53 protein-coding genes, 1 pseudogene and 1 riboswitch (1 of these 55 running past the window's edge) are annotated in these 57,671 nt (G+C 37.2%); of the genes and pseudogenes, 34 read left to right on the forward strand and 20 right to left on the reverse strand.

Going from position 1 to position 57,671, the window contains the following annotated elements; genetic code table 11:
* Positions 1-118: 118 nt before the first annotated feature.
* On the reverse strand, positions 119-1,585 hold the full coding sequence (locus tag GQR52_RS16290) for an FMN-binding glutamate synthase family protein (protein WP_007579865.1): 1,467 nt from the start codon (positions 1,583-1,585) through the stop codon (positions 119-121).
* A gap of 112 nt (positions 1,586-1,697) precedes the next feature.
* Positions 1,698-3,476, reverse strand: a complete 1,779-nt coding sequence (locus GQR52_RS16295) for a DUF885 domain-containing protein (RefSeq protein ID WP_165729100.1) — start codon at positions 3,474-3,476, stop codon at positions 1,698-1,700.
* Between the two features lie 357 nt (positions 3,477-3,833).
* Here GQR52_RS16295 and GQR52_RS16300 point away from each other — a divergent pair, with 357 nt between their 5' ends.
* From GQR52_RS16300 to mdoH, 14 genes are all read left to right on the forward strand, one after another.
* Entirely contained in the window at positions 3,834-4,820 is a 987-nt protein-coding gene (locus GQR52_RS16300; RefSeq protein ID WP_165729149.1) for a GGDEF domain-containing protein, read from the forward strand.
* 83 nt (positions 4,821-4,903) lie between these two features.
* Entirely contained in the window at positions 4,904-5,659 is a 756-nt protein-coding gene (gene ubiE, locus GQR52_RS16305; protein WP_024589468.1) for a bifunctional demethylmenaquinone methyltransferase/2-methoxy-6-polyprenyl-1,4-benzoquinol methylase UbiE, read from the forward strand.
* A gap of 11 nt (positions 5,660-5,670) precedes the next feature.
* Positions 5,671-6,354: an SCP2 sterol-binding domain-containing protein gene (locus GQR52_RS16310; protein WP_165729101.1), complete on the forward strand. Its 684-nt coding sequence runs from the start codon at positions 5,671-5,673 to the stop codon at positions 6,352-6,354.
* Between the two features lie 9 nt (positions 6,355-6,363).
* A complete protein-coding gene (gene ubiB / locus GQR52_RS16315; RefSeq protein ID WP_165729102.1) occupies positions 6,364-7,968 on the forward strand; it encodes a ubiquinone biosynthesis regulatory protein kinase UbiB in 1,605 nt (534 codons plus the stop codon).
* An 80-nt stretch (positions 7,969-8,048) separates the two neighbouring features.
* Positions 8,049-8,297: a Sec-independent protein translocase subunit TatA gene (gene tatA / locus GQR52_RS16320; protein WP_165729103.1), complete on the forward strand. Its 249-nt coding sequence runs from the start codon at positions 8,049-8,051 to the stop codon at positions 8,295-8,297.
* Positions 8,298-8,302: 5 nt separating this feature from the next.
* On the forward strand, positions 8,303-8,635 hold the full coding sequence (gene tatB / locus GQR52_RS16325) for a Sec-independent protein translocase protein TatB (protein ID WP_165729104.1): 333 nt from the start codon (positions 8,303-8,305) through the stop codon (positions 8,633-8,635).
* Between the two features lie 48 nt (positions 8,636-8,683).
* Complete coding sequence (gene tatC / locus GQR52_RS16330; RefSeq protein ID WP_165729105.1) at positions 8,684-9,424, forward strand: twin-arginine translocase subunit TatC; 741 nt, start codon at positions 8,684-8,686, stop codon at positions 9,422-9,424.
* Between the two features lies 1 nt (position 9,425).
* Positions 9,426-9,941 (forward strand): hypothetical protein, encoded by a 516-nt coding sequence (locus GQR52_RS16335; protein ID WP_024593820.1) that lies wholly within the window; start codon positions 9,426-9,428, stop codon positions 9,939-9,941.
* Positions 9,941-10,726, forward strand: a complete 786-nt coding sequence (locus GQR52_RS16340) for a TatD family hydrolase (protein ID WP_165729106.1) — start codon at positions 9,941-9,943, stop codon at positions 10,724-10,726. The genes GQR52_RS16335 and GQR52_RS16340 overlap by 1 nt, the downstream gene beginning before the upstream one ends.
* Positions 10,726-12,579: a diguanylate cyclase gene (locus GQR52_RS16345; protein ID WP_165729107.1), complete on the forward strand. Its 1,854-nt coding sequence runs from the start codon at positions 10,726-10,728 to the stop codon at positions 12,577-12,579. Before GQR52_RS16340 ends, GQR52_RS16345 begins: the two co-directional genes overlap by 1 nt.
* A 12-nt stretch (positions 12,580-12,591) precedes the next feature.
* The gene (gene hemB / locus GQR52_RS16350) at positions 12,592-13,602 is read left to right on the forward strand and encodes a porphobilinogen synthase (RefSeq protein WP_165729108.1); all 1,011 of its coding nucleotides are present in this window, start codon (positions 12,592-12,594) and stop codon (positions 13,600-13,602) included.
* Positions 13,603-13,730: 128 nt separating this feature from the next.
* On the forward strand, positions 13,731-16,463 hold the full coding sequence (locus tag GQR52_RS16355; protein ID WP_165729109.1) for an ExeM/NucH family extracellular endonuclease: 2,733 nt from the start codon (positions 13,731-13,733) through the stop codon (positions 16,461-16,463).
* Positions 16,464-16,792: 329 nt separating this feature from the next.
* The gene (locus GQR52_RS16360; protein WP_101216230.1) at positions 16,793-18,412 is read left to right on the forward strand and encodes a glucan biosynthesis protein G; all 1,620 of its coding nucleotides are present in this window, start codon (positions 16,793-16,795) and stop codon (positions 18,410-18,412) included.
* Entirely contained in the window at positions 18,384-20,345 is a 1,962-nt protein-coding gene (mdoH, locus tag GQR52_RS16365) for a glucans biosynthesis glucosyltransferase MdoH (protein WP_024593824.1), read from the forward strand. Before GQR52_RS16360 ends, mdoH begins: the two co-directional genes overlap by 29 nt.
* Before the next feature lie 846 nt (positions 20,346-21,191).
* Here the strand turns inward: mdoH and fusA are convergent.
* Both fusA and GQR52_RS20570 read right to left on the reverse strand, forming a co-directional pair.
* Entirely contained in the window at positions 21,192-23,276 is a 2,085-nt protein-coding gene (fusA, locus tag GQR52_RS16370) for an elongation factor G (protein ID WP_024593825.1), read from the reverse strand.
* A gap of 206 nt (positions 23,277-23,482) precedes the next feature.
* Positions 23,483-23,634: pseudogene (locus GQR52_RS20570) on the reverse strand (two-component system response regulator); the annotation flags it as partial.
* A 296-nt stretch (positions 23,635-23,930) separates the two neighbouring features.
* On the opposite strand from GQR52_RS20570, the gene GQR52_RS16380 reads away from it, so the two are divergent.
* Positions 23,931-26,909: a DUF3857 domain-containing transglutaminase family protein gene (locus GQR52_RS16380; protein WP_165729110.1), complete on the forward strand. Its 2,979-nt coding sequence runs from the start codon at positions 23,931-23,933 to the stop codon at positions 26,907-26,909.
* A 657-nt stretch (positions 26,910-27,566) separates the two neighbouring features.
* Here GQR52_RS16380 and ylqF read toward each other — a convergent pair.
* Complete coding sequence (ylqF, locus tag GQR52_RS16385) at positions 27,567-28,520, reverse strand: ribosome biogenesis GTPase YlqF (protein ID WP_149613480.1); 954 nt, start codon at positions 28,518-28,520, stop codon at positions 27,567-27,569.
* 216 nt (positions 28,521-28,736) lie between these two features.
* On the opposite strand from ylqF, the gene GQR52_RS16390 reads away from it, so the two are divergent.
* Positions 28,737-30,200, forward strand: a complete 1,464-nt coding sequence (locus tag GQR52_RS16390; RefSeq protein WP_165729111.1) for an ATPase — start codon at positions 28,737-28,739, stop codon at positions 30,198-30,200.
* A 199-nt stretch (positions 30,201-30,399) separates the two neighbouring features.
* Here the strand turns inward: GQR52_RS16390 and GQR52_RS16395 are convergent, their stop codons facing one another.
* Complete coding sequence (locus GQR52_RS16395) at positions 30,400-30,627, reverse strand: helix-hairpin-helix domain-containing protein (RefSeq protein ID WP_165729112.1); 228 nt, start codon at positions 30,625-30,627, stop codon at positions 30,400-30,402.
* A gap of 565 nt (positions 30,628-31,192) precedes the next feature.
* Between GQR52_RS16395 and GQR52_RS16400 the strand changes: the two genes are divergently transcribed.
* The 6 genes from GQR52_RS16400 to GQR52_RS16425 all read left to right on the forward strand — a co-directional run bounded on the left by GQR52_RS16400 (position 31,193) and on the right by GQR52_RS16425 (position 34,594).
* On the forward strand, positions 31,193-31,876 hold the full coding sequence (locus GQR52_RS16400; RefSeq protein WP_165729113.1) for a hypothetical protein: 684 nt from the start codon (positions 31,193-31,195) through the stop codon (positions 31,874-31,876).
* Between the two features lie 12 nt (positions 31,877-31,888).
* A complete protein-coding gene (locus GQR52_RS16405) occupies positions 31,889-32,470 on the forward strand; it encodes a hypothetical protein (RefSeq protein WP_165729114.1) in 582 nt (193 codons plus the stop codon).
* A gap of 135 nt (positions 32,471-32,605) precedes the next feature.
* The gene (locus GQR52_RS16410; protein WP_165729115.1) at positions 32,606-32,905 is read left to right on the forward strand and encodes a hypothetical protein; all 300 of its coding nucleotides are present in this window, start codon (positions 32,606-32,608) and stop codon (positions 32,903-32,905) included.
* A 128-nt stretch (positions 32,906-33,033) separates the two neighbouring features.
* On the forward strand, positions 33,034-33,369 hold the full coding sequence (locus GQR52_RS16415) for a hypothetical protein (protein WP_165729116.1): 336 nt from the start codon (positions 33,034-33,036) through the stop codon (positions 33,367-33,369).
* Positions 33,370-33,446: 77 nt separating this feature from the next.
* A complete protein-coding gene (locus GQR52_RS16420) occupies positions 33,447-34,268 on the forward strand; it encodes a TdeIII family type II restriction endonuclease (protein WP_165729117.1) in 822 nt (273 codons plus the stop codon).
* 53 nt (positions 34,269-34,321) lie between these two features.
* Complete coding sequence (locus GQR52_RS16425) at positions 34,322-34,594, forward strand: helix-turn-helix domain-containing protein (protein WP_165729118.1); 273 nt, start codon at positions 34,322-34,324, stop codon at positions 34,592-34,594.
* A 33-nt stretch (positions 34,595-34,627) separates the two neighbouring features.
* Here the strand turns inward: GQR52_RS16425 and GQR52_RS16430 are convergent, their stop codons facing one another.
* The 3 genes from GQR52_RS16430 to GQR52_RS16440 all read right to left on the reverse strand — a co-directional run bounded on the left by GQR52_RS16430 (position 34,628) and on the right by GQR52_RS16440 (position 36,385).
* Positions 34,628-35,221, reverse strand: a complete 594-nt coding sequence (locus GQR52_RS16430; RefSeq protein ID WP_165729119.1) for a GntR family transcriptional regulator — start codon at positions 35,219-35,221, stop codon at positions 34,628-34,630.
* Between the two features lie 65 nt (positions 35,222-35,286).
* A complete protein-coding gene (locus tag GQR52_RS20575; RefSeq protein ID WP_206017524.1) occupies positions 35,287-35,685 on the reverse strand; it encodes a MazG nucleotide pyrophosphohydrolase domain-containing protein in 399 nt (132 codons plus the stop codon).
* Complete coding sequence (locus GQR52_RS16440; protein WP_165729120.1) at positions 35,678-36,385, reverse strand: Eco47II family restriction endonuclease; 708 nt, start codon at positions 36,383-36,385, stop codon at positions 35,678-35,680. Before GQR52_RS16440 ends, GQR52_RS20575 begins: the two co-directional genes overlap by 8 nt.
* Before the next feature lie 130 nt (positions 36,386-36,515).
* On the opposite strand from GQR52_RS16440, the gene dcm reads away from it, so the two are divergent.
* The gene (gene dcm / locus GQR52_RS16445; protein ID WP_165729121.1) at positions 36,516-37,757 is read left to right on the forward strand and encodes a DNA (cytosine-5-)-methyltransferase; all 1,242 of its coding nucleotides are present in this window, start codon (positions 36,516-36,518) and stop codon (positions 37,755-37,757) included.
* Between the two features lie 62 nt (positions 37,758-37,819).
* The gene (locus tag GQR52_RS16450; protein WP_165729122.1) at positions 37,820-38,017 is read left to right on the forward strand and encodes a hypothetical protein; all 198 of its coding nucleotides are present in this window, start codon (positions 37,820-37,822) and stop codon (positions 38,015-38,017) included.
* Positions 38,018-38,167: 150 nt separating this feature from the next.
* On the opposite strand, the gene GQR52_RS16455 is transcribed toward GQR52_RS16450, so the two are convergent.
* Positions 38,168-38,359 (reverse strand): AlpA family transcriptional regulator, encoded by a 192-nt coding sequence (locus tag GQR52_RS16455; RefSeq protein WP_165729123.1) that lies wholly within the window; start codon positions 38,357-38,359, stop codon positions 38,168-38,170.
* A 143-nt stretch (positions 38,360-38,502) separates the two neighbouring features.
* Here GQR52_RS16455 and radC point away from each other — a divergent pair, with 143 nt between their 5' ends.
* Positions 38,503-39,030, forward strand: a complete 528-nt coding sequence (gene radC, locus GQR52_RS16460) for a DNA repair protein RadC (protein ID WP_165729124.1) — start codon at positions 38,503-38,505, stop codon at positions 39,028-39,030.
* Positions 39,031-39,127: 97 nt separating this feature from the next.
* On the opposite strand, the gene GQR52_RS16465 is transcribed toward radC, so the two are convergent.
* Positions 39,128-39,811, reverse strand: a complete 684-nt coding sequence (locus GQR52_RS16465; protein ID WP_165729125.1) for an inovirus-type Gp2 protein — start codon at positions 39,809-39,811, stop codon at positions 39,128-39,130.
* A gap of 355 nt (positions 39,812-40,166) precedes the next feature.
* Here GQR52_RS16465 and GQR52_RS16470 point away from each other — a divergent pair, with 355 nt between their 5' ends.
* Positions 40,167-41,090 carry a hypothetical protein gene (locus GQR52_RS16470; protein WP_165729126.1) on the forward strand — a complete coding sequence of 308 codons (924 nt, stop codon included), beginning with the start codon at positions 40,167-40,169 and terminating at the stop codon, positions 41,088-41,090.
* A gap of 18 nt (positions 41,091-41,108) precedes the next feature.
* Here the strand turns inward: GQR52_RS16470 and GQR52_RS16475 are convergent, their stop codons facing one another.
* Complete coding sequence (locus GQR52_RS16475) at positions 41,109-42,344, reverse strand: tyrosine-type recombinase/integrase (protein ID WP_165729127.1); 1,236 nt, start codon at positions 42,342-42,344, stop codon at positions 41,109-41,111.
* Between the two features lie 304 nt (positions 42,345-42,648).
* Between GQR52_RS16475 and GQR52_RS16480 the strand changes: the two genes are divergently transcribed.
* Complete coding sequence (locus GQR52_RS16480; protein ID WP_165729128.1) at positions 42,649-43,185, forward strand: YaeQ family protein; 537 nt, start codon at positions 42,649-42,651, stop codon at positions 43,183-43,185.
* A 184-nt stretch (positions 43,186-43,369) separates the two neighbouring features.
* Positions 43,370-43,975, forward strand: a complete 606-nt coding sequence (locus tag GQR52_RS16485) for an alpha/beta fold hydrolase (RefSeq protein WP_010554854.1) — start codon at positions 43,370-43,372, stop codon at positions 43,973-43,975.
* On the opposite strand, the gene GQR52_RS16490 is transcribed toward GQR52_RS16485, so the two are convergent.
* Positions 43,972-44,181 (reverse strand): hypothetical protein, encoded by a 210-nt coding sequence (locus tag GQR52_RS16490; protein ID WP_007579816.1) that lies wholly within the window; start codon positions 44,179-44,181, stop codon positions 43,972-43,974. The genes GQR52_RS16485 and GQR52_RS16490 overlap by 4 nt on opposite strands.
* A 343-nt stretch (positions 44,182-44,524) precedes the next feature.
* On the opposite strand from GQR52_RS16490, the gene GQR52_RS16495 reads away from it, so the two are divergent.
* Positions 44,525-44,998 (forward strand): Dps family protein, encoded by a 474-nt coding sequence (locus GQR52_RS16495; RefSeq protein WP_165726624.1) that lies wholly within the window; start codon positions 44,525-44,527, stop codon positions 44,996-44,998.
* 667 nt (positions 44,999-45,665) lie between these two features.
* Here the strand turns inward: GQR52_RS16495 and GQR52_RS16500 are convergent.
* Entirely contained in the window at positions 45,666-48,605 is a 2,940-nt protein-coding gene (locus GQR52_RS16500) for a TonB-dependent receptor (protein ID WP_165729129.1), read from the reverse strand.
* A gap of 238 nt (positions 48,606-48,843) precedes the next feature.
* Between GQR52_RS16500 and GQR52_RS16505 the strand changes: the two genes are divergently transcribed.
* A complete protein-coding gene (locus GQR52_RS16505; protein ID WP_165729130.1) occupies positions 48,844-49,596 on the forward strand; it encodes a response regulator transcription factor in 753 nt (250 codons plus the stop codon).
* 22 nt (positions 49,597-49,618) lie between these two features.
* Here GQR52_RS16505 and GQR52_RS16510 read toward each other — a convergent pair whose 3' ends face one another.
* The 4 genes from GQR52_RS16510 to GQR52_RS16525 all read right to left on the reverse strand — a co-directional run bounded on the left by GQR52_RS16510 (position 49,619) and on the right by GQR52_RS16525 (position 53,789).
* Entirely contained in the window at positions 49,619-50,017 is a 399-nt protein-coding gene (locus tag GQR52_RS16510) for a hypothetical protein (protein WP_007579808.1), read from the reverse strand.
* Between the two features lie 60 nt (positions 50,018-50,077).
* Positions 50,078-52,153 (reverse strand): S9 family peptidase, encoded by a 2,076-nt coding sequence (locus GQR52_RS16515; protein WP_165729131.1) that lies wholly within the window; start codon positions 52,151-52,153, stop codon positions 50,078-50,080.
* A gap of 142 nt (positions 52,154-52,295) precedes the next feature.
* Positions 52,296-52,859, reverse strand: coding sequence for a hypothetical protein (locus GQR52_RS16520; RefSeq protein ID WP_024589489.1), 564 nt, complete (start codon positions 52,857-52,859; stop codon positions 52,296-52,298).
* A gap of 96 nt (positions 52,860-52,955) precedes the next feature.
* A riboswitch (cyclic di-GMP riboswitch) is annotated at positions 52,956-53,044 on the reverse strand.
* Positions 53,045-53,132: 88 nt separating this feature from the next.
* Complete coding sequence (locus GQR52_RS16525; protein WP_165729132.1) at positions 53,133-53,789, reverse strand: cytochrome b/b6 domain-containing protein; 657 nt, start codon at positions 53,787-53,789, stop codon at positions 53,133-53,135.
* Between the two features lie 107 nt (positions 53,790-53,896).
* Between GQR52_RS16525 and GQR52_RS16530 the strand changes: the two genes are divergently transcribed.
* The 3 genes from GQR52_RS16530 (at position 53,897) to GQR52_RS16540 (ending at position 55,468) form a co-directional block, all read left to right on the forward strand.
* Positions 53,897-54,601, forward strand: a complete 705-nt coding sequence (locus GQR52_RS16530; RefSeq protein WP_165729133.1) for an AzlC family ABC transporter permease — start codon at positions 53,897-53,899, stop codon at positions 54,599-54,601.
* Positions 54,598-54,897, forward strand: coding sequence for an AzlD domain-containing protein (locus GQR52_RS16535; RefSeq protein WP_004335020.1), 300 nt, complete (start codon positions 54,598-54,600; stop codon positions 54,895-54,897). The genes GQR52_RS16530 and GQR52_RS16535 overlap by 4 nt, the downstream gene beginning before the upstream one ends.
* Before the next feature lie 73 nt (positions 54,898-54,970).
* The gene (locus tag GQR52_RS16540; protein WP_165729134.1) at positions 54,971-55,468 is read left to right on the forward strand and encodes a glutathione peroxidase; all 498 of its coding nucleotides are present in this window, start codon (positions 54,971-54,973) and stop codon (positions 55,466-55,468) included.
* Positions 55,469-55,586: 118 nt separating this feature from the next.
* Here GQR52_RS16540 and GQR52_RS16545 read toward each other — a convergent pair whose 3' ends face one another.
* Complete coding sequence (locus GQR52_RS16545; protein ID WP_007579801.1) at positions 55,587-55,772, reverse strand: hypothetical protein; 186 nt, start codon at positions 55,770-55,772, stop codon at positions 55,587-55,589.
* A 388-nt stretch (positions 55,773-56,160) separates the two neighbouring features.
* Here GQR52_RS16545 and GQR52_RS16550 point away from each other — a divergent pair, with 388 nt between their 5' ends.
* Positions 56,161-56,955 carry a YggN family protein gene (locus GQR52_RS16550; protein ID WP_165729135.1) on the forward strand — a complete coding sequence of 265 codons (795 nt, stop codon included), beginning with the start codon at positions 56,161-56,163 and terminating at the stop codon, positions 56,953-56,955.
* 238 nt (positions 56,956-57,193) lie between these two features.
* Here GQR52_RS16550 and GQR52_RS16555 read toward each other — a convergent pair whose 3' ends face one another.
* Positions 57,194-57,671, reverse strand: partial view of a PLP-dependent aminotransferase family protein gene (locus GQR52_RS16555; protein ID WP_165729136.1) — the 3' portion only. It continues 965 nt past the right edge of the window; the window shows 478 of its 1,443 coding nt (coding positions 966-1,443); the start codon falls outside the window, past its right edge; its stop codon occupies positions 57,194-57,196.

Here is a 57,671-nt window from a genome sequence, read left to right on the forward strand (position 1 = left end):
AGATTTGAAGATCTGATCATGACATTGAGATTTAGTTCAAAAAAATCCCCGCTAATTTCTTAGCAGGGATTTGTGTATAAGAGACAGCTATTAGCGCCTTTTTTAGTTAGTTAAAAACTTACTTATAGTTTTCGTAAATTTTATCGAGCGGTTCTGATAAACCACTTTCTTGCACTATACGTACATGTTCACGTTTTAATTCGCGTGCACTAGTCACACCACAAGAATGAGCTATTAGCCCAGCTCCGTAATGAATGTATTTATTATAGTTAGCTACTCGTTGCGCTTTATCAGCTACATTTAAGCCGCGTTGCAAACGCTCGTTATGCGTAGTGATCCCGGTCGGACAGGTATCTTTATTACATTGCATTGCCTGAATACAGCCCAGTGCAAACATATGCCCTCGAGCCGATACAACAAAATCAGCACCGAGCGCTAACGCCCAAGCCACCTTTGAAGGAACAATTAATTTACCAGACGCGATTATTTTAATACGATCTCGCAGTCCATGTTTTTCAAGCATATTAACTACAAGCGGTAAACTTTCGCGCAGTGGTAAACCCACTGAATCCATAAGCGGTTGTGGTGCTGCGCCCGTACCACCATCAGCACTATCTATGGTAATAAAGTCAGGCGCGGACTCTATACCACGGTGGTTTATTTCAGCGAACAACGTTTCTAACCATCCGTAAGCACCAATAACGGCTTTAAACCCTGTAGGTTTACCTGTCGCGTTACGCACAGTGGCAATCATATCGAGAATATCGGCTGGGTTTTTAATTTCAGGATGACCATTGGGGCTAATAGAATCTTGCCCTTCTGGTATGCCCCTAATTTTAGCTATTTCGGCGTTAACTTTGCGCCCTGGTAACATACCGCCTTTACCTGGTTTTGCACCTTGGCTCATTTTAAGTTCAAACATTTTTACTTGTTCATGAGCCGCTATTTCTTTTAGCTTTTCGGTACTTAAATTTCCATGCTCGTCTCGTGCACCATATTTAGCTGTACCAATCTGAAACACTAAATCGGCACCACCTTCTAAGTGATAAGGACTTAACCCCCCTTCACCGGTGTTCATCCAACAACCCGCTAGTTTTGCCCCTTTTGATAAGGCTCGTACAGCTGGCTTTGAAAGCGCACCAAAACTCATACCAGACACATTGAATAACGAGTTGGTCGTGTAAGGTGTTTTACAGTATGGACCCAAAGTAACATTACTCGGGTCGAGCGCTTCTTCGTCTAAAGTAGGAAATGCACAGTTCATAAACATAACCGTACCAGTTACTTCTAAGCTTTGCGTGGAGCCAAATGCAGCCGTACGGTCAACATCTTTTGCTGCACGATAAACCCAACTTCGCTCTGCGCGGTTAAACGGCATTTCTTCTCTATCTTGAGCAAAAAAGTACTGTCTAAAAAACTCACCTTGGCGTTCAAAAAAATATCGAAAGCGACCAATAACAGGGTAATTACGTCTAATTGCATGCTTGGTTTGTGTTACATCTCGAATATAAAAAACGACAACGATTAAAACCAATAACCCTAAAACAACAATAAACATACTTGCAAATACATCAATACTAAACATTATAAAATTACTCACCCAAGGCCCCTTGATGACTGTTTTTAAAATAAAAAAGTGCTATACCACCAAAATGACATAACACTTTTATTTGTTCAAGGCTTTAACTGCCTTATATCTAATTCTGTTGTTTAGCTAACTCTGCTTTTATATATAAACGCACTTGCGTTTCAAGTACCGATAAAGGCACTGAACCATGGCGTAATATTTGATGATGAAATTCACGAATATCAAAGCTTTTTCCTAGCGCTTGCTCTGCTTCAATGCGTAAACGCTTAATAGTAAGCTCACCTATTTTGTACGAAAGCGCCTGTGCAGGCCATGTTATATAACGATCGGTTTCTGTTTTAACGTTATGCAACGAAAGCGCTGTATTTTCGCTCATAAAGTTCATGGCACGCTCGCGACTCCAGCCATACATATGCATACCTGTATCAACAACTAAACGCGCTGCTCGCCACATTTCATACGTTAAACGACCAAAACGGCTATATGGGTCTTGATAAAAGCCTGCCTCTAAACCTAAATACTCAGAGTAAAGCCCCCAACCTTCGCCAAATGCCGAGAGGTAAGCATCACGGCGATAGCTCGGCAGATTTTCAAGCTCTGCATTAAGTGATATCTGTAAATGATGACCTGGCACGGCTTCGTGCAGCGTTAATGCTTCTAAAACATACAAAGGGCGCTTATCTAAAGCGTAAGTATTTACCCAATAATACCCTGCTTCATCATCTCGATTAGAGCCTGAATATCGACCGGTTGTGTATTTAGGTGCAATACTTGCCGGTACAGGTGCTACACCATAAGGTTTGCGCGGTAAGGTATGAAATAATTTAGGCAGTTGTGCATCCATTTTTTTAGCAATATAAGATGCTTCTTTTAAAAGTTGCTCTGGTGTTGTGGCGTAAAATTGTGGATCAGTGCGTAAAAAGTGGATAAATTCGGCAAACGTGCCTTTAAAACCTACCTCTGCTATTACGTTTTCCATTTCACTACGAATTCGCTCAACTTCTTTTAAGCCAAGTTCGTGAATCTCTTTAGGTGTCATATCGGTAGTGGTGTAGTACTTAGCTCTATTTTTATAAAACGCTTCGCCATTAGGTGTATTTGATGTACCAATACTTGTACGTGCACCAGGTCGATATTGCTGCGTAAAAAACGCTAAATAACCTTTATAAGATTTTATAACCTCTTCTTTTATAATATTTTTAGCTTTTTGTTGTAGTGCTTTAAATTCACTTTCACTTAAACCAGCTGTGTTAGTTAAAAATGGTTTATAAAATTCAGACGTAGTTACATCGTCAACAATGTAAGCATTAATTGAATCTTCATAACCTTCTAATACAGCTCTAGGTTGAGTAAGCCCAGTTTCAAGTCCTTTTGTCATCCAATACATGTTTTGCTCAAAAAAGCGTGGAACTTGCGCCAATCGTGCAAGATACACTTGGTAATCTTCCGGGTTTTTATATTGAGAGCTATTTATTATGTACGACAAACCAGAATGAAACCCATATTCAGAGGTGAGCGGCATATAGTGCGCATTAAATACATATTCATCGACACTGTTTTGTACTTGAGCTCGAATAATATCGAAGTTAATTTGATTTTCGTCGCTTAGCTTTTCAATATTAATAATGTCTAATTCAGAAAGTAATCGCGTTTTATTTTTATATTCTTGCGCTAAAAATTCAGGGGATAAATTTGGTAATAAATAACCTTCAACACCACCTACACTATCGTAAGGGTTAATACTTTCTCTATAATCAACAATACTTTGCGCTACTTGAGTAAATTGTTGATCTGAATTTTGCATGGTCATTTGGCATGCACTTAATGAGCACAAAACCGTGATACCAAATAAAGATTGGCGAAGTGGCTTAATTAAAAAATGATTCATTATAATGTAACTTAGCAGTGTTATTAATTTCATAAAGCTATCGTAGGGTAAATAAATAGCAAGTAAATGAGACCAACCTCATAGTAATAATCCCTACTTATACCAAGTGTATTAATACGTTACATACATTAAATGAAGTAAAAACCAGCCTAATTGATGAGAAAAACAGCGATTAAGCTGCTAAAGCAAAATTTAAGTTCCCTAACTATCGTTTTTGCTTTTAAATAGCCCGGATAATGATTACTGTATAAAAAATAATAAAAAGCTCGGACGCATAACCGCCTCATGGAATGAGATATTTTAAAATTTGCACTTATGCGTACTTAGTTGGTATTTAAAATGATGTTCCATGATTCCATGGCTATTGCACAAGAAAAAATGACCAAAGTGTGTGTTTTTTTAGAGCGCTATACGCTCCCACCTACGCCGCTGAATTATCACGTTATTTATGCTTATACCAGTCAAACTAATCTCAAGCTAAATAAAGCTTTAGACCGTGCTATCGCTGTTGAAGACAATATAGATAGCGTTTTAATTGAACAACTACATTCTGAGTTTTTAAATACTGGCCACAAAGCGCAAGTCAACATGATTCAAAATGTTGATGGTGTTATAAACTCACTTTCTCAAAATTCTCAAACTACTGAAAAGCAAATAATTCGCTTTGCGGGTCAAGTGAGCGAATGCGTACATTCGCTAGATGAGAACAACATAGAACAAAGCCGTCAAGCGCTTGAAGTTCTTCATAATCAAACCGCCGAATTACTCAACCAACATAAGCAATTTAAGCAAGAGCTAAGCAAAGCCAAACAACTACACGAAAAAACACAAAAGCAGCTAACTCAACTTCGTAAACAGCATATTATTGATAGCCAAACAGGGCTTTATAAGCGCCATTATTTAACGCAACAAACCCAAGTGTGGACTAATCAACAAAAATCTATTTGCGCAATAGCGATTCAAATAGACAACCTTGATCACTTTACTAAAAATTATGGTGATATTATTGGTGAAGTCATTTTGAGTAAAGTCGCTAAGCAAGTGCAAAAATATGTTTTTCAAAGTGGCTTACCTGGTCGCACAGCAAAAGATCAATTTACTGTTCTCCTCGCCGACATAGACCCAGATACAGCTAATGTTATTGCCGAAAAAGTACGAAATGGGGTCGAAAAGCTACGCTTTGTTAGTTCAAAAACAGGTATCAAGCTACCAAGTATTGGCTTATCACTAGGAATTGCTCAGCATCAACAAGAAGATGATTTTAATCAGTTAGCAAAAAAAGCATCTCATGCGGCTTTTAAAGCACGTTCATTAGGTCAAAGTAGTTACACTGCAGGGCAATAAATTACCTGATAAATCATATTCAAATTGCGCCTACTGTGTACAATAAAGTACACTAACCTCTATTGTCACGATAGAGATTAATCATGAACGAAACCGAACAAAAGACCACGCATTTTGGTTATAAAACAGTAGCCGAGAACGATAAAGCTTCTATGGTTGCTGATGTATTTCACTCAGTAGCTGCAAAATACGATGTAATGAATGATTTAATGTCTTTTGGGGTGCATCGTTTATGGAAACGTCAAACTATTGCAAGCTCAGGTGTTCGTAAAGGCCATCATGTACTCGATTTAGCCGGCGGCACTGGCGACTTAACGGCAAAGTTTAGCCAATTAGTGGGCGAAACGGGTCAAGTTGTTTTGGGTGATATAAACTCATCTATGCTTAAAGTTGGTCGTGAAAAACTTCATAATCTTGGATTAGTGGGCAATATCGACTACGTACAAATGAATGCAGAAATGCTACCGTTCCCAGATAATAGCTTTGATGTGATCACTATTGCCTTTGGCTTACGTAACGTTACCGATAAAGACAAAGCATTACGCTCTATGTACCGTATTTTAAAGCCAGGTGGTCGTTTACTTGTTTTAGAGTTTTCAAAACCAGAGCATGACGTACTTAGTAAAGCTTACGATTTTTACTCATTTAATTTATTGCCTACAATGGGTAAGCTAGTTGCTAACGACAGTGAATCGTATAAGTATTTAGCTGAATCTATTCGTATGCATCCAGATCAAGACACGCTAAAAGCGATGATGGAAGATGCAGGCTTTGAGCAAACAACATACCAAAACCTCACAGGCGGAATTGTTGCGCTGCACCGTGGTTTTAAATATTAAGGCTAGCAGTTATGGCGCTTGAGAAAATAACAAAAAATAATAATGATGCAATGCCATCTGAATTTTTTATGTTACCTAATTTTGTACTTTCGCTTATTGAGCGTGTACTAAATCAAGCACTTAGCCTTGACCCACAATTATCTCAAAAGCTAAGCGCCGTTAAACATCAGCGCTTAGTGGTTGAAGTAAGAGACTGGCAACAAAGCATCCAACTTGTTTATAGCGCTGAGCAATTACACTTATATAGTGCCCAAAGCAATGAAAACGCAGATTGTATGATCAGCGCCGACATAGGTACGCTTTTAGCGCTCAAAAACCCAGCAATGCTTACCCAATTAATTCGCCAAGATAAGCTCGACTTGCAAGGCGACTTAAATATTGCGCAAACTTATAGTAATGCGTTTTCAGGCATTGATATTGATTGGCCTGAGCAGTTTTCTAAATATATTGGCGATACCCCCGCTCAGCAGTTATACCTGCACTTAAAAAAACTAAAACAAAACGGCAGCAAAACCAATACTAAAATAAGTACAATGCTTACAAGTTTATGCCAAGATGAGCTCGCAATTACTATTCATCCATTAGAACTTGAGCAGTTTAAACAAACAAATAGAGAGCTCAAAGGGCAAGTGGCTGCCGTTGAGCAGCGCATAAATGCTTTATTAAACTCTTTTTCATCTCCGAAGCCTCTCTAAGGATTTTTTGTGTCGACTGCACGTTTATATAACATCACCAAAACGTTACTTAGCTATGGGCTAGACGAACTAATTCCAAAACATAAGATCCCTTGGTTTGGTAAAGTAGCTCGCGGCAGTTTATTTTGGCTACGTAATCAACACAAAGAAAAATCTCATGGTTTACGCTTACGTTTAGCACTGCAAGAGCTTGGCCCTGTTTGGATTAAATTTGGTCAAATGCTCTCAACCCGTCGTGATTTACTCCCACATGATATCGCTTTAGAGCTGGCATTTTTACAAGATCAAGTTCAGCCATTTGAAGGTGAGCTAGCCCAAAAAATAATTGAAAAAGCACTCGAAGTTAACGACATAAGCGAATTGTTTAGTGAGTTTTCACAAACACCATTAGCGTCAGCATCAATAGCACAAGTACATACAGCAAAGCTGATTGATGAGCAAAGCATTGAGCAAGATGTCGTAATTAAAGTCATTCGACCAAATATTCACGAGCAAATTAATGCAGACTTGGCGTTAATGGAAAAACTTGCCAAAGTCCTCGCTAAGGTACACAACGAATCAAAACGTCTTCGTCCTGTCGAAGTTGTTAAGGAGTATAAAAAAACGCTTCTTGATGAACTCGATTTAATGCGAGAAGGTGCCAATGGCATACAGCTAAAGCGTAACTTTGAAGGTTCTGAGTCATTGTATATACCTGCAGTGTATAGTGATTACAGCCGCAGTAATGTACTTGTAATGGAGCGTATTTACGGTATACCCGTATCTGATAAAGATGCGCTTATGGCGCAAAACACCAATATGAAGTTATTGGCTGAGCGTGGCGTAGAGGTATTTTTTACGCAGGTGTTTAGGGACAGCTTTTTTCATGCCGATATGCACCCTGGCAATATATTTGTTTCTCGCGAGCATCCTGAAAATCCAATGTATATCGGTATTGATTGCGGTATTGTTGGTACTTTAAGTAAAGAAGACAAACGCTACTTAGCCGAAAACTTCATTGCCTTTTTTAATCGCGATTACCGCCAAGTAGCACAGTTGCATGTTGATTCTGGCTGGGTACCACACGATACCAGTATTGAAGAGTTTGAATTTGCGATTCGCACTGTATGCGAGCCTATATTTAATAAGCCCCTTGCTGAAATTTCATTTGGTCACGTGCTCGTAAATTTATTTAATACCGCACGTCGTTTTAACATGCAGGTACAACCACAGTTAGTCCTACTACAAAAAACCTTATTATACGTTGAGGGATTAGGGCGTCAGCTGTATCCGCAACTCGACTTATGGAAAACAGCCAAACCCTTTTTAGAAGATTGGGTAAAGCAACAAGTCGGCCCGTTATCTATATTGAAACAAATGTATGCTAACTTACCATTTTGGGCTGAAAAAATGCCCGAGCTACCCGATCTAATTTACCAAAATTTAAAGCGTGCACCACACGCTCATCAACCTCAAGAACAAAAGGTATCTCATAAACCTTTAATTTTAGGTTTATTTGGTAGTGCTACAATGATCATGGCAACACTTTGTTATTTACAGTACGATTTAGTAGCTGCAAGTATTGCAATAGGCTTATCTGTTATTAGCTTTATAGCAGCATGGCGCAGCGCATAAACTGAGTGCTATTTACGCTATTTGGCGTATAATTAGTATTTAAAATAGACATTTAACCATTTTATATATTGGAGAAAACCATGGGTTTTGGTGGTATTAGTATTTGGCAATTATTAATTGTTTTGGCAATCATAGTTTTGCTTTTCGGCACAAAAAAGCTACGCGGTATGGGTGGAGACATTGGCGGCGCTGTTAAAGGCTTCAAAAAAGCAATGTCGGATGATCAAGCTAACGAGCAAGAAAAATCAGAGCAAATTCAACAATCAGAAAAAAGCACCGTTGGCGACTCAATCAATACTGAAAAAACCAAAGATAACAATAAGGTTTAATAAGTATGGGTATGTGGGAACTTGTTGTAGTTTTTATTGTTGGCTTAGTGGTACTCGGCCCTGAGCGCTTACCTGTTGCTATTAGAACAGTGAGTAAATGGGTTAAAACCGCTAAGTCGGTTGCCAACTCGGTAAAAGCAGAAGTAAGTGAAGAACTGCGCATTCATGAACTTCACGAAAACCTTAAAAAAGCAGAACAACAAGAACTAAAAGATTTAAGCCCTGAGCTACAAAGCTCATTAACAGAGCTACAAAAAGCGGCTGAGTCAGTTACTCACAGCTACAAGAAACAACAACCGGATACATCAAATAGCCAACAACTTGATGAAAAAAAGTGAAGTTTATCTCTCACTTTGTGGTCAACTTACTACATGGTATAAAAAATAATGGTTGAGGAAGTAAAATCGGGGTTTGTATCTCATTTAATTGAGTTACGTGATCGACTAATAAAAGCACTATTGAGCATTTTATTATTTTTTATCGCACTGTTTTATTTTAAAGATGATATTTACGAACTTATAGCTGCACCATTAGTGGTTCATTTACCTAATGGCGCGACCATGATAGCTATAAATGTGAGTGACCCTTTTATAGTCCCTATGATGCTTACTTTTTTTGTTGCAGCTTTATTATCTACTCCATGGATACTTCATCAAATTTGGGGGTTTATAGCTCCTGGCTTGTACCAAAATGAAAAAAAAATGCTAATACCTATACTAATCTCAAGCGTTGTCTTGTTTTATGGTGGTATCGCTTTTTGTTATTTTGCAGTACTACCAATTATATTAGGTTTTTTTACAAGCACAGGTCCTGAGATGATGACTCTCGCACCCGATATCGCTAGCTATCTAGGGTTCGTATTAAAACTATTTTTTGCATTTGGTGTCGCTTTCGAAATTCCAGTAGCTATTATGCTGCTATGCTGGAGTGGCGCAACAACAACAAAAAGCTTAAAAGAAAAGCGCCCTTATATCGTGGTGGGTGTATTTGTAGTGGCAATGTTTTTAACACCGCCTGATGTTTTATCACAAACATTATTAGCATTTCCGATGCTTCTTTTGTTTGAACTAGGTTTAATTTTAGCAAAATTTTATACCGCCAAACCACAAAAAGAATCTGAGGAATAAAATGAAAAAACAACTACTCTCACTATTGGTTTTATTAAGTGCCCCAACTTTTGCTGCGCAAACTGAATTTAATACTCAGGCCCTGCAAGCATGTAGCTTTATTGAAAATGACTTTAACCGATTACTTTGCTATGACAATACAATTGCTGGTAAATCACTAACAAAGCCAACAATAACAAAAACACTCACTCCACCAACGGCTAACAATGTACCTCAAGCCGTAGCTGCTGCACCAATGCAAGCAAAGGCAAAAACTGACGATTTTGGCTTAGAGCACAAAGAATCACAGGTAGAAAAAGAGACTGAAATTAAAGCTATGGTTACTTCAGTGAAAGAAGCAGCTTATGGCGAGTTAATTATTTCGCTAGATAACGGCCAACAATGGCGTCAAATTGGCTCTGACAGCATGCGTTTAAAAGAAAACGATACAATTGTAATCAGCCGCGGTGCATTCAACTCCTTTTTACTGAAACAAGACGGTAAAAACCGCTCTATTCGCGTTAAACGTACTAAATAATGTCATATACGTTAATTGATGCTGGAGTTAACTTAACTAATCATCAATTTGATGACCAGCATTATGATGTAATTACCCGTGCAAGCGAAGCCGGTGTTAAAAATATGCTTATTATAGGTTGTGACATTGCGAGTAGTCAGCAATCACTTGAACTTGCGATAAAACATCTCCAATATTCTACGGCGGGTGTCCACCCACATGATGCTAAATCGGCGACGAATGAATTAGAAGCACAATTAACTGCACTTGCAAACAATAAGCAAGTCATAGCGATTGGTGAATGCGGCCTTGATTATAACCGTGACTTTTCGCCTCGCGATGTACAGCGTAGTGTTTTTAGACGCCACCTAGCACTTGCCGAAAAATTAGATTTACCTGTTTACTTACATGAACGTGATGCAAGTGACGACATGCTAAGTATTTTAAAAGAGTTTAATATTCGCGGTGTACTCCACTGCTTTACGGGTAACTCAGCAGCTCTAAAGCAATATTTAGATTTAGGTCTGTATATTGGTATAACGGGTTGGGTATGTGATGAAGGGCGTGGTAAAGATTTACAACAACTAGTGCCTAGCATTCCTCTAGATCGATTATTAATAGAAACTGATGCACCATTTTTAATTCCACGAACAGTTAAGCCAAAACCTAAATCGCGTAAAAATGAACCCGCTCTGCTTCCTTATATCTGTCAAACGGTTGCACAACTTTATCAAATAGATGAAGAAGTTGTGGCCCACAAAACTACAGAAAACTTTTACAATGTTTTTGGTTTAAAGAGCTGCTAATGGCGTGCGCAAAAGCATTACTAAGTCTATTGATGCTTCTTTGCACTTTTTGCTCTTTCGCAAGCCCTGTAATAATAAAACATGATTTTAACTCCCAAGACATTAATAACCTGCATTACTCTTTTGAACCAACTTCGCTATTAGATGCACAACAAAGTAGCCATATACAGTGGCAAAAAAACACAGGTAAACCTCTTAACCTAGGTCTTGAGCAGCGTTCTGTATGGATGAAATTTAAAATAAAAAACACGCTTAGTTATGATACCGAACAACTGTTGTCACTAAACAACCCTCTGCTAAACGACGTTCAAGTATATCAGTTACATAACTCGCAATTAATTTCTCACACCCAAATTGGCGATGGATACCCCCTTAATAAGCGTGCGATTAAGAGTGAATCTTTATTAGTTAAACTAATTAGCCCTGCAAATAGCGAAACCATTATTATTATGAGAGTGACGAATAGCTCCGGCTTGCGAGTCCCTTTAACGCTGTGGCAACCAGAAGCTTATTTGGCACATAAAGGTAAACTTAATTTACTCTATGGCTTATTGATTGGTTTTATATTTTCTTTAGGCGTGAGTTGCTTAGTTTTATATAGTTTTTCACGTAAACGTTATTTTGTTTATGCTGGTTTAATTACCCTCACATTAGGTAGCTTATTAGCCTACATTTGTGGCTTTGGCCTGAAATATATTCACCCTAATTTGCCAGTGTTACAGCAAGTTATGATCCCTATATTACTTATGCTTATTGCTTTAATGTTTTTGCCTTTACAAAAGCAAATTTGCCATCCAAAGCCCTCTTTTTTACTAACGGTTCAAAAAGTGATAGTTAATGCATTAGGTGTCTCGTTATTGTTTATTTGGCTATTTCCAACCCATATAGTGACACTATTTTGCTTAACTACTATCCCAATCGTTTTAGGCTTTTATATTGCAACTACACTTATGTGCATACGTTTATCACCTTCTAAACCTAATAAAGCGCTACTGCTCGTATTAGTTTTTTTCTTGGTGGTGATGCTTTATTTTATTGTTGCAGTAATAGGGTTATACGCCTTTGACAGAAGTACATTAGCATTTGTATTTACATGCTTTTTTAGCTGCACATTTTGTCTATGCTACAGTGTAATGAAGTTATTTATTTTGCAACGTGATGAAGAAGTAATTGCTCAGCAAACCTTGATTGCTGAAAATGCAGCTCAAGATACGCTACTTAAAGAGCGCTTAAAGTTACAAGAAAAAACACGCCAAGAACTCGAATCACAAGTCGACGAACGCACCTTTGAATTACAAGTTACACTCAGAGAACTTGAAGAAAAAAACCGCTCACTTGAGTTACTCAATACCGAAGACGCTTTAACCGGAATAAAAAACAGACGCTTTTTTGATAAAAAGCTAATAATGGAGATTCGTCGGTCTCGCCGAGAACAAACGCCGCTTAGTATTGTTATGCTTGATATAGACCGATTCAAAAGCATTAACGATACATACGGACACATAATTGGCGATCAAGTTATTAAAGCTGTATCTGACCTTATAAAAGATCATTTAAAGCGACCACTCGATGAAGTTGCTCGTTATGGCGGTGAAGAGTTTGTGGTGCTATTACCTAATACCCCCAGCGAAGGTGCACAAGACATAGCTGAAAAAATACGAGCAGCTATCTCAGCCAGTACAGTAACGGTTGCCAATAATGATATTCAATTTACAATTAGCGCTGGTGTATACACCAGCATTGCTGATGATGTTAGCAACCCTCAAATTTTTACTGAGTGCGCCGACAAAGCACTTTATTACGCAAAGCAACATGGCCGTAATCAAGTAATCACTTTTCCATTACCACAGTAGGAGCATATTAATATGGCCCAATCAGGATTAGACCTTTTCCCGTATACTCGCATGCGCAGAATGCGCCGCAGCGACTTTTCTCGCCGCTTAATGGCCGAAAACCAACTTAGTGTAAACGATTTAATTTACCCTGTATTTGTACTAGAAGGTAAAAATCGTCGCGAAGTAATTGAATCAATGCCTGGTATTGAACGTCTATCGATAGATTTACTATTACTTGAGGCAAAAGAACTTGTTGAGCTTGGCGTACCTGCCGTTGCTATTTTTCCGGTAACCCCTGCGGACAAAAAATCACTATTTGCCGAAGAAGCATATAATGACGATGGCTTAGTGCAACGCACTGTTCGCGCTTTAAAAGAAGCCTTTCCTGAGTTGGGTGTAATTACTGATGGTGCACTTGATCCATTCACGACGCACGGTCAAGACGGCATTATTGATGACACAGGCTATGTAATAAACGACGTAACCACCGAAATTTTAGTTAAACAAGCACTCTCGCATGCAGAAGCGGGCGCTGATGTAATTGCCCCTTCGGACATGATGGATGGCCGTATTGCTGCAATTCGTGAAGCACTTGAAGCTGATGGGTTTGTGCATACCCGTATTATGGCCTACTCAGCTAAATATGCATCTAGCTACTATGGCCCATTTAGAGACGCAATAGGTTCTGCTGGGAACTTAAAAGGTGCCGATAAAAAAACCTACCAAATGGACCCAGCAAACTCTGATGAAGCAATACGTGAAGTCGCATTAGACTTACAAGAAGGCGCTGATATGGTCATGGTTAAGCCTGGCATGCCTTATTTAGATATTGTACGTCGTGTTAAAGACGAGTTTGGTGTACCTACTTTCGCATATCAGGTAAGTGGCGAGTATGCAATGCACAAAGCAGCTATTGATAACGGTTGGTTAAGTGAGGAAGCTACTATAATGGAGTCTTTACTTGCATTTAAGCGTGCAGGCGCTGATGGAATATTGACCTATTTTGCTAAGCAAGCCGCACAATACCTAGCTAAAAAGTAAGGTTTTTATAAAAAGGCGGTTAAACCGCCTTTTATTTACATTCGTTTACATTTTTGTATTATTTTCGTCATATTTATTCTCTAAACTGGTGTCCCATTTTGGGATTAATACACGGGAATAATAAAAAAATGTTTAAAACAAAAATAACACCACTCGCACTTGTTATAGCAAGTCTCAGTGCACCAGCCTCCGCAGATCTAATCATTTCAGAATACATAGAGGGAAGCAGTAATAATAAAGCAATTGAGCTTTATAATAACTCGTCATCTCCACTAACTCTTGATCAGTACTCACTAAGTTTGTATGTAAATGGCAAAACTACAATTCAATCAACTCTTGATTTGTCTGGTACTTTGGCAGCTAACAGTACCTTTGTTGTTGTTAATTCAAGTTCAAATGATGCACTAAAAGAAAAAGCCGATTTAGAACATGGTGTTGCTAACTTTAATGGTGATGATGCATTAGTCCTAATGCAAGGTAGCACTGTAGTCGATAGCTTTGGCCAGCGCGGTGTAGATCCCGGTTCGTTTTGGTCTGAGGGCGCAGTACAAACACAAAATAAAACACTTCGTAGAAAAGATAGTATTACCGCAGGTAGAACAACACCTGACGCAGAGTTTAACCCAAGTGAAGAATGGGTACAGTTTGACCAAGATGACTTTGATGGCTTAGGTTCACATGCAGGTAATGGTGGAACAACACCTGAACCAATTCCAGAACCAGAACCACTTGAACCACTTGTTTGTGGCGCAGAAAAAGTACTAATTAACGCTATACAAGGCGATAGCTCTGCAAGCCCGCTTGTTGATACTTTAGTAGAATTTGAGGGTATTGTAACCGCAGACTTCCAAGATGATGATCAATTAAAAGGCTTTTTTGTTAGCTCACTTGCTGCTGACATAGATGCAAATCCTCTCACCTCTGAAGGTGTATTTGTTTATTTTGCAGATATTGACGTAAACGTAGGCGACCATGTCCGTGTACAAGGTACTGTAGAAGAATATTTTGATGCAACACAAATCGGCAGTGTTAGCCAAGTTGCCGTATGTGACACTGGTTTAGCTGCAGCAGCTACAAAAATCACTTTACCCTTAGCTGATACAACTGATTTAGAAGCTTTTGAAGGTATGTTAGTTACATTAGAACAACCATTAGTAGTAACTAATAACTTTGGCCTTGGTCGATATGGTGAAGTTGAATTAGCAACAGAACGCTTGTATCAAGGTACCCAAGTTGCATTACCTGGAGATGCAGCTAATGCAGTTGAAACTGAAAATCTACTTAAAAAGATTTTACTAGATGATGGCTCTACAGTACAAAACTTAGACCCTACAGCCTACCCAACTCCAGGTTTATCAGCAGAAAATACATTACGTACTGGCGATACAGTTAATACGGTTACGGGGGCACTTGCTTATAGCTTTAGTCTTTACAGAATCCACCCAACTGTAGCACCTTCGTTTATTGCAACAAATGCACGTGAAAATGCGCCTGAACTTAATGCTGAAGCAGATTTACGTGTAGCTAGCTTTAACGTACTTAATTACTTTAATGGTGATGGCCAAGGCGGAGGGTTCCCTACAGCCCGAGGTGCAGATTCAGAAGCTGAATTTACTCGCCAAGAAGCTAAAATTGTAAGTGCCATTAGCGCTATCCAGGCCGATGTTGTTGGTTTAATGGAAATTGAAAATGATGGTTTTGGCGAATTTAGTGCAATTGCAAGCTTAGTAGATGCATTAAATGACGCTGATAGTGCTAACAACTATGCATTTGTTGATTTTAACGTAGATCAAATTGGTACCGATGCAATTACTACCGCACTTATCTATCGTGCTAACAAAGTAGAAGAAGTAGGTACTGCTGCTATTACGACTGAGGCTCCATTTGATTTTAGTAACCGTGCTCCAATTGCACAAAGCTTTAAATCATTAGAAACTGATGAAGTATTTACTGTTGCTGTGTCACACCTTAAATCTAAAAGCTGTGGTAGTGCTTCTGGAAACAATGCAGATTCAGGTGATGGACAAGGCTGTTGGAATGAAATACGCACAGAAGGTGCTAATGCATTCGCAAATTGGCTTGATAGCAAACCAACCGGTGTTGACGACGAAGATACTATTTTAGTCGGCGATATGAATGCTTACGCAATGGAAGATCCTATACGTGCATTTGCTGATAAAGGCTACAAAAATGTAGTTGCAGAAATTGATGGTGATACGCTTGGTTATTCTTACAGTTTTTCTGGTCGCGCAGGTAGTTTAGATCATGCAGTAGCTACCCAATCACTACTTAGCAAAATTGTCGCAGCAACAGATTGGCACATCAACGCAGATGAACCTATTTCTCTTGATTACAATGTAGAGTTTAAAAGCGAAGGTCAACAATCTAGTTTGTACTCTGAAAGTGCATACCGCGCATCAGATCACGACCCTGTAATTATTGATATTAAATCTGAAATCACTTTAACACCTGAAGAACAAACGCCAGTTATTAAAGCTGATCAAGTTTTTGCAGTCGATGAAAACAGCGCAATTGGAACAATTATCGGCACACTCGATTTTAGTGATCCAAATGCCGATGAATCACCAGTTGTTAAATTTATTACATCAGATAATGACAGCGTTTCTATTAACAATCAGGGGCAGCTAATTGTTGCTGGAGAGATTGATTACGAATTTGAAAATCGTATTACTTTAACAGTGCAAGCTCAGGATAGCGTGGGTAACTTATCTAACGTTGAAAAAGTAGCCGTGAAAGTAAATAACTTACGCTCAGATGATGATAATGATGCAGGTTCATTATTATGGTTATCACTTCTTTTAGCACCACTATCAATAGTGCGTCGATTTAAAAAGAAATAACTAAGTTAAATCTAAACATTTAAAAGCCGCTCTTGCGGCTTTTTTATTTTATACAAATGTAATTCAGACAAGCTTCATTAAACCCCCCGTAATATGTTCAGACGATCTGTGAATCTTCTAGTAATTAATCAGTAACAACTACATACATTTGAGTGAATTTTACACAACAAAACCTCAGTGAATTATGTATGTAAACATTACCTATTGAAAAATATGAACTTTTATTAAGGTTTAAATTTTGCTCTAAGTTATTTAGAAGGTACTTACAAAATAAAATCAATATTTACCCTAAACGTAAAAATAAGTCGTGTTTTTATAAAGGAATGAGAATGAAACAACTAACCCAAAATCTGCCTAAATGGCAAAAGAAGTCAGCACCACTACTGGGTCTACTTATTATTTTTTCGACTTGGGGCAATAGCAACCAAGCGATTGCTGCAACCGTTGATGTAGCAATCCCACAAAGTAGCTTATTTGACGTAATTAGCGCCCGCGCTAAAAAGTTAGCAAGCGAAGAATACGTGGCGCCTAAAAACATTGAGCTTGAAGCACTTAACAATATTGATTATCAAGATTACCGTTCAATTCGATTTAAAAAAGACAAAGCAGTATGGAAAGATGAAGGCCTGTACGAGCTGCAATTATTCCATCCTGGTTTTTTATATAAAACACCTGTGACAATAAATACCGTTGATAGCGACTCTAAACGCAGTCGCTTACCTTTCAGTACTGACTTTTACCAATACGATGGCACTGCTGCACCACTACAAGAAGAAATAGCTAAAAGTGTTGCGGATACTCAACTAGGCCATGCTGGATTTCGCTTACATTACCCGTTAAATACTAACGAGTATAAAGACGAAGTAATGGTATTTCAGGGAGCATCGTATTTTAGAGTTGTTGGCCCTCAGCAAGTTTATGGATTATCAGCTAGAGGCCTTGCCATTGATACTGCAGAAAATTCAGGTGAAGAATTTCCAATGTTCAAAGAGTTTTGGTTAGTTAAACCAAAGGCCGACCAAACACAAATTACCATTTTTGCATTATTAGATAGCCCATCTATATCGGGTGCATACAAGTTTAGTGTTGACCCTACAACTAATATGCTAGTTGATGTTGATATGCAGATATTTGCACGTAAAGATATTAAAAAGCTCGGCGTAGCTCCATTAACGAGTATGTTTTACCACGGTGAAAACAGTACCAAATTTTTTGATGACTATCGCCCTGAAGTTCATGACTCGGATGGCCTATTAACTCAATCTGCTGATGATAAATGGGTATGGCGCCCTCTTAACAACCCTTCACAGCTAAGTGTAACTTCGTTTTCATACAATAATCCAAAAGGTTTTGGGTTAGCTCAACGAGACAGAGATTTTAATAACTATCTGGACACAGAAGCACATTACCACAACCGCCCTAGTCTATGGATTGAACCACAAGGTGAATGGGGAAATGGCCGTGTAGAACTTGTAGAGATACCTACTGACACAGAAACTAACGACAATATCGTCAGTTACTGGGTACCAGAAAAGCCAATGAAAGCCGGTGATTCATTAAAGCTAAGCTACAAAATGACGACCTTTAATGCAGTTTTAACTCAGCACGAGAAAGCGAGAGTACTGCGCACAAGGATCGGTAGCGCCGCTTTACCTGGTGAGGACAACCCTCCACCAAAAAGCCATCGCCAATTTACTGTTGATTTTACTGGGTCAGAAATAAATCAACTCTCTGAACAGTTAAAGCTAGATGCCGACATTCAACTTACAACAGGCGAAGTAACCGACGTGAATGTACAAAAACTGCCTGATTCACGCGGATGGCGTGTAGCCTTTAAAATTGCACCACAGGACGATCAACCCGTTGATATGCGTTTATCGTTAAAACTACGTGATAAAGAAATTAGCGAGGTATGGAGTTATGTTTGGTACCCAAATGACATCAAGTAATAAAGGTAAGGGCACTCCAATGCCATTCAAAACATTAAGAGTTTGGCTATTTGCTATTGCAGCGCTTGGCACATCTGGCTACGGCATATCTATTATGTTTGAGATTTTAAGCTCAAACGGTATGACATTACTTGAGTATGCTCTTTTAGTATTATTCTCAATCACTTTTGCCTGGATTGTAACGGCATTTTGTAGTGGAACAATCGGCTTTGTATTACAGCTATTACGAATTGACCCACTTACGCTAAAGCGTATTAAACCAATTGAGTTTAATAGTGAGGCAATTAACGCCCAAAAAACCGCCGTTGTAATGCCTATTTACAACGAAGACACCCACCGTGTTATCGCGGGCTTTGAAGTAAGTCTGCAATCGTTAAAAGAAACAGGCCAACTTGCAAACTTTGATTTTTACTTATTAAGCGACACGCAAGACCCAGAAATAGCTAAAAACGAGCTAAGTGCATGGCATGCATTGTGTGAACGTTTAGGTGATACGGCTAAAAACGTTTTTTATCGTCGTCGCGAAGATAACAAACACCGTAAAGTAGGTAACCTAACCGACTTTTGTGAGCGCTGGGGCAGCCAGTACGACCATATGATTGTGCTTGATGCAGATAGCGTAATGACCGGGAAATGTATGTTAGAGCTTACTACAAGTATGCTCAACAACCCACAAGCAGGCCTGATCCAAACTATTCCGATCCCTGTTCGTCAAGATACCTTTTTTGGCCGCTTTTTACAGTTTGCGTCAGTGCTATATAGCCCAATGCTTGCTACTGGCTCAGCTTTTTGGCAAACTGATAAAGCCAACTACTGGGGTCATAATGCAATCATTAGAGTTGAAGCATTTATAACGTGCTGTGGCTTGCCAACACTAAAAGGTAATGCACCTTTTGGCGGCGAAATTTTAAGTCATGACTTTGTAGAAGCTTCACTACTTCACAGTGCTGGTTGGGATGTATTGTTGCTATCAGATATTGAAGGTAGCTATGAAGAAGTACCAAGTAACATTCTAGACTACGCTGTACGCGATAGACGCTGGGTGCAAGGTAATATTCAGCACTTAGGTTTACTATCGTCATCCAAATTAAAATTAATGAGTAAGCTACACTTTTTACTCGGTGCCACAGCCTATATTTCATCACTAATTTGGCTCTCAATGCTAGCGCTAAGTACTATTGATGCAGTAACGCGCGCATTAAATAGTGATGTGTACTTTAACCGTGTTTATCAATTATTCCCTACATGGCAAATAGCTAAAACCGATCTGATTGATTCACTCTTGTATTTAACTATTGTTATTTTATTAATGCCTAAACTAATGGGCATAATAGTCACCTTAATACATAGAAACAAACGCTTTGGTGGTTCAATTAAGCTCATACTAGGCTCAATCATTGAAACCGTATTTGCTATTATTGTTGCCCCATTAATGATGGTATTTCATGCTTACTTTGTACTTTGTGTGTTTTTAGGTAAAAAAGTGAAGTGGGATGCACAACCGCGCGAAGGTCGTATGGTTCCGTGGAAAGAGGCGTTTGGTTATACGTTATTCTCAACTATTGTGGCTATTGCATGGGGTTGTACGGCTTACTACTTCACACCAGTATTCTTTTGGTGGTTATCACCTATATTGCTGGGCTTAGTATTAGGCGCTCCGATTATCCGTTATACCAGTAGCATTAAACTCGGTGTACAACTAAGAAAGTTAGGTATATTTATTTGCCCTAGTGAAGTTGATAACGACTCAACTCTAGAAGCACTTAAAATACATCTAAAAGAAATTTCGGTACCAAAGGAAGGTGCTTATCCACAAACAATACCGGCACTACCACAAGAGCAGTTGGTAACAATGCCTATCCAGTCTTTTAAGAAGCCACGCAGGCTAAAGATGAAAGCGCTAAAAGCTAAGGCTATAAAAAAGTTTAATTAGCGCGTTATAAAACAAAAAAGGAGCGATTAATCGCTCCTTTTTACTATCTAAATTAAAGATCAAGCATTGCATTTATCGCTAATATTTTCAATTTTGTTAGCTAACTTATTGCAGTACATTTTAGAAATAGCTGATTGCGTTTCATCATCAAGTTGCCAGTTATAAAAATGGAACGTTTTACCATTATCTAACTCCACCTTAAAAATGGTGAAAAGAAAAAACGAACTAAATGATACGCAACTAATTTCCTCGCTATTGATATAACGCTTTGTGCATAAACGCGTATAACAAATGCCTGCTTTATAACAATGTAAAAAACGAAGATGAAGAATATTAAAAGTAGTAATAATCAGTAGAGCTGGCATTACAGTGAGAAAAACAATTTTTAGGTTCACAGAAAATATAATATGAATTAAAAATATTAAGCTGAATGCTAAAACGCATTTTGTAAATTGTAGCCACCAGTTTGGTGCTAATTTAATAGATTTCATGATTGTTACGTCTTATATAGAATTAATAGCAAACGTCTCTGCTGCGGAGACTTCCTTATCTGACTTTAGAGCTCTAGTCTAAAAGTGCTAGTATTCTACATTACGTATATAGATGCATCAACAGAAGTTCTTAAAATTCATACAGTTACATTTACTTTACAATTAACCTCTTATAAACCAACCAATTAAGTAATTGAGGTAAATAAATTGCTTTCTAGTACCTTTTTATTAATTAGTAACATAGGACTAATTAATAATAAAAAGTAGTTATAAACAACTAAAAAAATAAAACCAAATTATAGGCAATAAAAAACCCGCAACATGTGCGGGTTTTTTTAAAGAGTTAAAGAGCTAATTACTTAGCAGCTTTTTTCTCTTTTTCTGCAGCGATTACTGTATCAGCAACGTTTTGCGGACATGCAGCGTAGTGTGAGAACTCCATAGAGAACTGACCACGACCAGATGTCATTGTACGTAGTGTACCGATGTAACCGAACATTTCTGATAACGGTACGTCAGCTTTAATACGGCTGCCTGTTAAACCAGCTTCTTGGTCTTTCATCATACCACGACGACGGTTAAGGTCACCGATTACGTCACCAACGTGATCTTCTGGAGTGAACACGTCAACATTCATGATTGGCTCAAGAAGTTGTGCGCCCGCTTTAGGGATCGATTGACGGAAAGCGCCTTTAGCAGCGATTTCGAACGCGATTGCAGATGAATCCACGGCATGGAAACCACCGTCGAAAAGTTCAATTTCAACGTCAAGTACAGGGAAGCCAGCTAGAACACCAGTACCCATCATTGACTTGAAGCCTTTCTCAACTGCAGGCCAGAATTCTTTAGGTACGTTACCACCAACAACTGATGATTTAAACGTGAAACCTGAAGCAACTTCGCCTGGCTTGATGCGGTAGTCGATTTTACCGAACTGACCAGAACCACCAGATTGTTTCTTATGCGTGTAGCTATCTTCAATTTCTTTAGTGATAGTTTCACGGTAAGCAACTTGTGGTTGACCAACAATAAGGTCTACGCCGTAAGTACGCTTAAGAATATCTACTTTGATATCTAAGTGAAGCTCACCCATACCTTTAAGGATAGTCTCGCCTGAATCTTCATCAGTCTCAACTTGGAAAGATGGATCTTCTGCAACCATTTTACCGATAGCAACACCCATTTTCTCATTACCGCCTTTATCTTTAGGCTGTACAGCAATCGAGATTACTGGAGTTGGGAATACCATTGGCTCAAGTGTTACTGGGTGCTTAGGATCACATAATGTGTGACCAGTTTGCACGTTTTTCATGCCTACGATAGCAATGATGTCACCAGCTTGTGCGCTAGTTAATTCGTTACGATCATCTGCTTGCATCTCAACCATACGGCCAACACGCTCAGTTTTACCAGTAAACGAGTTAAGGATAGTGTCACCCTTGTTTAGTTTACCTGAGTAAATACGTACGAATGTTAATGCACCAAAACGGTCATCCATTATTTTGAATGCTAACGCTTTGAAAGGCTCGTCAGTAGATACTACTGCGAACTCGCCATTTTCGTTACCTTCTTCATCCATAAGAGGTTGAGGATCAACTTCTGTAGGACATGGTAAGTAATCAACAACAGCGTCAAGAATAAGCTGCATACCTTTGTTCTTAAACGCAGAACCACAGTATGTTGGGAAGAAAGCAAGGTCACGAGTACCTTTACGGATACAACGTTTGATGTCTTCTAAAGAAGGTGCTTCACCTTCCATGTAAGCTTCAAGTAGTGCATCGTCTTGCTCAAGGGCAGTTTCAACAAGCATTTCATAATACTCGTCAGTTTTATCTACCATGTCTGCAGGAACGTCTGTGATTTCGTAGTTTTCAGGAAGACCAGTGTCATCCCAAACGTATGCTTTTTTAGTTAAAACATCTACAACACCAACAAACTCATCTTCAATACCAATTGGTAAAGTCATGATTAGTGGAGTTGCGCCAAGTACTTTACGTACTTGCTCAGTTACACGGTAAAAATCAGCACCCATACGGTCTAATTTATTTACGAAGATAATACGTGCAACTTCTGAATCATTAGCATAACGCCAGTTAGTTTCTGATTGTGGTTCAACACCACCAGAACCACAGAACACACCGATGCCGCCATCTAGTACTTTAAGTGAACGGTAAACTTCAACTGTGAAGTCAACGTGTCCAGGAGTATCGATAACGTTAAAGCGGTGATCTTTCCAGAAACAGCTTACAGCCGCAGACTGAATAGTAATACCGCGCTCAGCTTCTTGTTCCATGAAGTCAGTAGTAGATTCACCATCATGAACCTCACCAGTTTTATGGATTTGACCAGTAAGCTTTAGGATACGCTCAGTAGTCGTGGTCTTACCCGCATCAACGTGCGCGAAAATACCAATGTTTCTGTACTTCGATAAATCTGCCATTAATTTTGCTCTTAATAAAGTCGATAAATTATTCCGCAGGAGTATAACATCACTTAAAGCGAACATCACCATACAAGCCGCTTAAAATGCAATCAATTCAACATATTTTTTTTATCGTCAGTATCTATTAAATATCAAACATAACAAAAAAAACGTAAGGCATTGAAATAGATGGAATTTAACATTTAAGTCTTAGGTACAAAAAGTTACTTCGCTATTTTATAGCAACGTTCAGGGCGGCCAATACTGCCATAACTTTGATCCGCTGTTAACTTACTGATTCAAGCAAATACTCCGAGTAACGGCGTGCTGTAGAGCGACTAACACCGACCAAGTCACCCATTTGCTGAGCGGTAAATGCGGTGGTTGCGTGCTTTATAAAAGCATAGTGTATTTTGCAAAGTAAAATGTGTGCCGAGCAATAAGACAAATAGCAAAGCTATTTTTAGAGATAATTAAATACCTTTATGCTTTCATTGTATTTATAACCTATGCATATAAATAATAAGCTAAATTGAGCTGAACTTATTCATTATCATAATTATAGATATAAATATGTGGATGGATTCAATTAACATCTCATTGTCAAAAAAGCCTGAATTTGGTACATTATTCCTTCAATAGTATTTATAAAAACAACTATAAGACCCTACAATGAAATGGAACTTCCTTCGACTCAGCTCTTGGCTAATTGCACTTACCTTATTAATTTTCTCTCATAATATTTTTGCGCAGCAATATAAAATAGATAAACCAGCTAATTGGGTTAATACACATATTATTGAGCAACCCAAGCATTCCGACATAACCAAAGTACGTGACGGCACACTTTATTTGTTACTCGATAACCAATCCTATATACCGAGCAGACAAAAACAGCAACGCTATACGCGTTTGGTTATGAAAGCTTTAAATCAAAGTGGTGTTGATTATATAAGCCAGCTTAATCTTGATTTTGATCCAAGTTACGAGTCGCTAACATTAAACAGCTTAACGATTATTAGAAATAATGAGCGTATTGATAAGCTTGGCAGCGCGAGAATGACGGTTATACAAGGTGAATCTGAGTTAGCTGATCGTATTTATAATGGTAGCTTATCACTCAATATTATTATTGATGATATGCGCAGTGGCGACATACTTGATTACAGCTACACAGTGACAGGTAGCAACCCTATATATGCTAATAAATTTAGTACAAGACGCACGCTTAACTGGTCGGTACCTGTAGTGCAACAAAATATGCGTGTACTTTGGGGTAAACAAACGCCTTTACATATTAATATAATAAACGGCACAGCAGATATTCAAGAAACGCTTAACAAATATGGCAAAGATTATTCTATAACTCTTTTTGAAGAACCCTTACTCGAGCAAAATTCTCAAACCCCAACGTGGTACGACCCATATACACAAGTTTACTTTTCTGAGTTTGACGATTGGGGTCAGGTAGTTAACTGGGCATATCCACTTTATCAATCAGCCATAGAAACCCCAAACAGCATTTTGGATGTAGCTGAAGAAATAAAAGCAAAACACACAAAAACATCAGACAAAATTGCCGCAGCACTGCGCTTTAGCCAAGACGAAGTTCGATATTTAGGGCTTGAAATGGGCACTAACTCGCATCAACCAACGTCAGCTTCAGAAACGCTTTCGCTACGATATGGCGATTGTAAAGATAAAACAGTACTGCTTATTTCGTTACTAAAAGCGATGGATATAGAGGCCTTCCCTGCGCTAGTTGATACAGAGGAAACCAAACGTTTAAAAGAACTTCCACCTTCTGCAAGTGTATTTAATCACGTAATTGTTACGCTTAAACAAAACGGAAAACGCTACTGGCTCGATCCTACGGTTAGCTACCAACGAGGTACTCTTGAGTATTTAGCACAGCCTGATTATGGCTATGCCCTAATTATTGATAAAGGTGAAACCACTTTAACTTCAATGGCGCAAAAACCTGTACATACAAATGTATCTGTAGAAGATAACTTTTTTATTGCTGAAAAAGTATCTGAGCCATCACGTTTTGAAACCCAGTACACTTATGCTGAATTTGAAGCTATTAACCGAAGAAGCAGTATAGCCAGCAGTGGTCTAAATAGCGTTGCTAAATCTTACTTCGAGTATTACCAAGGCTTTTTAAAGGGTCTATCAATCAATGAAGCAATGACTATTAGTGAGCAAGAACAAACGGGTAAACTAATAACCAAAGAATCGTATTTAATTAGTGAATTTTGGGAAAAAACAGACGAAGGCTACGAAGCTAGTTTTTACGCGAATGAAATACAAAATAGCGTTTACGAACCAAAGCAGGTAAATCGCACCGACCCACTCTACTTTGGCTACCCCAATATAATTAACACCACAATAAAACTACATTTTGCAGAAAAAGGTTGGGGATTTGATAGCGACCAACAAGAAATTGATAACGACTACTTCAACCTAAAAACAACTACTGAATTTAATGATAATATTTTAACACTGAGCTATGACTATTACGCAAAACAAGATCATATTAAAGCCGCTCAAATAGATGATTATTTAGCACAGCGTAAAAAGTTAATATCAGCAACCCATTACCCTATTCTAAAATACGCGGAAACGACCGAAACGCCTCAAACAACAGCTGATGTGCTAGATAGCTTTGGTTATAGCTGGCTTAAGTATGTGTTGGCTGGCTATATTTTAGTACTCATATTCTTTTTCGCCGATTGGCGATTAGAGTCAGCAAAAAAAGTGAAATTTGAAGATAGTCCATTTTATGCAGTATCTGTAAGTAAGTTTATTATTTACAGTATTTTAAGTTTAGGCATATTTGTTAACTACTGGAGTTATCGTAACTTTAAAGCCATTAAAGAGCGCGATAACTCAAGTATTATGCCTATTGCTCGAGGTATATTTGCATTTTTATGGTATTACCCTTTGTATCTCGCACTTGCAGAGCACAGCCAACAACAGTTAAACAAAAATAGAGTAATGCCTAACTGGACTGCCTTAACACTCTGGCTAATGGTACTTGCCAGCGCCTTTGCTTATCGTATGGACGAATACGCAACCATAGTGATTTGTATAATGCCATTTTTATGGTTGCCTCTAGTTAGTTACATTGAACAAACCGATACAAGTAAAGAAGCCCTACATTACAACTCGTACTGGCGAATTAGACAGTATTTAATCTCGCTTGCGTTTGCACCTCTATTATTTTTAGGCGTACTTCAAGAAGTAAATATTTTACCCAATGCCGCAATTATAAAAGGCGATAGTTTATGGTCTTACCAAGTACACTTTTTAAAACGTAATCGCCTAACACCTGAAAACGAAGAAATACTTTATTTTTATAGCGATGCAGTATTTGATTACCGAGAAGACGGTAACGGAATAACCGAGAACTATATTTTTAGTTACTACAAAAACGATGACGGCAGGCTTGAATCGGATCTTAGTCACTTTAAAGACATAGAAAAAATAGAAACCACCTATGGTAAAACCAAACTTGATAACACAAGCATTAAAGTAATAAAAACTGACGGTAGTGATTTCTTGCTCATTGTAGGGCGTCTAAACAAGCAGGATAAAGTACTAGTGGAGCAGATTAATTTACGTATAACAGCAAATAAAGTGCGTTAGTGGCTTAAAATATCCAATTAAGTACGAATATTTTTAGCCACTAATTAAAGGCTGTCGATCTTTGGGGGTTAAGATTTTATAAGAGACTATTTTATTTGATATCAAAGCAGTCGCTGTCTTGGAAGGCGATAAAATCATTCCTAGCTTGAATTTATTTTAACTTCGAAAGATTAATACTTTTATAATAAAAATTCATATCAAATTATTCAATAAGCATTAAACATCTATTCTTAATTGTTTAACCAAGATAAGCATTTTTATGAAATGGCAGTGCTAACTAGCCGATTTATATATGAATAAAAAACAAGCGCCACAATAATAAGAATTATTTGCATTTAGGTATTGACAGACAGTTAGATCTAACTGATAATCAATATCAACAAGACGGATTGCATACTACTTGTTAAGGAATGAATTGATTTGTTTCTCGACCCTGAAACAACGTGTGGCGCACGTAAACAGCTATGGTTACTTGTTATGAACCACAACGCCCCTTGATGTTGATGATGAGTAACCGCCCTACTATTTTACTTGCTACATTGCTCATATCGGTGACGGTAGATATGAAACTAAAAAAGCCCTTACGGGCTTTTTTTATGTCTGTAATTTAGTAAAACTAAATCACTTTAATTAAATAACCTGAACTCTGGTTAAATATTAACGACGGTTTTTACGAGCTCGCGCTCGGCGTTGAAGCTTTTCTTCTTCTTTAGCTTGTTTTTTAGCTTCTGCAGCGGCACGCAAACCAGCAACCATTACTTCTTCTTCCTCACGCATTTGCGGAGTTTCCATAGTAATGCGACCAATAATACCGTCTCGTAATTCGTTGATTAGTATTTCAGACATTTTGTACGTGTCTATTTGATTACCACCACGAATACAACCACGTTTTTTACCCGCCATCTCAACAAACTCCCAATCACTTTCAGGAAGTTCGGCAATCTTATAACGCGCTTTTAAAAGCTCTGGGTATGCACGTAATAAATATTCAGCGGTATAGCTAGCTACTTCTTCATACTCAAGCGCCGTATCACGAATGGCACCGGTAGCGCCTAAGCGATAACCAGAGTTTTCATTTTCTACTTTTGGCCAAAGCATACCTGGCGTATCGTAAAGCATAATACCGTCTTCAAGCTTAATGCGTTGCTGCGCTTTAGTTACCGCAGGTTCATTACCTGTTTTTGCAACTATACGCCCAGCTAGTACATTAATTAACGTAGATTTACCCACGTTAGGAATACCCATTATCATGGCTTTAATTTGCTTATCGGCACCCACTTTATGCGGCACTAACTTTTTACAAAGTTCGTTAATACGATGTACTTCAGCCGCTTTATCATGTCCAAAAGAAATAGCTTTAACGCCATTTTCTTGCTCAAAATAATCTTTCCAGATTTGAGTCATTTTAGGATCAGCTAAATCAGCTTTGTTCATAATTTTGATGACCGGCTTACCTTCACGCAAGGTTGCCACCATCGGGTTTTCACTACTGTAGGGAATGCGCGCATCAAGCACTTCAATGATCACATCCATTTGTGGCATTATTTCTTTAATTTCATTGCGGGCTTTATTCATATGCCCAGGGAACCACTGTATTCCTGCTCTACTCATTTGATTTATATGACCTTTAATTAAAGGCCGCAGCCTATGGGTACTAATGTGGGTACTAAAAGTAAAACTATGCTTTTGTACTTTTCGTAATAATAAGTAAGTTTACTACAGAAGAGAGGTATAGTGCTTCTAAAAATAAAAAGAGTAATAAAGCCAACGTAATCTATGTACTATAAGTTATGTAATTACTTTTAATCATAAGAGAAGGAACTTAATATGACGCTCATAGCCTCTATAAAAGATCACCCTAGCTACAAAAAATACTCCATAAATTGGACAGATGATGTATCTCCTGCCTTTTTCAAGTTGTTAGAACTTTATAATCAGAAGAGTTTAGATATATATTTTCGCGATCCTACATCTAATAAATGGGAAGTATGCGTAGGCAGAAGAGAACGTGATGCTGGTCGCGCTATTGGAATTTATATTGCTTTTAGATTCACCAGTAGCGGTATTGAGTATAAGTTTAATTACAACATCAGTTCTTTAGTGCTAACGTCCGATAGGGAAAAGCTTACAGAAAAGACAATTTCTGAGCTTAATGAATTAGAACTTTTAAGTAATTTCATAACTGAATTCAATATCACCCGCTTACCGAATATCCCCACTAATTACGCCAATACAGAAACACCGCACCTTGATAGCTTTTTCAGTGCGATGATTTCTTCGTGCCAAACTGATCGCCATGATTGGTACATCGGCTATCAAAAAATTGTTAGCACTGTATCAAACGCTAAAAACGAAACCGATATAAGCGATCAGCTATTATGGGATCTTTGGTATAGCCGAGACAACGATATCTCAAGCTTAAAGCAGGGATCATTATCTAAAGAGGAGTTTGAATTATCTAAAAATACTTTAAAAAGTATTACTAAAAAAATAATTAATAGCCAATCTTTAGTTACTTACCAAGAATGTAAGGAAGAGTTACAAAAACTGAAAGACGATGGCAAAGTAAAATACTTACATAAAGCACTACTCAATCGTGTTTTTGCAGCCGCTGCACCCCAACACTTTTCCACTACCGTTACCAAAGATGCATTTGAGTACATATGCTCATATTTCACCCAAAGGTGGGGGTTTAAATATAAATATTCTAACTGGTTCGACGCTAATATTCGGTTAAAAGAATTTATACGCAACAACTTAGAGCATGAATATGATGAGTTACTTATTAATATAATACTTTGGGTAATTTACGAAGAAAAACACTTAAACGATCTAGCATTAGAAGAAGATGATTTAACCCTAAAAACAGCTATAAGAAAGCAAGTTGAATCTATAGAGGTTCAATATCGAGAAGCTGAATTAGAGGGGCAGTTTATTCAGTGGTTGCATAACTCAGAATATCGTCACAATACGATTGCAAAGCAAAGCGAAGACTTAGGGCGCGCCCACATTCGTGATGTAGTTCTAAAGAACACAGAAACGAACGCAAACATTGTTGCTGAGCTAAAATTTAAATCAAATGCTAAAGAGGATATTGAAGCCGCTATTGGTCAATTACTTCGATATGCTTTATATCCAGGCACTGAAGCTTGTAGTGAAATATGGATTATTGGTGGGAATGTCCCACTCACAGAAGACTTAACATGGTTCAGCGAAATCAAAAAGAATATAAACTTAGAATTGAAGTATTTCTACAAAGAGTCACAAAACAATCAGTTTTTTGAAGGATAACCTAAGTAAGTTAATCTGATATTCAAAGCCCAGCCAAAAGCACGGCATAAAAGGGAAGCTATACGCTTCCCTTTAAAATAGTTTTAAGCTATTTGTGCTTTTAAATTTAGCCAGTCTTCTTGTTTGAGCTTATTCCAAACAACAAAGACATAGGCACCCTTCACTTACATGCGAATCAAAAATTGTGGTAACTTGGTTATTATGAAAATAAATCACTCTGCTGTAAATGGTTATCTAGCTTTTGACTATATGAAAATATTTTTTCAATAGTCTTGATCCCAACGCCTTGTATCGATAAAAGCTGGTTCAGCTGATATACACCGCCTTTCTTAATTGCTTCTAAAGCTCTTTCAATATAGATAATTTTAACTCCGCTCTCTGCGGATATTTGTTCGCTTGATAAAGGCGTTATTTTTAGCGAACCCATCGTTTAGCTGTCAAACCCAAAATATAGATAGCTTTGTGTAATTAACAAGCTAATACTTACCTTTGAACCAATGAATTAAAGTTTCCCTATCTTTAAAAAACCAATACACACTAAAAGCTATGAAATAGCATAAAGTCATAACTAAAAACGCTTTCACAAAGTATTGAAGAGTTATAAGTACCAGATTTATTAGGCTTACGTACTCATTCTCATAAAATGCAAACAGAAAACATGAGAACCCCGTAAATGACATTAAGGTTAAAGCCATCACGAATTTACTTATACCGAAATCAAACTGTAATTTAATAATAATTAAAGTCAAAGTTAACGCAGGAACAAGCCAAAGCAAATTTTCATTCATCTATTCACCCTTAAAGTAATCACAATCTCTCTATAAAGTTTAATTTATTACCTCTTCTTATAGTTATCTTGGAAACTTCCAAAAGTTAGTTTGAATATATATTTAACCTATTAGAAATTAAAATATTTCAAAAAAACCTTGCAATTTAGATCTCAATTATTAAAGTCCCTAGGCGGTTCAAATATAACTTAACTAGGAACTCTCATGAATCGCATTGCTGAAAAACTACTGTCTATCAAGAATGGTCTCTTATCATTTACCTCTGAGGGCAAAGACGAAAGCTCAGACTACTCACCCTACCTGCAACTTATCAAACCTTTCATGGATATATCTAAAAGAGCAAATTTACGAAGCTTTTCTAGAATGAAGGCCGATTGTTTAATGGTTGAAGTAAAGCGCAATGGGATAAAACTAGACACCGGTATTTATAATTATAGTGATGCTGTTGAACTGGAGATGTTAAGGGAGTCAAGTTACGCATATTACAAAAGCATCTTTCTCAGAAACCAGACACATAATCTTGCTAATCTCTCAGTGTTTAAAGAACAAGCTATATTAGCCCTTAAAAAACTTAAATATAAAATAAGTATTATCGACGATGAGCTACTTCTAGTGTCAAAAGGCAAAAATACAGCAGTTGTTCAATTAGGTATTAACTCTACTTTTAAAAGATTGCAAGATACTTCTTGGAACGCAGAAAAGGTTGGGCTTTTAGAGGAAGTAAAACAAAACCATAATGCCTCAGCGGCTATTTATTTAACCCCAGGATCGACCTCAAAACAATTTAGAAAAATTGAGAAGCGCTCTGATGTGTTTGTTTTAACGGGCTGGGATATTGTTCAGTTATTTGCAGAAACAAAGATCACACCTTTATTATATACAGCGTAGAAGTCTGAAGCTATGAGCCTATTGATCCACCATATCGAATTAAACTCCAAAGCTGACACCAGTCAAAAGCTAAGATTTCAATTAACAATTTATTTAGTAGATACAGAAAATAACCCAAAGAAAGAAATTATATTCCTTCCTTGTAAAGAAGCCACTTATCTGTGGGCTTGGCTTGATTCTAAGGGAGTGCAAAAAAGATCGAATGCAAAGGCGCTTGGTTATAATAAAGCTGGAAAGTTAGCTCAATTAATAAGTAGTAGCGACATACATAGCCTTAACTTTAAATCTGACTTTGAGGCATATGCTTTTTTTAAGAAACATTTTGACAGTTCATTTCTTGCTTTGCTTCTTGGTAAAGATCATGACGAAATAGCAACAAAGTTAGAAGAGAACAATAACTACAAGGTACTTGGAGGTTACTTAGGCGGTGAAACCGAAAGTAAGGATAAAACTAGGTTTAAGACCTTCTTATTAAAAAATCTGAAAGATGCCACTTTAGTTAATCAATTACTTCCTGAACCACTGAAAAATAGAAGTGGTAAACGAATTCAAAATCAGTTCCAGTTCACAATTTCAAACTACAAGATTTTATAAGGATTTACTGCTATGGGCAAAGTACTCGTTGGAATTTTAATATTTATTACTTCATTTTTTGTTATTGCAAAAGTCTCAGTACTAATTGGTATGTTAATACTGATATGGGGTAAGTGTTGTTTTATACAGGGTTTAATGTCCTTGGGAGATAGCCCAGAAATAGATACTTATAAACGACCAATGTCTGCAAGAGAACAAAAACACATGAGAATTGCGAACAATAGAGCAGCAATAAATCGTAGTAAAGCGCGTAGCCAATCAAGTAATAGTTACTCAAGCTCTACTACATCTAGTTTGAGTTCAGATAGCTGCACTTCTAGCGGCGATGATATCGTCATTAACCCTGCTAGCGGTCTAGTAATGAACGGGGGATACGGTGGGTTTGATTCAGAAGGAAATACTTACGGTACAGATAGCCATAACAATAATTTTTAATTGAAATAATGAAAGAAAATTATATTCACTCAGAATTGGACTGATAGTCATACGATTTAAAATAAATTACTGAATCCTGTTTAGCGTTATAAACATGCTTAATTTAGAATTTATAACTAGAGGTAAAAATGGAATTATACAAACAAGAATTTAACGAAAACTTTGATTTAGGCTTCGACTTAAAAGATCACCCTTATCTAATAGATAAAAGCTGGCATAACGATCAGTGTCCAAGCTTTTACTTCAATGTAAGCGAGCAGTTTTATGTATTATGGGTGGATGATGCTGATATAGAACAAAGAGAAGAAGATATGCCTAGGTATGTAATAGTTGAAGCAATTAATGAAGGAAGTAATGAAGAACCTGAGATTTATGCTGGTAACGGTGAATTAGCATTTGAATGTGAAACTTTCGATGTGCTTAGTTTGTTTTTGAAAGGATTAGAAACAGTTTCTACTCGTTGATAAATTAAAAACACAAATTGTGATTATAAACACTTGTAAAATAAGATATATTGAAACGGTTTATTATTAAAGAGTTTATGAAAGTGGAAGATGTAAAAGTAAAAAAAGAGCGACTAAAGACACAAATAAAGGAGAGGTTAGAAACAATATTAAAAATAGAGGACAGAGTGAAAAGTAATGCGAAGGCCATAGCAAATGGCGACGTTAGTCCTTTTTTCTTGAACCTTCTAGGTAATAAGGTAACTTTATATGGGAAAGTAGGTCATTCTATTAGTACGACTTTCGGGATGAGCTTTTATGAACAAGTATGTAAGATTCTAGCTGATGAAGTAGGATACGAAGTTAAATTGCAGCACACTATAAGTGGTGAAGTTAATGAAGAAACATCCAAATATTTAGATAAAACTCTTGAAAGTAAAAACTATAAAGCAAACAGAAATGATGAATTAAAAGAAATAAGAAACTTAGTTACACCAGGAGAGGTGGTAACGCATCCAGATAGTACTGTCGATGTTTTCATTAAAACTCCTGAGGGTGTTGAATATTACATTGATATAACAACAGTAAAACCAAATAAAAAAGAGTTTAGGGTTTTGAAGCGAAAGTTATTAAGGTGGACAGCTATGAGGTTGAGCATTAATAAAGATGCCGATGTTAGAGCCTACATAGCTATACCTTACAACCCTGAAGCGATACAGGATCCTTCTTGTACTGAATATTCTCGATTTTCTACATATTACGATCGAAAAGACTTACTTGTCGGCAATGAATTATGGGGACTTGTTTCGAACAACTCTTTTGACATTATGGATATGATTTCTATATTTCAAGATTTAAATAAGAGAGTAGAAGAAAAAGTCAATAATGAGCTTGAATTAGCTTTAAAATTAAAAGCCTAATAGAGGTACAAAAAACACCTAAAGGCTACATCAAAAGATATTAGTATAAATATATGACAAAAACTAAGTCTTCATTTTACAGAAGAATTTTTATTGCAGCTTTGATTGAGCGTGGATTTAATACCTTACCAAAAATAATTGCTGAAATTGACGCCCCACGTAGGACTATCCAAGATACAATAAACGCCCTAGGAGAGCTGGATATTGATTGTTCTTTTTCTGGCGCTAGCAAGAATGGTTGCTACAGAATTCATTCTTGGGGGCCGATTAATAATGAGTGGGTAAATATAAACTACAAGACAATTAAGGCTTCTCTGGGGTATTAGAAATGAATATGGCTTACTTGTACTATATCTGAACTAGTACATCTGAGCCCCATTCCTATTCCAAGAAATCATTTTTTTATACCTGCCAATTCTACAATCTAATTCACTTTCACTCAAAACCACAACAGAAATTTGATACAAGGGTATAAGTTTATTTAAAAGTAATTTATAAACCATGTTGCTTGTTCTCGCAGATACTAGCTTGGCAAGCCAAACTTCAAATGCAATAAGATCATCTACATTTAGCGATAAAGGTAGTTGACTTTCAATAACCTGAACGACATCCTTATCGGATCTAACTAATATCTCCAATATATCTAACAGTGACTCGCAAGCATCAGCTTTAATTTGCTTGCAATAATCATCGTTTACAATTTTTACACGCTCTATGGCTGCATTCAAAGTACAGCTGCTAATAAAATCGTTAACTATAGTGGGTTGGCCATGTTTAATTGCAACCCAGCCATCTTTCTCTAAAGTTTTTAACACTGTTCGTAAAGAGCAACGGTTAACATTTAACTCTAGGGCTAGGGAAGATTCTGCAATTAATGTATCTCCAGGCTTATAATGTCCTTCTGATATGGATTTGACAAAATGATGCTCTAACTGTTTTGCTACTTTATTCATGCTTACCATTGTATCTGAGTATTAAACTTAAATGGTCGAACCAGCGCAATAACAAGAAAAGCTTCTTATATTTTTAAACGCTTAGTCTCATTAAATTCGCTTTGTAGCTTTGTTTTTTGTCTAGCTTTGACATCTCCCCAAGTCTCTCCTTCCTCCAGAGTTATAACTCTTTCGCTGTACTTTTTCACAACTCTGTCAAATACTTTATTAACTAATACTTTTTCCTCTAGTTCCAAGTGTTGTATCATGCATAAGTAATCCCAAAGTACATCGCCTAACTCATCCTCTAAATAGCATTGACGGCCAGAGTTAAGTTCCTCTGTTACCTCTTCTAGCTCATCATATATCCCATTTAAATAAGTTATACTGCCTTCCGACCAAGTACCCTTTAAATCCTTATTAACTTTAACTTTAGCGATTTCGTTAAGTTTTTTTATTTGAACTTCTATAAATTTATTACTCACCGTATGCCTTTGAAAAGTTGTATGTAAACGCGTCTGACTCTGTTATCCGATTAGCCTTCAGTGCTGTTTTGTATTTTTCATTTATAATTTCAGCCACAAGAGCTGGTAGCTCCAAATAAAGTTCAGATAAAGCTTCTTTATGACCTGTAAGAAGCTCATAAAAAGATTTACCATCAATCACTCGAATATCAGCTCGCTCAGGTAGCTTTCTGTTAGTTTTATTATCTGATGGCGTGAAAGGTTTATTATATTGATTTTGACCTTTAGGTAATATCTCTACGTAATAGCCTGTATATCCTGCTCGAGTAACAAGTGCCTGGGCTAAATCGTGATAAATAGCCACTTTATGATTACCTTTTGTTGTATTGTGTTTGTTCTTCACTTCTGCAACGAGTCTATGTCCTATTGATATAATATCTATTAAATTACCTACGGGTAAATTTTCTACTCCTGGAATAGCTCCCATAACCTCTTCATGCAAAGTCCCGATAGCATTTTGCTTTGTCTTTTGAACTTGTCTTTCTTTTTCTTGGATCATCCATTCATCTAAGCTAATCCCTTGAATTACGGAGTCGATGGAAGATGAAAAACAATCCAATGTATTGCGGTAAAGATCTAAATCACTATGCTGAGCTGCATAGACACGCAATACACTCTCTTTTATCGCTGATTTTACAGCTTCTCTATCAAATGCTTTCATATTAGTCCCTTATATAAAAACTCATTATTGATCAAATTAATTACAAATAGAATAGATAAAATACTGGACCAACAGATAAAAACACTGTATATTGAAACAGTGTTTAATTTTAATAAAGTGGAAGCGTCATATGTTTGATGTCCAATCTAATGAAAAACCAATACTATTCAGTATAGAAGCTCTTGCAGATATTTTATCTCAATCAAAGGCCACTATAAATGCAAGAATAAAGCGTGGAGAGATTACGACTGATCCTGAAAGCGGCCTAATATCTATTGATCAAGTTGATCATCATCCTGAAGTCATAAGCTTAATCGAAACGAAATGGGATGAAGATCTTAAAATAGAACCTAAACGCAAATATAACTTAGTTGAATTATTTGCTGGTGGTGGTGGTTTAGCGTTAGGAATGGAGCAAGCAGGGTTTCATAGTGTTCTTCTAAATGAGCTAGACAAACACGCTTGTTCTACTTTAAGGTCTAATCGCCCAAAGTGGAATGTCGTTGGGGGAGATATAAGTGAAGTTGATTTCACCAAAATTGAAGAAGATATTGACCTTTTAACCGGTGGCTTTCCTTGTCAGGCATTTTCTTATGCCGGAAAAAGCCTAGGTTTCGAAGATACACGAGGAACATTATTTTTTGAAATGGCTCGTGCGATAAAAGAGTTACAACCTAAGGTTTTTATGGCTGAAAATGTCAAGGCTCTATTAAACCACGATGGTGGCAAAACTTTAGAAGTTATTAAAAATGTTATCGATGAATTAGGATATAAATTGGTAGAACCACGAGTTCTAAAAGCAATTTTTTATAAAGTTCCTCAAAAGCGTGAGCGATTAATTTTAGTCGCTATTCGCAAAGATTTAGCAGATGCGCCTGATTTCGAGTGGCCTTCGCCATATAAACGTATCACAACGTTGCAAGATGCTTTCTATAAAGGCGACCTCTTCACGACTGATGTACCATCTTCACCCGGTCAAGTTTACCCTGAGAGAAAGCGAGAAATAATGTCTCTAGTTCCTCAAGGGGGTTATTGGCGCGATCTTCCAGATGAACTGCAAAGAGAATATATGAAAGGTAGCTATTTCTTAGGTGGTGGCAAAACAGGCATGGCTAGACGCCTATCCCTAAAGGAACCTAGTCTTACACTAACAACTGCACCTGCCCAAAAGCAAACAGAGCGCTGCCACCCATTAGAAACTCGACCATTACAAGTTAGGGAATATGCTCGCATTCAAACATTCCCGGACAACTGGGAGTTTCAAGGACCGCTAACAGCTGCTTATAAACAAATAGGCAATGCTGTACCCGTAAATATGGCTGCGGCATTAGGACGTTCTTTAGTAAAGTTACTTAATCAAATTAATAGCTAAAGACTTTGTTTTTAAAATAGTTTCTGTCAAAGTAAGGTATTTATTCTTCAACGGAAACTATTATGCCTACTTTGCCATTTATATCAGATATAAATTTAGAAAAAGCAATTTCTCATGTAACAAATAGTCTCAATGACGCCGATAGCTTTAAAACGTCTGTTATTTTCAATATTGAGAATGACACTATATTTAAATCAGATTTATTTTCTAATTCACTCGATCCGTTTGCCATGGTATTTGGATTTGCAGTGGTAGAGTGATTTTGGCCACCCATTGAGAGAAAAGCTGTGGCCAAAATTAGTTACTCTTCTGACCACTAAACTATTACGATTACTTAATTTAAAACTGAGCTTTACTTCAAGACAGAACCGACCTGATATGAGCTATTACATATAGTATTTAGCTGCATACTATATCCCTCCATTATCTCTGTTACCGAGCTTTTCCATTATCCAATCATCAACTTCAGATTCAAGCCAGGCTACGGATTTTGCACCTAGCGATATTTGCTTTGGAAATGTGTCCTTAGCCATAAACTCATAAATTGTTGAGCGGCCAAGTGATGTTTTTTCGATTACTTCTTTTAATTTGATTAAACGCATTTGATGACTCCTAATTTTTGTCATCTAATGAAGGAGTTGCGTAAAAAAATACTTTTAGGCTTCCTTTGCGTTTCTAAAGCACTATTCCAAATACTTTCAAATCTATATCACCTTTATGAGCAAACAATTCATAAGAGGTCCACATGTTAAAAAGCCAGCAACTACCAAGCACAAATAATACAATTTTGACTGACGATGAAATTGTTGATTTGGCATCAAGAATATTATTTCGACGATTAAAAAGGGAAGGCAAAATTAACTCCCCAAGATCAACTGTAGATTTTCTAAAGCTGAAATTAGGTAGCTATGAGAGAGAGGTATTCTCAATAATTTACTTGAGTAATAACAATGAAATTATTGAATACAAAGAGCTATTTTTTGGAACAATCAATTCAGCCTCAGTGCATCCCAGAGAGGTTGTAAAGGACGTATTAAGGGTTAATGCAGCTAGTGTCATACTAGCGCACAATCATCCTTCTGGGAGCGTGGAGGTGTCTACAGCGGATAAGCTCATAACAGGTAAGCTGATTAAAGCTCTGTCGTTAATAGATGTAGAGGTATTGGATCATTTAATAATTGGTAACTCATACGCCTCTTTTGCTGAACTTAATTTATTAGCTCAACTAAAACAGGAGGTAGAATGCTTAGACGTAATAAAACTGCACGGTTAGTCACACATGTAATTGCAATTTTAATTATTTTACGTGATGTCATAAATGATAAATAAGCATAGAGAGAAGGTATTACCTTCTCTCTAATTAATTATTTTTATTGCTGTAGAGCTAGAGCTTTTCTATTTGGTTTATAAATCTCATACTTTCCGATACCTATCTTCCTTGCATAAAATTCTTTAGTCTCTACTTTAGCCATATAGCAAAGTCTTTTCTTGACGTTTTCTAAATCGGCAGAATAGTTATGCCTTTTTATATCAAGCCAATGAACTGATTTTTTACCAAAGTAAACCAATCTTTCAGCCATTAGTAACTGGACATTAATAGCTGTAGCCCATGCCTGAACTATAGATTCACGTAAAGTGTTTATTACTTTTTTATTTCCTCTTTTATCCTTCCTGTACTGACCTACAAAACCAAAGTCATCTTTATTTAAAAAAATACAAATATGGAAGTGCTCTTTATTCTTTTCATTACCTTTTTCTTTGACCCAAACATATCTCAAATATTGAGTTTTAGCATGAGCTTTAAACTTAGAATTGTGTTTTATTTTGGATTGTAGGGATGTAAAGAATCGCTTCATAACACCATCTAGAATAATACTTGGATCATCGGTCTTAATATCAGTTATACGTAAGTCAAAACGGATTACAGATAGCCTAGGGTAACTATTGTGAGCCATCGTTAAAGCCTTTTTAATTAATAGCCAATGGTCCCCATAAATACCCTGCTTTTTATTATAAGGATTGATACTTAAGACTATGTTTCGTTTCTTTTTCATTTCTAACTCTCTATTTTAATAATTCATAGGAAGTTAGAGTTATGTGAAAAGATACTTACTAGCCAGACAGCATTAGCATCACATGATGCTTTATATTAGTCATTATAATAACAATACGAAATCAGCCCTCATTAAAAACTTAGATTTGTAACTCTAAATGCTTTGTTTTAAAAGCTAACCTCTTATTTACTGTCTAAAAATCACATTTCACTTAGCCATATAGTCATAACCCTTTATATTCATTGACTCTAAACAAAAATACCTATATTTTTAACTATAATAAAACACCAATAAGAAACTAAGAAAACATTAATAACCCACTACAAAAACGACAACAAATTACGGAGTGATATTAGTGAATCAGCATGAAATCATTAGCGAGCTTAAGACAGACTATAGAAAGGCCTTGTTTTTATATATCTACTTAATTGGCGATTACCGTCAAACTAAAGCCTCTCAAAACATCCACGTTAAAGACCTACATCAAGAGCTTTATCAGTTCCAAATAGGTGACTTGAACGCAGCTTTAGACATGTATAAAAAACACAGATTTAGCCACCCAATCATCGATCAGCTTGAGGATAATAAGAAGTCTGATTTTAGGTTCGTAAATTACTTACTCAGCTGTTGTTATAACTCCTATGCCTCTCTTAGGAATCTTATCCCAGATTCTTTGACTTTTACTAATCCTCTGTTACATCTTCAAACGCTGTTAGATTGTATAAATTACAAGAATTTTGTGTTACATAATAAAAGAAAATTTTCAAATCGAGCAGAAAAAAACGACTCAGATTTTGATTTATTTGTTAATGCATACGGCTCTGTATTTAATAGTAATCAATGGATTAATAGTGAAGATGATGATCAATTGAACTGGATAATTAGCTACATAAAGAGTTATAAAGACCGCAACATAATTACTGCAACTGACAAACTGATGCAAGCCAGAGTGGCAGAGTTTCAAGACTTACATAAAAATAAACCAAGCTTACATCTGGGTCTTGAGTTAAAGGAAAAAGCATCAGGGGTAATGTACTTTTTTGATACTTTACACATGACAACAAACCCAGAGATTGCTGAAAATCTAAATTTGAAAATTAGAAAAGCTTATTCCCAGCGTAAATATAGAAATGAAAACGAGGGAAGATCATCATCTAATTACATGCTTCGGACTGAAGTGAAAAAAAAGCTTAAAGAGTTAGCCAAAGCAGAGCGGCTCAAGTTAAATGAAACTATAGAACTACTCATAGAAGAAGCACATAAAAAGTTAAAAAACTGAGTGAAACTTACATCATAATTATGTAAGTCCTTGTTTTTTAATTGGAGATGAATTCTCTATAAACTCACTCCACCAGCTCATTATAGGCCTACGTTGTTTAAGAAAGTCTGAACGCATATATGCAGCTCTTGTTTTATTTTCATCATTGTGAGCTAAGCAGGCCTCTATGACTAATGAATCATATCCATGTTCATGAAGTGCTGTAGAGGCTATGGAGCGCATACCATGAGCCATCAGCTTATCTTTATAACCCAAGCTTTTCTTTATAGCATTATTGACCGTTTGGGGGTTTGCATGGCTTTGTATATTACGTTTATTTGGAAATACATACTCATAGCCACCACTCAATGGTTTCATTTGCTCTAGTATTGCTAAAGTGGTTGGGGTTAAAGGGACTCGGTGAGTTGTTCCGCGTTTCATCTCTTTTGCCGGAATAACCCAAACAGCTTCTTCGATATTAATATCAGCCCACCTGGTTCTAGCTGCTTCTTTTGAGCGAGCTATAGTGTGTAGTTGCCACAAAATTAATAACTTAGTTTGGTTTTGTATGGTTTTAGAGCTATTTAAAGCTATTAAAAAATCAGGAAGCTCTTCAGGTTTAATCGTCGCCATATGTTGTTCTTTCTTTTTAGCAAACATATTTCCGATTTTTGCTAATCGATTGACATCAAGAACATCAATATTTACATAGTGATCCATAATTTGACCCAAACTTTCGCAAATACGCTTTACAGTCGAGAGCTTTCCATCTATCTCTATAGGTCTTATCAAATCGTATGTATTACGTCTATTTATAGCTTCTAAGGGTAAATCACCCATCTTTGGAAATATATAAATCTCCAAAGTTCGCCATATTCTTTGTGCATGAGCTGCCGTAACTTTAGTCCTCTTGATTTCAAGCCAATGCTGCGCGGCAACAATTAATGTATTTTCAGCCTTAAGTTTTTCAGCTTGTTTTTCAGCTTGTTTTTCATTCTGTTCTTGAGCTTTTGGGTTAATGCCTTGCACCAGTTGCTCTTGGCATTCAAGTGCTCTAATACGGGCATTAGCAAGTGATAAAGCAGGGTATAAACCTAAAGGCATCCTATTAAACTTTCCGCTAATCGGGTTTTTAAACTTAAACTGCCAAGATTTAGTCCCACTGGGTAAAACCCGCAGTTGAAGACCGCCACCATCAGAAAGCGTTTGCTCTTTGCCTGTACTAGTAATTGATTTTATTTTTTTATCCGTTAGACGAACTACAGGCCTGGCCATAATAAGCTCCACAGTGATGATTGAGGCTAGTATATATAAAATACAACCTCATGGGTACTACCATGGGTACTAAAAGCAGTGGAAGCAACAAGATAACACTGGACAAACCCGGAATGAACGCAGGTTAAATCAATGTTTTTACTATTGTTTTAACATGAATGAGGAGCGCTGTGGAGGTTAATTCATGCGCCCAGGGAACCACTGGATAGCCATTTTTAACTCCTAACGTATAATTAACCGCTATTTTAACTGGCAATTCATTTAATTGCGCTATACTGACGCAAATTTTTTCAGATTAGTTGTTATGGCTCTTAAATCCACCATTATGAAAGTGCAGTTATCGCTTAGCGATATGGACCGCCACGTTTATCAAGATTTTAATTTAACCTTGGCTCAACACCCTTCAGAAACAGATCAACGGTTGATGATTCGCTTACTCGCTTTTGCGCTAAATAGCTGTGATGGTTTAGAATTTACTAAAGGATTAAGCGCTGATGATGAGCCTGAACTTTGGCATGTAAGCTATAGTGAAGAGATAGAGCTGTGGGTTGAGCTTGGCTTACCAGATGAAAAACGCCTTAAAAAAGCCTGTAATAAATCTAAAAAAGTGGTGCTATATACTTACGGTGAAAACAATCAAGCAATTTGGTGGCAAAAACACCAACCTAAATTGTATGAATTTAAAAATCTAAGTATTTTTAGCCTTGATTATGCAGCAACACAAGCACTTGCTGCTTTGGTTGATCGTGGAATTAAGCTCGCCATTACCATTCAAGATGGTGAAGTATGGGTAAATACAGATACAACCAATATTGAAATAAAACCACAGCAATTGATGTAACTAAGATAGGTTATACCAATTGCATTAAATTAGTTATCTATTATAGCGACAAGGAAATAAGTCGATAACAAGGCGAAAATTATGACATATAGTTGTTCTATATAAATAATTTTTAACGCAGGTAGCGGATTATTTAATACGCTAGAATGATCATGTTTTTAATAAAATTGGTATTAGGGAGCATATGAAAGTTAAACACGTTATTGTTTTACATGGCTTGTATATGTCTGGCTTTGTTATGCGCCCACTTTGTTCACGACTTGAAGAATCGGGGATGACGGTATTAAACATTACCTATAATACGCTCGACCCTCACCGCGACACCATATTTGCACAAATTGATGAGTGTATTTCTAACGAACCGGCAGCGCTTGTATGCCACTCAATGGGAGGGCTTATTGCACGTGCTTACCTAGAGGCAAACTCCCCTGCTAGCCAGAATGTTACGAAGGTAATTACACTGGGTACTCCACATAAAGGCAGCCATATAGCGCAAAAAATGAAGCAAAAAGGGTTTGAATCATTTTTAAAAAATAGTGTTGAATTTTTACTCACTAAAAATGGTAATTGGCCTTTTAAAGCTAAGCTTTACAGTATTGCGGGCGATTTACCTATTGGGCTTATGCCCTTAATAGTCAAAGGTAGCCAGTCAGATGGCACTGTATTACTAGATGAAACCAAACTTAAAGGTATGGCCGAACATAAAGTGTTTCATTTAAGCCATACCAGTATGATTTACTCGCGCCAAGTACTCGATTACATTTTAAAGTGCTTAAACGAGAAAGATTAATCCTCAGCATTGGCTGCTATTTTATAACTAATTAAAAATACCACTGCCAATATAAGCGGAATCGGCGCCGCAATGTAGCCAAAAAAATCTGAGTTCGCAAAGCTTGCACCCGCTAAGTGCGCTACTAACCCAAGTACAAATGCGATGACTGCAATTCCTACCACTATTAACTCTGCTTTATTTTGTTTTGCTGTTTTTGCATGCATGTTATCTCTCCTAATTATTTCGACAACATTATTATGCGCCGTTAGGGTGAATGATTTTTGACCTGCATCAATAAAAAAATAGCTAAGTTATTACCTTGAATAAAGTTTGTTTTAGATCATGATTTATATACTTTTGAGGTTTATTTACTTTTGAGGGGTAGTATTTTTATTAATCAGACCCACTTCTATTAATAGTCTAAAGTGAATATAGGTATCAAAAACAGCTAATAGGTTAAAACTATTAACTAGATACATTTAAACGATTTTACTAATTTATCGAAATTAGTAATACTTATCACAAGTTCACAAGTTCACAAATCAACGGTTATTCAAGGAGCAAGTTATGTCACATGTAAACGCAATTGGTCTAAACAGTGCAAAAAGCGAAGACATCATAAAGTCACTCAATACATTATTGAGTAGCTACCAGATTCAATACATGAACGCGCGTGGTTTTCACTGGAATATTAAAGGCCGTAACTTTTTTGAACTACACGTTAAGTTTGAAGAGATTTATAACTTACTACTTCTTAAAGTAGATGAAGTTGCAGAACGTATTTTAACGTTAGATGGCGCACCACTACATGCATTTTCTGATTACCTTGAAGTAAGTAAAATTAAAGAAGCTAAAGGTATTAGTGATGGTGTTACAGCCGTAGAGAACCTACTTGCTGGTTACAGTACATTAATTCACATGCAGCGTGATATTTTAACTCAAGCTGGTGATGCAGACGATGAAGGTACAGCCTCACTAATGAGCGATTACATTTCAGAGCAAGAGAAACTGGTTTGGATGCTAAAGGCTTACTTAGACTAAGCTAGCAAAAAAAAGCCCTCAATGAAGAAGGCCACAAATAGGGATAAATCGTTAAATAACTTAGCGATTCGGTTACTATATTAACCACCTCCCCATACTAGACAACGCCCCTGTTACCAGTGGCGTTGTTTTTGGTTTAAGTGGGTACAATGCTTATATACCACCATAAGTAGCACATTAGTTTCATATCATTGAATAAATGTAATATATATTCAATTTTAGTCTTTTTCAGCCTAGTAGCTTCGTGAGTAAGAATCTTATCAGGATTTTCGCCACATATTTTTATCTAATAAAAGTCTATTTACTCTGAATAGATGAAGCCATAATAAATACTAATTTATGGCTTATTTTCTTCTGAATTTATAGTAAAAATTAATTTTGGCTACACTATTAGATATTCTGTTATGGCCTAAATAAAGTAATTTAATTAAAAGGTAGGGTCGTAGCATGCGGTTATTTAGATGGGTAATTTTTGGTGCACTCAATTAAATAGTCTAACTTACTAAAGTAATCACTTTTGAATGACAGCTTGTATAAATAGGGGCGAGTTGATCGCCCCTATCAAAATAATCAAAAGCAGGGGGGATTTGACGTTAAGCACCTTTCCTTACTTAAGATGCACAACGTAAATCTAGCTAATTATTTTAGTGAGCTATGCTCACTAAAATTAAAAGTTAATACTAAAATTAGCAAAAAAACGTCGACCGACAGCATCATAAATAGCTTCATTACCACCACTAGCAGAAATATATGCTGGAGGTAACTTATCAGTTACATTGCGAAGGCCAAAATCTACACGTGCATTATCAAGTACGTTATAACTTGCTGAGATGTCATGCGTTATAATAGAACCGACGTAACCAGGCTGTAAATCCTCTTCAATATCACCGTCTGGTGATAAATCAAAGCGCGCTGAGCGGTCTGTATAACGAGTAGTCCAGTTAAGTGTAAGGTCGTTGTACTTGTATACAGCAGAAAAGCGAGCCTGCCACTCTGGGTCTCCAACTTCCCCGTCTTCAACATTTACTGTATCAGGAAGATTTTGGAATTCAAAAACATCAAGCTCAAGCAGGTGATTTACAAATAAGTTAAACTTCAAATCACCTTCTAATGAATAATCAGTAAGGCTCATATCATAATCAAAATCAGCTTCAATACCTCTTGTTGTTATTGATGCTGCATTTAAATACCCAGAACGAACTAGTGCAATATCATTAGTACCTGAATCACGATCAACTTGCGAACAGAACGCAGCATCTGGCCCACCTGCAGCATCAACACAGTTATCAATCACGCTTTGCGCTGCGATAAAAGAAATTGCGTCTTCAATTTCAATATCATAGTAATCAACTGTTAATGAAAAGTTTTCAAAAAAGCTTGGTGTCCAAACAATTCCTGCTGTTAATGACGTTGACGTTTCAGATTCTAAATTAGGGTTACCACCACTAATAAGATCTACACTTACGTTATCGTTAGCTTGAAAACCTGAATCTATATTTAGTGCTGCGCAGTTAGCTACACGATTTGGATTATCGTTAATGCGATCAGCATCACAAGGGTCTGCTATATTAGCAAAGCCTGGTGATTGTGGATCAAATGCTTCAGTAATATTCGGTGCACGAACAGCTTGGCCATAGGTACCACGTATACGAACATCATCAATAGGGCGATACAATAAACCAACTTTCCACGCATCAGCGTTACCTGCATGAGAATAATCAGCTGTTCTGTAAGCTGCATCAAGAGTTAACTCTTTTGCAAATGCTACATCAGTTAATAGAGGTAAGTTGATTTCAATAAATGCTTCGGTTACATCAAACTCACCGTATGCATCAGGTGTAGCCGCGTTTGATAAGAATCCAGCTTTTGTAAACTCATCAGTAATGCTTTCTGAAGTTTCTTCTCTGTATTCAAAACCGGTAGCCAAACCAATTGCGCCGCCCTGAAGCTCAAAAAACTCACCTGTATCAAACGTTATACTGCCGCCAATAAATTCTTGGGTAATTGTATCTGTACGAGTAACATCTGCTGATACATAATCTTTAGCAGCTGCTGAGGCTTGATCAAAGCCAAATGCATTGTATGGAGTACAAGCGCCACCATTTACACTAGCAGGATCACTATAACCTTCACCTTGTAAGCTAGGTACCTGACTTCGACATGCAGCTTCACCTGTAGCAGGATCAATCACGGCATCAAGTGCAGCAACCAAATTATCTGGAATTAAATCATTAAGCGTTTTTCGGCGATTATCTGTTTGGCCGTAAACATAATAAAAATCATAATCAACGTCCGTCTCACTTAAAGTGAAGTTCCCTTTAAGCCCAGTTACAACACGAAATAACTCACGTTTATTATCTGCGCTCCGGTTTCCTAGCTCACCAAAAAATTTAGACATTTCAACGCTAGTAGTACCTTCACTAAGCAGCTGCTGGCGAAGGTTGCTATCTAAATATGGATTATCTTCAACATCAATGAAAATACCACCGAATTCAAAAGATGGCTGAAATTGCTGCTCAACTTCAGTGCGCACAAATTTAAAGTCACTATAAAATGTATGATTATCTGTAAGGTTATAATTTAATGTAGAACCAAGTGTTAACTTTTCAAGCTCTGGTAATACATTTTCATAATCTTGTGTATTAGCACAAAATTCACAACCATCAGGGAAATTACCAAAAGCAAAGCTACCGCTTGCTTCCCGTGCTGGCATTAACTCAGCTCTACCACCATTATTAAAAGTATAGATACTTCCACTATCGCCAAATGGATTAATTACACCATTTTCACTTATTCTTTCAGAAAGCACATTAGGCACTGTTAAACGATCTGGAATACCATCATTTTCACCAGTATTTAATGGGTTATCTACTGTGCCATAAGCATTTGTTTGCCGTAAATCATTGGCTAAAACCTGGCGTACTCTGTCTTGGCCTGCGAAGAATGTTATATTACCTTTACCACCAGCAATATCTGTCCCAGCTACAACACTAAAGCTATGGTTTTCAGTACCTACACCCTCTGTTGAATTACCAACTGATGCATTAAATTGTAAACCATCAAAATTATCTTTCAAAATAACATTAATAACACCCGATACAGCATCAGAGCCATAAATAGCAGATGCACCACCTGTGATAATTTCAATTCTTTCTATCAGTGCTGAAGGTATCGTATTTAAATCGACTTGTGATGAACCTGGTGCACCCGCTACATGGCGCTTACCATTTACTAGAACAAGTGTTCTTGCGGCCCCTAAACGTCTTAAATCAGCAGAGCTAACGCCTGCTGCCGCATTACTGTCATTATTGCCAACTAATGTATCTGTTGCGCCTATCGACGGTAACTCAGCCAAGATACTGCCCAAATCAGGGGTGCCGCCTTTTGCGATATCTTCGGCTGTAATTGTTACAATAGGTGCTGGTTGAGAAAGCTTCGCTTTGCTGATACGAGAACCTGTAACTTGTACACGTTCTATTTTAGTAATTTCGTCATCTTCTGCAGCAACACCTTGAAATGAAAAGCTTGCAAGTATCGCGCTGCTTAGCGCAACTGTTAACGACGATTTTTTAAATAATCGCGCGCTACCTTTGTTAGTTAATGTCATATAATTCCCCTGAATTGTTATTTTTGTAACTAAATAGTTACTTCGCGGATTACAGTAAGGGGATTTATTTAAACCCTCTACGGGCATTATTTATTAGGCGTAATCTTTGGTATGAATAGCTAGTTTGATGGGATGAATTAGTACGTCACAATTATTTTATAAATATATTGTACTTTTCATAACAGTTTTTCCGCTAAGCACGGTCTTTATTATTATATACAGCAAGAGATATAAAATAATGGTCGCTTCTTTTCATGCATTAACTTTTGTTAGTAACACTAAGTTTGCAACATTTTTAACAAAGCGCGTGCAAGAGCACCGACACTTTGAATCTCAATCTTTTATTCAGGCAAACAGGTTAGATCAGATAGATACAGATCAATACAACGTACTGTTTTACGAACTAACTAATCTGGCTGACCCTATGCAAATAGTGCATTTAACGGAGCTCGCTAAAAAGCTTAAGTTAGTCATTATTGCCCAGTCGGGTCATTTTGCGAGTTTTGCTTTTGAAGTTGGCGCTGTTGATTTTTTAATAGTAGATTCAACTGCACCACGTATTGATAAATGCTTTGATAAACTGATTCACCTTTGCCCGATTGCAAGCGCGGCCGAGCGTAAATATCAACAAAGCACACAAACCGAAAAACCATCATCACATATCGTAGTTAAAGATGTAGGTAAGGTAAGGCTAATTGATATAAAAGATATTATTTGGATTAATGGTGCTGGCAATTATGTAGAGCTACATTTTACACAAGGTAGTACACCGGTATTACACCGCGAAACCATGAAAAATATTGAACAGCAGCTAGAGCCAGAAGGGTTTATTCGTATTCATCGCTCAACGCTGGTAAGAAAACAAGCTATCTGCGAACTGATGCCTACTGACAGTGGCGATTATAAAGTCAGACTTAAAAACGATATTTGCTTAAACCTTTCAAGGCGCTATAAAGGGTGTTTAGAGAGTATTATAAGCCCTCTTCAGTAGCGGTTTATAATACTCATATTAATTACCAGTTCTGTTTTATATAACTATCACTTGGATGCACTAATAAATAGCTTTCAGTATCTTTATAAAAATTAACTTCTACATCGCTATTTTTCCATACTTTTTCAAACATGTTTTTAGCTATGATATTAATGTTTATATAGTCAACTCGTTGATAGCCACGTTCTTTTACACCCGCAAAATAGGCCTCTAACGAATCAAGACTATCTAAAGTTAACAGTTCAAACTCTTTTAAGTTAACAATCACAAACTTAATTGTATTTTCAGGGTGAGTGCTCAATTCTTGAATAACACCATTAGTTAATGATGTTATACCTTCATTGTTAAAGCTCCCCTTCAATTTTAAATACATATGAGGGGGCTGTGAACAAATCTGAAATTCGCCATGTGCTCCAAACATAAATTACCTTATATATATCAACTTCTATATATAGAGTAATACAATTTTCCGATTTTGCAGTTAATTTAACAGCGCAATAAAAAAGGCCATTTCGAGGGCTTTTTCTTCTAAGCTTTTAAAACGACCTGATGCACCGCCATGACCTGCATCCATATCGGTTTTAAATACTAAAATATTACTGTCTGTTTTAAGTTCACGCATTTTTGCAACCCACTTCATAGGCTCCCAATACTGCACTTGTGAGTCATGAAGACCAGTAGTAACGAGTATGTTCGGGTAGTTTTGTGCGCTAATATTGTCATAAGGCGAGTAAGCTTCTATCACATCATAAAATTGAGGCTCATTTGGATTACCCCATTCATCGTATTCATTTGTTGTGAGTGGAATACTTTCATCAAGCATTGTGGTTAATACGTCTAAAAATGGTACATGACAGCCAACACCGCAATATAACTCTGGTGCCTGGTTTACAACCGCCCCCATTAATAGGCCACCGGCACTGCCGCCTGAGGCAAACACCTTATTGCTATCACAATAACCTTGATCAACAAGCGCTTTTGTCACATCAATAAAGTCACTAAAGCTATTTTGTTTATGCTCTTTTTTACCTTGCTCATACCATTCGCGACCTAGCATTTCAGAGCCTCGAACATGCGCAATAACATAAACAAAGCCACGATCGAGCAAGCTCAGTGACGAACTAGAAAAACTAGGATCAATCGTATAGCCATAGGCGCCATAGCCATATTGAAATAACGGATTTGTGCCATCTTTTTTAAAGCTGTCTTTTCGATAAACAACAGACACAGGTACTTTAACTCCGTCGCGAGCAGTTACCATTAATCGCTCCGACTGATAGTCATCGGCATTAAAACTACCGAGTACTTTTTGCTGTTTAAGTAGTGTTTTTTCGCCAGTTGCTAAATCAACATCATATAAAGAACCTGGTGTTGTTAAGCTTGAGTAATAAATACGCGCAGTGCGAGTGTCTGGCTCTGGGTTCATTGCTATTGCAGCATAATAACAAGGATCGGCAAACTCAAGTGCCATACGATCCCCTAACCTATTAACAACTACGAATCGAGCTTGCCCTTGCTCGCGTTCACTCAATACCAAAAAGTCATTAAATAACTCTACACCTTCAAGCAGTACATTTTCTCTGTGAGCTGTATGCTCAAACCATTGTGTTTTATCAGCAATCGTTTCGTTTGTTGCTGTCATTAATCTAAAGTTTTTAGCTTGCCAGTTAGTCACAATATAAAATGTGTCACCTAGCTTATCTACGTCAAACTCGTGGCCATCTTCACGCGGCATTAATGCTTTAAATTCGTCAGTGGGCTTATTAGCATCAAGCACCCATGTATCGTTGGTCTCTGTCGATGCTAAATCAATAATAATTAAGCCTTCGTCGCGACTTTTACCAAGCCCCATAAAAAAGCTGCTGTCTTGCTCTTCGTAAACCATTACATCTTGGCTTTGCTCGCTGCCAAGCTCATGCCTAAATACTTGGTATCCTAGTAGCGTTTTTAAATCTTTTTTTACATAAAAAACAGTTTTATTGTCGTTAGCCCAAACAACCTGCCCTTCTGTATTTTCAAGTACATCAGGTAGCATTTCACCGGTCGTTAAGCTTTTAAAGCGAACATTATAAATACGACGACCTTCAGTATCTTCAGAGTAAGCCATAAGCTGCTCGCATGGGCTTAGTGCGACTTCTCCTAGCTCAAAAAACTCAAATCCCTCAGCTAATATATTCACATCGAGTAAAAGCTCTTTATTATCAGCCCTTATGCTCGTGCTTCTATAATGGCGAGAGTACTCATCATCACCACGAACTTCTGAGTGATACCAGTATTTCCCGTCTTTAACGGGTACCGAGTTATCGTCTTTTACAATGCGTGCTTTTAACTCTTCAAAAAGTGTATTTTGGAGTGGCTTCATTGCAGCTAACTGTTCATCGCAATACGCATTTTCAGCATGTAAATGAGCAAGTACTTGCTCATCCTGACGATCGTCATCACGCATCCAATAGTAATTATCAGTGCGTATTTTATTATGAGTACTTAATGTATGGGCTTGCTGTTTAGCAATCGGGAAATTAGGTAATAAACTTAAAGAATAGTCAGGACGAGACACAACAAAACCAATTAAAAAAATAACGTGATTTACAGTTTATCATAAAAATAAAAAAGCCCATCCAATAGTTGGATGGGCTAAAACGGTAAACGCTTCATTACTAAAACCGCTATACCTTTGGGAAGATAATTCACTAACAGCCTTATATTTGCTGCCAAGCCATAGCCCAACTTTGTCCAATACCGGGCTCGAACATAAACTTTTTATCGTCACTCGCGCGGCAAAACTCATTAAATGGCCAAGGCCTACATTGATAAACATGCCCTGTTTTTGGCTGCAATACCTTTGTACCCGCATTATAGTTTTCACAATTTTCAGGGTACACGTAATCATAAGTATCAAGGTTATTAACAACACGCTCATCGCATTTTGCAATACAATGAAAATCGACATGCGCTTTACATATACCACTGCTTTGCAAAGCAAAAATTTCATTGTTTCTATAGGCTACAATTAAACCTTGTTCGGTCATTTTACCTGCGCTAACAAGGGGTACATGCACGTTAATATGCTCGGCAACTAAACGTGGCCATGCGTGAGGTTCACCTTGTTCAAGCGAGGTGATTTTGTAATCAAATGATAAACTAACTAGCTCTCCTTGCATGTCATAAAAGGTTACACTCACCACATCGCCAATAAACAATTGGGTATGATGATTTAAGCAACCTATTGTTGACCACTTTCCACAGGCCAACGACGTATGCATAAACACGGCAACACCTTAAGAGTTACAAAATCTTATCCATACACTATGGATACACAAAAAATACACTGAGGGCAAGTGATACATAACAACACGTTATGCAGTAGTCCCGCTACCATAGCTTTATAAAAAGCCTTAGACCGGAAACTTTGCGCCCTAATCTTTCGATTAGTTTGCCAGCAATGCGGCGATTATAATTCGGCCCCGCATAACAATCAAACAAAAGAATGTAACCAAAAATAAAAACCAACCCTTTAAGATTGGTTTAATGTGTTTTTAACTAAATAAATAAGTTAAAGGTTCTTTTGCCCACGTAAATATCAGCAACACCAATAAAGATATAAATATTAGCCACGCAGGCCAAGACGCTTTTGTTACTTTAGCCTCAGAGTCATCCGCTTTTAACTCTTTTGAGCCTGTGATCATCGCCTTAACTAGCGGCTTACCTTTTATTCTATAAACAATAATAGCTAATACATGTAAACCAATAGCATAAAGTAAAATGTCAAAATTCAGCTCATGTAGCCAATTTGCAAAATCAATCGTATCGCTAGACGCATATTGAGCAAGCGGGCCGTCAGTTAAAATGCCATCACTACTCATTAACCCGGTAATAAGCTGCGTAATTATAATTATAAAAAATACCATTACCATACAACTGCCAGGTGCTGAATGACCTAGCGAGTCGCTTGGTGTCTTTAGTGCCTTTAAAATAGCACGAGGAGAGTGCAGCAACCCACTTAATCTCGCAGTTTTACTTCCGATAATGCCCCATATTAAACGCGTTACGATGAGTGCTAAAGTAAAGAACCCAGCAACAAAATGAAGCTCAATCATGCCCTCTTCAATACTAAAATAAAGCACCGCAATACTTACAACCAAAAACCAATGAAAGCATCTAATAAACCCATCCCACACTTTTAACGTCGTCATTGCGCCTATCCTTAAAAAAACAGTATTATCTAATTCGTTAACTACTTTAACATCATAATATTAAGGTATCCTTATGAGCCATTCTACAAGCAGTGCGAGTAAATATCATGCAACCAGTTAAAAAAGCTATTTTAAAAGGCTTTTTAGATATGCTACCTCTGTGTTTAGCCGTTGTTCCTTGGGGTATTTTATGTGGTTCTTTAGCGATTCAAAATGGCTTTAGTGCACTAGAAACCCAAGCAATGTCGTTATTAGTCTTTGCAGGCTCTGCACAGCTTGTTGCAATTGAACTTATGGCGGGCAACACACCATTGCTCACAATTTTATTCACAACATTTATTATTAGCTCTCGGCACTTTTTATACGGTTTAGCTGTGCGTCATAAGGTAATTGACCAACCTATGCGTTGGCGCTTACCAGTAAGTTTTGTATTAACCGATGAGCTATTTGCATTTTCTCACCATAGAAAAGCGTACAGAACAAAAACACGTTTAATATACGCATTGAGCGCTGGTTTTAGCTTTTATATTGCATGGAATATTTGGACGTTAATTGGCATTGTAGCAGGCACAATGCTGCCCGACTTAACTAATTTAGGGCTCGACTTTGCCATTGCTGCCACGTTTATAGCTTTGGTTATTCCGGGCATTAAAAATTTGGCCTCACTCGTTACGGTAATTGTAGCTGGCATTAGCGCAACGCTTTTAAAAAGCACAGGATTTGAGTTATGGCTTGTTTGCTCAGCGCTGCTGGCAATGGCCGCAGGTTACAGCACAGCAAGACTAGCCACTAAAAAGGAAGTAACGCCATGATGACGACTATTTTACTCATGGCGTGCATTACATTTTTTACGCGTTATTTATTTTTACACCGTGCTTTGCCGTTTAAAGTAGGCCCTAAAATGCAGCAATTTTTAAGCTTTAGCGCACCAGCAGTGCTTACAGCAATTTGGGTGCCTATCGTGTTTTTGAATGAAGATGGCATTAACTTAAACTGGCAAAACCCTTATTTAAGCGCAGCAATAGTCGCCATTATTGTTGCCTACAAAACACATAATATTTATTACACTACGCTTGCCGGTATGGGGCTATTTCTAATTTTAAATTAGTGCGATCTTTATACTTTATGAAATATTGTACTCAGGTTAAAATGCGGCTAACAACAATAAAAAAGACGCCAATATGCACGAATTTCATCAATTAAGCGCAACAAGCTTACAGGGTCAACCTATCAACTTTAATGATTTTGAAGGTAAGGTTGTGCTTATTGTTAATACCGCAAGTAAATGTGGATTTACCTACCAGTACGAGTCACTGCAAGCTTTGCACAATAAGTATGCCAGCCAAGGTTTAGTTATTCTGGGATTTCCGTGCAATCAATTTGGTCAGCAAGAACCCGGCGACGCAACACAAATAGAGCAAGGGTGCTTAATTAATTCTGGTGTGAGCTTTTTAATGGCGGCCAAAGTAGATGTAAACGGTGAGCATGCACATCCTGTATTTCGTCACTTGAAATCGGCTTTACCTGGTTTTTTAACACGTAAAATAAAGTGGAATTTTACTAAATTTTTAATTGCCGCAGATGGTACACCAATTAAACGTTATGCACCTTTTACTAAACCCGAAAAGCTAGAACTTACAATTCAAAAAGCTTTGGCACAGGCTAAAAGCACGCTTTGAAAAGTAATAAAGAGGCGCAAGGCCTCTTTATTGCCAATACTATTGAAACTTAAACATACGCATAACTGCACATTTAAACTCTCAATATTAATTGGTATTTTATTTATACTAGTGAAATTTAATCGGTGTAATCGCTTAAATCGTCTTCGCCTAGATTTTTACGCAAGCGTTTTTGCTCAAGGTAGTCTTCCAACTTCTTTTTAACCTTTTGCTTGTTCTTATCGTGTTGATTACGTCCGAGCATTTCGTACTCGTCTTCAACAAAATCGTCATCTAGCGCATCGTAACTAAATGTCTTACCCACAACCCACTCCATAAAGTGTTTGAGACCAACCAAGGATTTTATTATCGCAATAGCCGGTAAAATTAAAAATGTTTAATGCCAAAGTGCTCTGCAAATTAACATCAAAATAAAGCCACGCGACTACTGTAAATAGTCTTCATGTCAGTAATGTGAATAAATAGCGCTAAATTTGAATTGAGGAAAGTGAGAGTTTTTTATCGTATCGATAAATAAAATTTATTAATTTTTATTAGTTAGCCAATTTGACTAAAAAATAGCTATTTATTAATTTTTTTGACTTGCTAAAAAATGAAGAAAAACACTTAATCAATTGTTTTTTATGGAAAAATAAAACTGGCATCAAACTTGTTATTAATTAATCGTCATCAACAAAAAGTAGAGAACAAACATGAAAAAATTACTATTAGTTAGCGCATTAATTTGTACGCCAGCCGCTATGGCTCATAACGACAACGATTCTGCAATTTCATTTAGTAACGATGAATGTAACGTCGAATTTAAAAACGATGTACGTATTAAACCAAACGAATTAGAAATTTTTACTGCCAATAATAAAACTATGCAATTTAATACCCATGGTGACTTAACCGTAAATGGCGAGCTTGTAGCGCTTAATAGCTCACAACGCGAAGCACTGAATAAGTACTCTGACAGCTTACGCACTCAATTACCTGAAGTAGCTAATATAGCGTTAGAGGGTGTTAAAATTGCCGGTGTAGCATTAGAAGAAGTAGGCAATGCATTTAATATTGACGGTCTTGATAATATGTCTGAGCTTATGGACGACATTAAAATTGAGGTAGAAAATACATTTTACCAGCAAGGTACATTTGTAATGGGCCAACAAAGTTTTAATCAATTTGGCGAAAACTTTGAACAACAATTTGAGCAGCAGATAGAAACAGCGGTTGAATCAGCAGTAATGCAATCAATGGGCAGCATTTTAGTGGCTTTAGGTTCTGAGTTACTTGGTTCAGGCGGCGATATGGATGCCTTTGAACAACGCATGGAAAATATGGGTGCACAAATAGAAGAAAAAGTAGAGCTACATGCAAGCGCACTTGAAGAGAGAGCTAACTCTTTATGTGAAAACTTTGCTGATATTGCAAAACAAGAAGAGCAATTAGTAATGCAAGTGCCAGAGCTTAAAGGTTACCAGTTATTTAGCTTTAAACTCAATTAGTACAGCAAACGTTATTTAACATCCCTTTGGCAGCACTTAAGTTTACTTAAATGCTGCTTTTTTGTGTTTCCCAAACTTATACCAACCTGCATAAATCTTTGCTCAATTTAACGAATTAAATTGCACTATAACTTCGTTAAAAATTTTTTATTTAGAACAACTAGATACAAAAACTTTTGCCTAGTTCTAGCGTAATTTTCTTAACGTTAAATAGACCCCATATATAAGCAGATTGGTATTACTTTTTAGCTAATAAAGTGAGCTTACCCAGAGTAATAATGGCTTGCTCTATCTGCTCGCTCCACGGCACACCATAACTTAACCTTACGCAGCTTTTATACTTATTAGAGGCTGAAAAAATAAGCCCAGGGGTAATACTAATACCAACCTCAAGAGCAAGTAAAAATAATTTTTGACTATCGTATTCGCCTCCTAAATCTAGCCACATTACACAGCCTCCTTTTGGATCGCTTATACGTGTATTTTTTGGCATAGCTTGTTGTAAACACCATCGCATACGTTCTTTGTTATCGCGCAGGCGCTGCCTGAGTACCTTTAAGTTACGGTCGTACTCGCCGCTGGCAATAAATTCTGATAACGCCCATTGGTTTATTAACGAAGCGGAGCAACTTAGTGCTCGTTTATATCGCCGCGCTTGTGTTGCAAATTTACCGGCAACGACCCAACCCACACGATAGCTAGGCGCTGCGGTTTTA

This window comes from Pseudoalteromonas sp. 31A1 (assembly GCF_011378815.1).
Taxonomy (GTDB): domain Bacteria; phylum Pseudomonadota; class Gammaproteobacteria; order Enterobacterales; family Alteromonadaceae; genus Pseudoalteromonas; species Pseudoalteromonas arctica.

What these genes read in the sequence shown, in the direction of transcription:
- GQR52_RS16530 (WP_165729133.1), top strand. Translation starts at nt 53,897, where the DNA reads ATGCAACCAGTTAAAAAAGCTATTTTAAAAGGCTTTTTAGATATGCTA.
- GQR52_RS16390 (WP_165729111.1), top strand. Translation starts at nt 28,737, where the DNA reads ATGACGCTCATAGCCTCTATAAAAGATCACCCTAGCTACAAAAAATAC.
- GQR52_RS16480 (WP_165729128.1), top strand. Translation starts at nt 42,649, where the DNA reads ATGGCTCTTAAATCCACCATTATGAAAGTGCAGTTATCGCTTAGCGAT.
- GQR52_RS16450 (WP_165729122.1), top strand. Translation starts at nt 37,820, where the DNA reads ATGCCTACTTTGCCATTTATATCAGATATAAATTTAGAAAAAGCAATT.
- tatC (WP_165729105.1), top strand. Translation starts at nt 8,684, where the DNA reads ATGGTTGAGGAAGTAAAATCGGGGTTTGTATCTCATTTAATTGAGTTA.
- fusA (WP_024593825.1), bottom strand. Translation starts at nt 23,276, where the DNA reads ATGGCAGATTTATCGAAGTACAGAAACATTGGTATTTTCGCGCACGTT.
- tatA (WP_165729103.1), top strand. Translation starts at nt 8,049, where the DNA reads ATGGGTTTTGGTGGTATTAGTATTTGGCAATTATTAATTGTTTTGGCA.
- GQR52_RS16465 (WP_165729125.1), bottom strand. Translation starts at nt 39,811, where the DNA reads ATGAAAAAGAAACGAAACATAGTCTTAAGTATCAATCCTTATAATAAA.
- GQR52_RS16335 (WP_024593820.1), top strand. Translation starts at nt 9,426, where the DNA reads ATGAAAAAACAACTACTCTCACTATTGGTTTTATTAAGTGCCCCAACT.
- GQR52_RS16525 (WP_165729132.1), bottom strand. Translation starts at nt 53,789, where the DNA reads ATGACGACGTTAAAAGTGTGGGATGGGTTTATTAGATGCTTTCATTGG.
- GQR52_RS16300 (WP_165729149.1), top strand. Translation starts at nt 3,834, where the DNA reads ATGGCTATTGCACAAGAAAAAATGACCAAAGTGTGTGTTTTTTTAGAG.
- GQR52_RS16415 (WP_165729116.1), top strand. Translation starts at nt 33,034, where the DNA reads ATGGAATTATACAAACAAGAATTTAACGAAAACTTTGATTTAGGCTTC.
- GQR52_RS16290 (WP_007579865.1), bottom strand. Translation starts at nt 1,585, where the DNA reads ATGTTTAGTATTGATGTATTTGCAAGTATGTTTATTGTTGTTTTAGGG.
- dcm (WP_165729121.1), top strand. Translation starts at nt 36,516, where the DNA reads ATGTTTGATGTCCAATCTAATGAAAAACCAATACTATTCAGTATAGAA.
- GQR52_RS16440 (WP_165729120.1), bottom strand. Translation starts at nt 36,385, where the DNA reads ATGAAAGCATTTGATAGAGAAGCTGTAAAATCAGCGATAAAAGAGAGT.
- GQR52_RS16400 (WP_165729113.1), top strand. Translation starts at nt 31,193, where the DNA reads ATGAATCGCATTGCTGAAAAACTACTGTCTATCAAGAATGGTCTCTTA.
- GQR52_RS16495 (WP_165726624.1), top strand. Translation starts at nt 44,525, where the DNA reads ATGTCACATGTAAACGCAATTGGTCTAAACAGTGCAAAAAGCGAAGAC.
- GQR52_RS16455 (WP_165729123.1), bottom strand. Translation starts at nt 38,359, where the DNA reads ATGCGTTTAATCAAATTAAAAGAAGTAATCGAAAAAACATCACTTGGC.
- ylqF (WP_149613480.1), bottom strand. Translation starts at nt 28,520, where the DNA reads ATGAGTAGAGCAGGAATACAGTGGTTCCCTGGGCATATGAATAAAGCC.
- GQR52_RS16485 (WP_010554854.1), top strand. Translation starts at nt 43,370, where the DNA reads ATGAAAGTTAAACACGTTATTGTTTTACATGGCTTGTATATGTCTGGC.
- tatB (WP_165729104.1), top strand. Translation starts at nt 8,303, where the DNA reads ATGGGTATGTGGGAACTTGTTGTAGTTTTTATTGTTGGCTTAGTGGTA.
- GQR52_RS16295 (WP_165729100.1), bottom strand. Translation starts at nt 3,476, where the DNA reads ATGAATCATTTTTTAATTAAGCCACTTCGCCAATCTTTATTTGGTATC.
- GQR52_RS16505 (WP_165729130.1), top strand. Translation starts at nt 48,844, where the DNA reads ATGGTCGCTTCTTTTCATGCATTAACTTTTGTTAGTAACACTAAGTTT.
- GQR52_RS16395 (WP_165729112.1), bottom strand. Translation starts at nt 30,627, where the DNA reads ATGGGTTCGCTAAAAATAACGCCTTTATCAAGCGAACAAATATCCGCA.
- GQR52_RS16540 (WP_165729134.1), top strand. Translation starts at nt 54,971, where the DNA reads ATGCACGAATTTCATCAATTAAGCGCAACAAGCTTACAGGGTCAACCT.
- GQR52_RS16405 (WP_165729114.1), top strand. Translation starts at nt 31,889, where the DNA reads ATGAGCCTATTGATCCACCATATCGAATTAAACTCCAAAGCTGACACC.
- GQR52_RS16425 (WP_165729118.1), top strand. Translation starts at nt 34,322, where the DNA reads ATGACAAAAACTAAGTCTTCATTTTACAGAAGAATTTTTATTGCAGCT.
- GQR52_RS16550 (WP_165729135.1), top strand. Translation starts at nt 56,161, where the DNA reads ATGAAAAAATTACTATTAGTTAGCGCATTAATTTGTACGCCAGCCGCT.
- mdoH (WP_024593824.1), top strand. Translation starts at nt 18,384, where the DNA reads ATGTTTGGTACCCAAATGACATCAAGTAATAAAGGTAAGGGCACTCCA.
- ubiE (WP_024589468.1), top strand. Translation starts at nt 4,904, where the DNA reads ATGAACGAAACCGAACAAAAGACCACGCATTTTGGTTATAAAACAGTA.
- GQR52_RS16360 (WP_101216230.1), top strand. Translation starts at nt 16,793, where the DNA reads ATGAAACAACTAACCCAAAATCTGCCTAAATGGCAAAAGAAGTCAGCA.
- GQR52_RS16520 (WP_024589489.1), bottom strand. Translation starts at nt 52,859, where the DNA reads ATGCATACGTCGTTGGCCTGTGGAAAGTGGTCAACAATAGGTTGCTTA.
- GQR52_RS16310 (WP_165729101.1), top strand. Translation starts at nt 5,671, where the DNA reads ATGGCGCTTGAGAAAATAACAAAAAATAATAATGATGCAATGCCATCT.
- GQR52_RS16340 (WP_165729106.1), top strand. Translation starts at nt 9,941, where the DNA reads ATGTCATATACGTTAATTGATGCTGGAGTTAACTTAACTAATCATCAA.
- GQR52_RS16535 (WP_004335020.1), top strand. Translation starts at nt 54,598, where the DNA reads ATGATGACGACTATTTTACTCATGGCGTGCATTACATTTTTTACGCGT.
- GQR52_RS16475 (WP_165729127.1), bottom strand. Translation starts at nt 42,344, where the DNA reads ATGGCCAGGCCTGTAGTTCGTCTAACGGATAAAAAAATAAAATCAATT.
- GQR52_RS16420 (WP_165729117.1), top strand. Translation starts at nt 33,447, where the DNA reads ATGAAAGTGGAAGATGTAAAAGTAAAAAAAGAGCGACTAAAGACACAA.
- GQR52_RS16345 (WP_165729107.1), top strand. Translation starts at nt 10,726, where the DNA reads ATGGCGTGCGCAAAAGCATTACTAAGTCTATTGATGCTTCTTTGCACT.
- GQR52_RS16430 (WP_165729119.1), bottom strand. Translation starts at nt 35,221, where the DNA reads ATGAATAAAGTAGCAAAACAGTTAGAGCATCATTTTGTCAAATCCATA.
- hemB (WP_165729108.1), top strand. Translation starts at nt 12,592, where the DNA reads ATGGCCCAATCAGGATTAGACCTTTTCCCGTATACTCGCATGCGCAGA.
- GQR52_RS16510 (WP_007579808.1), bottom strand. Translation starts at nt 50,017, where the DNA reads ATGTTTGGAGCACATGGCGAATTTCAGATTTGTTCACAGCCCCCTCAT.
- GQR52_RS16380 (WP_165729110.1), top strand. Translation starts at nt 23,931, where the DNA reads ATGAAATGGAACTTCCTTCGACTCAGCTCTTGGCTAATTGCACTTACC.
- GQR52_RS16500 (WP_165729129.1), bottom strand. Translation starts at nt 48,605, where the DNA reads ATGACATTAACTAACAAAGGTAGCGCGCGATTATTTAAAAAATCGTCG.
- GQR52_RS16355 (WP_165729109.1), top strand. Translation starts at nt 13,731, where the DNA reads ATGTTTAAAACAAAAATAACACCACTCGCACTTGTTATAGCAAGTCTC.
- GQR52_RS16410 (WP_165729115.1), top strand. Translation starts at nt 32,606, where the DNA reads ATGTCCTTGGGAGATAGCCCAGAAATAGATACTTATAAACGACCAATG.
- GQR52_RS16490 (WP_007579816.1), bottom strand. Translation starts at nt 44,181, where the DNA reads ATGCATGCAAAAACAGCAAAACAAAATAAAGCAGAGTTAATAGTGGTA.
- radC (WP_165729124.1), top strand. Translation starts at nt 38,503, where the DNA reads ATGTTAAAAAGCCAGCAACTACCAAGCACAAATAATACAATTTTGACT.